This window comes from Pseudomonas sp. KBN12P06040, from assembly GCF_037574965.1.
Taxonomy (GTDB): Bacteria; Pseudomonadota; Gammaproteobacteria; order Pseudomonadales; family Pseudomonadaceae; genus Pseudomonas; species Pseudomonas aeruginosa.
The window spans coordinates 3,928,113-3,983,362 of the sequence record NZ_JBBELS010000001.1; the positions used below are offsets into that span (position 1 = coordinate 3,928,113).

The following is a 55,250-nucleotide window of genomic DNA, read 5'->3' on the forward strand; positions in this document are numbered from 1 at the left end:
GCCAGGATCTACTGGCGCTCAGATAGCCGGTTGCTCTCGCGCACGTCGCTACTTGTAGTCGCCAATGCAAGCAGGCGTTCCGCAAAGCCCCATGGCTGATCCCGGGCGACAGGGGTCAAGGCCTTGCTGCACCAGGGTTGCGCTCACTGAGGTAGTGGTCGCTGAAAACTCCCAGCGGCTAGAGCACGTCGGCTATCCGACCAATGTCGTACACCGCCGGGCGTCCCGGGGGTAGCCGGCGCCAGCACTATGGATACAGTGGAAGCAGCTCTGGAAAGCCTGTAGTAGACCGATTGGTCAACTACAAAAAATTACTTTGTATACAAAAAATCGATTGAATCGAGCACACAACGGGGATATAAAACACCCCACCGCATCGCCCTGAAGCCTGGGGTGGATGTTCGGCCAGAAATACCCGGCCGCCGGAACCTGCCTTTTCCGGTGTCCGCCTGCGACTGACAACAATAAAAACGCCTGAGGTGTTGCATGTCCGTGGTAACTGATCGCCGCATCCCCGACTCGCCCGTAGACCAGCGCCTGCCGCTGACGCAGCTGCTGCTGGTGGGCTTCCAGCATGTGCTGCTGATGTACGGTGGCGCCGTCGCCGTGCCTCTGATCGTCGGCCAGGCGGCCGGCCTCGCGCGCGAGGAAATCGCCTTCCTGATCAACGCCGACCTGCTGGTCGCCGGCATCGCCACCCTGGTCCAGTCGCTGGGCATCGGCCCGATGGGCATCCGCATGCCGGTGATGATGGGCGCCAGCTTCGCCGCCGTCGGCAGCATGGTGGCGATGGCCGGGATGCCCGGCGTGGGCATCACCGGGATCTTCGGCGCGACCATCGCCGCCGGCTTCTTCGGCATGCTCATCGCCCCCTTCATGTCGCGCATCGTGCGTTTCTTCCCGCCGCTGGTGACCGGCACGGTGATCACCTCGATCGGCATGTGCCTGTTCCCGGTGGCGATCAACTGGGCCGGCGGCGGCAAGGGCGCGGAAGACTTCGGCTCCCTGCACTTCCTGTTCCTCTCCAGCCTGGTGCTCTGCACCATCCTCCTGATCAACCGCTTCATGCGCGGTTTCTGGGTCAACATCTCGGTGCTGATGGGCATGGGCCTGGGCTACGCGATCGCCGGCGGCATGGGCATGGTCGACCTCGGCGGTCTGGCCGAGCGCCCCTGGTTCGACATCGTCACCCCGCTGCACTTCGGCGCGCCGACCTTCGACCTGGCGCCGATCCTGTCGATGTGCCTGGTGGTAGTGATCATCTTCGTCGAGTCCACCGGCATGTTCCTCGCCCTGGGCAAGATCACCGGCCGCGAGATCACCCCGACCGAACTGCGCCGCGGCCTGCTCTGCGACGCCGGCGCCTCGTTCTTCGCCGGTTTCCTGAACACCTTCACCCATTCCTCGTTCGCCCAGAACATCGGCCTGGTGCAGATGACCGGGGTGCGCAGCCGCTACGTCACGGTGGCCGCCGCCGGTTTCCTGATCCTCCTCAGCATGCTGCCCAAGGCCGCCTTCCTGGTCGCCTCGATCCCGCCGGCGGTACTCGGCGGCGCCGGCATCGCCATGTTCGGCATGGTCGCCGCCAGCGGCATCCAGATCCTCCACGAGGCCAACATCACCGACCGCCGCAACCAGTTGCTGGTGGCGGTAAGCATCGGCATGGGCATGGTGCCGGTGGTGCGCCCGGACTTCTTCGCCCGCCTGCCGGTCTGGATGGAGCCGATCACCCATAGCGGCATCGCCATGACCGCGATCTGGGCGGTGGTGCTGAACCTGCTGTTCAACATCCTCAGCCGCAACGACCGCAGCCACTTGTGCGGCAGCCACGCGCCGGCGCCCAAGCACTCCTGACTCCCTGGCGGACCGGCGACACTCCCGGTCCGCCCTTCCCTCGGGCCGGACTTCGTCCGGCTTCTTTTTTTTCCGCTCGCGGTCCGCACCACTCAGTCCCGCCGAAGGAAAGGCCCCGCCTTGCGCTCCAGCAGATGCAGCAATTCCGCCTGCATGTAGGCGTAGTCGTCCGGGATATCCAGGCAGACCAGGCGCTTGCCTTTCATCGCCGCGGCGTGCCGGCGCAGCAGAGCCTGCCGGTGGCGGCGCTCCATGACGACGACCAGCGTCGCCCACTCCAGTTGCTCCCGCTCCAGAGGCGTTTCGGCGTCCGCCGCCAGCCCGGCGGAATCGGTCTCGACGCCCGGCCAGTCGGCGAACAGCCGTTCGGCGCTGGGACTACGCAGGCGGTTGCGGCTGCAGATGAACAGGACCCGGTGCATGGGAGGCTTTCCTTTGCTGGCGCGGCAGGCAGCATGACGTCTTCGCCGCGTTTCGGCGTTGCGCCGCGTCGCTTTTCCCGGGACGGGGCAGCGAGCGGTGCGTGCCGGAACACGGTCGCCCGGGTGGCATGGGGGAGGAAGCGGCGGATGGCGCCGTTGGTGCCATCGCCCCAGGAGGATACCGTCAGCCGCCGGTCATGCTCATGAAACGCAGCACCTGGACCTGCTCCTGGGCGTCGAAGTGATGCCGCTCCGGCTTCAGGTTCAGCGCCGCCACCAGTGCCGCGCTCAGGCGCTCGCGGTCGCCGGGATGGCTGCGCAGCAGTTCGCGCAGGTCGAGCGCCCCCTCGTGGCCGAGGCAGAGCACCAGCTTGCCCTCGGCGGTGACGCGCACGCGGTTGCAGTCGCCGCAGAAATTATTGCTGTGAGGTGAGATGAAGCCGATCCGGCTGGGCTCGTCGCCGATCTGGTAATACCGCGACGGCCCGCCGCTGCGCGCCAGGCTCGGGGTCAGCGGCCAGCGGCGCTCGATGATCGCCCGGACTTCGTCGCTGGTGCAGAGAGTCAGTTCGCGACGGTGGCTGGTGATGCTGCCCAGCGGCATTTCCTCGATGAAACTGATGTCCAACTGGTTGGCCAGGGCGTACTCGACCAGGTCGAGGATCTCGTCGTCGTTGCGGCCCTTCTGTACCACGCAGTTCAGCTTGATCCGCTCGAAACCGGCTTCGCGCGCCGCCTGGATGCCGTCCAGCACCTGCTCCAGGCGATCGCTACGGGTGAAGGCGGCGAAGCGTTCGCGCTGCAGCGAGTCGAGGCTGACGTTGAGGCGGCGGACGCCGGCGGCCTTCAGCTCGGCGGCGCGCTCGCGCAGTTGCGAACCGTTGGTGGTGATCGCCAGGTCTTCCAGTTCCGCACGCTGCCCCAGGCGTGCCAGCAGGCCGGTGATGCCCTTGCGCACCAGCGGCTCGCCGCCGGTGATACGAATGCGCCGCACGCCGAGGCCGATGAAGGCGTCGGCCACCGCGTACAGTTCTTCCAGGCTGAGGACCTGGTCGCGGGGAAGGAACTGCATGTCTTCGCTCATGCAGTAGGTGCAGCGGAAGTCGCAGCGATCCGTCACCGACAGGCGCAGGTAGGTGATGCGACGGCCGAAGGGATCGACCAGGCGGGAATCGGACATAGTGACTCGTTCTGTTCCGGGGGGCTCGCCCGGCGCTCGGTGGGTGAGTGCGAGCGGGCGACTCGATACCCCTAACGAATACTCCAAATACCGGGAAATGTATAGGGCAAATGAACCGGCGGGTCAGGATTTCCCGGGCCTCCGCCTCGCTCGCACCTTGCTTGAGGGGCGCTCCGGGCGGGTGCTACCATCCTCGGCTTCCTGCCGCCGTTGCAGCAATGAAGAACAAGGACTGATGACCAGCATCCGCGAGCGCAACAAGCGCCTGATCCTCCGCGCCGCCAGCGAGGAATTCGCCGACAAGGGCTTCGCGGCGACCAAGACCAGCGACATCGCCGCCCGCGCCGGCCTGCCCAAGCCCAACGTCTACTACTACTTCCAGTCCAAGGAAAACCTCTATCGCTGCGTGCTGGAAAGCATCGTCGAGCCGCTGCTGCAAGCGTCGGCGCCGTTCCGCGTGGAAGACGACCCGCTGCTCGCCCTGCCCGCCTACATCCGCTCGAAGATCCGCATCTCCCGCGAGCTGCCGCATGCCTCCAAGGTCTTCGCCAGCGAGATCATGCACGGCGCGCCGCACCTGCCGAAGGAATACCTCGACGAACTGAACGCCCAGGCCCAGCGCAACGTCACCTGCCTGCAGACCTGGATCGACCGTGGCCAGCTCGCCCCGGTGGACCCGCATCACCTGCTCTTCGCCATCTGGGCGGCGACCCAGACCTATGCCGACTTCGATTGGCAGATTTCCATCGTCACCGGCAAGGAACAGCTCAGCGACGCCGACTACGACGCTGCGGTGGAAACCATCACCCGCCTAGTCCTGAAAGGCTGCACGCCCGACGGGCAATCCGGCAAGAGCGCCGGCCGGCTTCGGCCGCTGCCGCTCTGACCCGCCGCGGCACGCTCAATCGCGTGCCGCCCCCGCCCCAGCGCCGGCTTCGCACCGAGCGGCGTGACGCGGTATTCGACCCGCGGCGGCAGCTCCGCATACACCTCGCCTGGACGCTATCGGCGGAGTTGCTCGAGCACGGTATCCGGGTCAACGCCCTGAGCCCGGGGCCGCCCCGGACGCCAGCGCTGGACAAGGCCGCTACCGATCTCGAGGCCGCCCAGGCGCTGAGGGAGAAGATTGGCCGGGACGCCTGGGGGAGCCGCTGGAGATCGCCAGTGCCGCGCTATTCCTGGCCTCGAACGAGCCCCGCTGCAGGTATGGCACGGAGAACCTGGTGGATGGCGGCGTACGCCACCTGAAGAAGGGAGCGAAGGCCCGGTCCTGGTGAGCGGGCCGCAAGCTCAACCGGCGTCGGGCACCAGCCCGACCGCCAGCACGCCCTGGATCGCGCATTGCTCGTCGATATCCGAGGTATCGCCGCTGATACCGACCGCGCCGACCACCTCTGCCTTGTCGTTGCGAATCAACACCCCGCCCGGCGCCGGAACCAGATTGCCATGGGCCAGGGTGTTCACCGCGGAAATGAACGAAGGCCGCTGCTGTGCATCCGCCGCCAGCAGCCGCGACGACTTGCCCAGGGCCACGGCGCCCCAGGCCTTGCCGATGGCGATCTGCGGTCGCAGCATGCTGGCGCCGTCCTCGCGCTGCAGCGCCACCAGGTGGCCGCCAGCATCGAGCACCGCGATGGTCAGGGGCGCGGTGGACAGCTCGCGCCCCACCGCCAGCGCCTGGCGGGTAATGCCCAGCGCGGTTTCCAGACTGATGGTGGTCATGGTCGTTCCTCTCGAGTTGTTAAGGCTAGAAATCGGGAAACCACCCGCGATGCGGGCGCGTTCGAAAATTTGTACCCAATCTAGTAGCCGACCGGCCCTACGAAAGCAACATTCCAGAACAATATGAACATAATTTTGTATACATTTTTTCAAACGCTGGTTTTATAAGCCTGCTAACAAAAATGGTAATTCATTGTTTTTATTAAGGAAAAATTAATTTCAGCGGCTTTTTCCAGCGTATACAACCCATCTTGACCTTGCGCTCCCCCTCTGCCTAGAATCGTTCCAACTTTTGTACACAATTAGTATAAGAACGAGGAACAAAACGATGGCCAGAATGAGAGCAATCGAAGCTGCCGTACTGGTGATGCGCCGCGAAGGCGTGGATACCGCGTTCGGCGTCCCCGGTGCCGCGATCAACCCCATGTACGCCGCGCTGAAGAAGATCGGCGGCATCGACCATGTCCTGGCCCGTCACGTCGAAGGCGCCTCGCACATGGCCGAGGGCTACACCCGTACCAAGGCCGGCAACATCGGCGTCTGCATCGGCACCTCCGGCCCTGCCGGCACCGACATGATCACCGGCCTCTACTCCGCCTCCGCCGACTCCATCCCGATTCTCTGCATCACCGGCCAGGCACCGCGCGCCCGCCTGCACAAGGAAGACTTCCAGGCGGTCGACATCTCCAGCATCGCCGCGCCGGTGGCCAAGTGGGCGACCACCGTGCTGGAACCGGCCCAGGTCCCCTATGTATTCCAGAAGGCCTTCCAGCTGATGCGCAGCGACCGGCCCGGCCCGGTACTGATCGACCTGCCGTTCGACGTACAGATGGCCGAGATCGAGTTCGACATCGACGCCTACGAGCCCCTCCCGGTGAGCAAGCCGAAGGCCACCCGGGTCCAGGCCGAGAAGGTCCTGGCCATGCTCGACGAAGCCGAGCGCCCGCTGCTGGTGGCCGGCGGCGGCATCTTCAACGCCGACGCCGCCGAGCGCTTCCGCGAATTCGCCGAGCTGACCGGCATCCCGGTGATCCCGACCCTGATGGGCTGGGGCGTAATCCCCGACGACCACCCGCAGATGGCCGGCATGGTCGGCCTGCAGACCTCGCACCGCTACGGCAACGCCACCCTGCTGGAATCCGACCTGGTGCTCGGCATCGGCAACCGCTGGGCCAACCGCCACACCGGCAGCGTCGAGGTCTATACCGAAGGTCGCCGCTTCATCCATGTCGACATCGAACCGACCCAGATCGGCCGGGTGTTCATGCCCGACCTGGGCATCGTCTCCGACGCCGGCGCCGCCCTCGACGCATTCCTCGAAGTGGCCCGCGAGTGGAAGGCCGCCGGCAAGCTGAAGTCGCGCGCCGCCTGGCTGGAAAGCTGCCAGCAGCGCAAACGCACGCTGCAGCGCAAGACCCACTTCGACAACGTGCCGGTGAAACCGCAGCGCGTCTACGAAGAGATGAACGAGTTCTTCGGCAAGGATGCCTGCTACGTCAGCACCATCGGCCTGTCGCAGATCGCCGGCGCACAGTTCCTCCACATCTACCAACCGCGCCACTGGATCAACTGCGGCCAGGCCGGCCCGCTGGGCTGGACCATTCCCGCCGCGCTGGGGGTGGTCAAGGCCGACCCGAGCCGCCAGGTGGTGGCGCTCTCCGGCGACTACGACTTCCAGTTCATGATCGAGGAACTGGCGGTCGGCGCACAGTTCAAGCTGCCCTATATCCACGTACTGGTGAACAACTCCTACCTGGGCCTGATCCGCCAGGCGCAGCGCGGCTTCGACATGGACTATTGCGTGCAGCTGGCCTTCGACAACATCAACGCCCCCGAGCTGGAAGGCTACGGCGTCGACCACGTCGCGGTGGTCGAGGGCCTGGGCTGCAAGGCGATCCGGGTGTTCGACCCGAACGAGATCGGCGCCGCCCTGGCCAAGGCCCGCGAACTGATGCAGCAGCACCAGGTGCCGGTGGTGGTCGAGGTGATCCTGGAGCGCGTCACCAACATCTCCATGGGTACCGAGATCAACGCCATCAACGAGTTCGAGGAACTGGCCGAGAAAGGCGCCGACGCGCCGACCGCCATCTCGCTGCTCGACTGATCGCCGGCCTTTCCCGGAGGCGCGGACGGTGCGTGCGACACCCCGCCCCCGGCGAAAGGCCTCCCGAACGTTTGACCGAACGATAGGAGCAAGACATGCCCCGTTTCTGTGCCAACCTGTCCATGCTGTTCACCGAGGTGGATTTCCTCGAACGCTTCGACGCCGCCGCCAAGGCCGGCTTCGCCGGCGTCGAGTACCTCTTCCCCTATGACGTCGAGGCCGAGGCGATCAAGGCCCGCCTGGAAGCCAACGGCCTGGAGCAGGTGCTGTTCAACCTGCCGGCCGGCGACTGGGCCAAGGGCGAGCGCGGCATCGCCTGCCACCCGGATCGGGTCCAGGAGTTCCGCGAGGGGGTCGACAAGGCCATCGCCTACGCCAGGGTGCTGGGCAACCGCCAGGTGAACTGCCTCGCCGGGATCCGGCCGCAGGGGCACGACTGCGCCAGCGTCGAGAAGACCTTCGTCGACAACCTGCGCTACGCCGCCGACAAGCTGGAAGCCGCAGGCATCCGCCTGGTCATGGAGATGATCAACACCCTCGACATCCCCGGCTTCTACCTGCAGAACACCCGCCAGGCCCTGGAGATCCGCGACAAGGTCGGCAGCGCCAACCTGTTCCTGCAATACGACATCTATCACATGCAGATCATGGAAGGCGACCTGGCCCGCACCCTGGAAAACCAGTTGGCGGCGATCAACCACGTGCAACTCGCCGACAACCCCGGCCGCCACGAACCGGGCACCGGCGAGATCAACTACCGCTTCCTCTTCGAGCACCTGGACCGCATCGGCTACCAGGGCTGGATCGGCTGCGAGTACAAGCCGGCCACCACCACCGAAGCCGGCCTCGGCTGGATGAAGACGCACAACGTCGTCTGATCCGCACCCACGAACAAGACGCTCCCGCCTCCCTGCGCGGAGCCACTCGACAGACAGAACCAGGAGACACTCTCATGGCCAAGATCGGATTCATCGGCACCGGAATCATGGGCAAGCCCATGGCGCAGAACCTGCAGAAGGCCGGCCACAGCCTGTTCCTTTCCACCCACCACGACGCCGCTCCGGCCGACCTGCTGGAGGCCGGCGCCATTGCCCTGGCCAACCCGAAGGAAGTGGCCCAGGAAGCCGAGTTCATCATCGTCATGGTGCCGGACACCCCGCAGGTCGAGGATGTGCTGTTCCGCAAGGACGGTATCGCCGAGGGCGTCGGCCCGAACAAGGTGGTGATCGACATGAGTTCGATCTCCCCCACCGCCACCAAGGGCTTCGCCGAGAAGATCAAGGCTACCGGCGCGCAGTACCTGGACGCCCCGGTCTCCGGCGGCGAGGTCGGCGCCAAGGCGGCGACCCTGAGCATCATGGTCGGCGGCTGCCCGAACACCTTCGAACGCGCCTTGCCGCTGTTCCAGGCGATGGGCAAGAACATCACCCGCGTCGGCGGCAACGGCGACGGCCAGACCGCCAAGGTGGCCAACCAGATCATCGTCGCGCTGAACATCCAGGCGGTCGCCGAGGCCCTGCTGTTCGCCGCCCGCAACGGCGCCGATCCGGCCAAAGTGCGCGAGGCGCTGATGGGTGGCTTCGCCTCCTCGCGGATCCTCGAGGTGCACGGCGAACGCATGGTCAAGGGCACCTTCGACCCGGGCTTCCGCATCAGCCTGCACCAGAAGGACCTCAACCTGGCCCTGGCCGGCGCCCGCGAGCTGAACCTGAACCTGCCCAACACCGCCAACGCCCAGCAGGTGTTCAGCACCTGCGCGGCCATCGGCGGCAGTAACTGGGACCACTCGGCGCTGATCAAGGGCCTGGAGCACATGGCCAACTTCTCGATCCGCGACGAGTGATCCGCAGTCCGCGCGGGCCGTCACCCCGCGCGGAGCGACGAACCCCTTTTCGAAGGGCTCGGGGAGAGGAACGGTCGGCGAACTCCGGTGTTCGCCGCCGCCCTCTTCCTTCCCCGCCCACAAGGCGGGGTAAAGGAAGCGAACGCCCGGCCGGGAGATTCACGGCCTCTGCGTCCGGGCGCCTCGCTTCCATTCCCCAGTTCCCGCCGGCGCGGGTGCTGCGGAATGGAAGCGTCGACGACGCTGCGACCGCCGGTCCGACCGGCGGCACGACAACAAGAAATTCGGAGCCTGTCATGAGTACCGATCCACGCGCCTTTCTCACCGAGCTGTTCAATACCGCGGTGGCAGCCGGCCATCCCTACCAGGTGCTGGCCGACCACCTGCCGGAAGATCGCAGCGGGCGCGCCATCGTCATCGGTGCCGGCAAGGCCGCCGGAGCCATGGCCGAAGTGGTGGAGAAGCACTGGCAGGGCGAGATCCAGGGCCTGGTAGTGGCGCCTTACCGCTACGGCGCGCAATGCAGTCGCATCGAGGTGGTGGAAGCCTCCCATCCGGTGCCCGACGACGCCGGCGAGCGCGTCGCCCGTCGCGTGCTGGAACTGATCAGCGGCCTGAACGAGAGCGACCGGGTGATCTTCCTTCTCTCCGGCGGCGGCTCCGCACTGCTTTCGCTGCCTGCCGAAGGCATTGGCCTGGCGGACAAGCAGGCGGTGAACAAGGCGCTGCTCAAGTCCGGCGCCGCCATCGGCGAGATGAACTGCGTGCGCAAGCACCTCTCGGCGATCAAGGGCGGTCGCCTGGCCAAGGCCTGCTGGCCGGCCAGCGTCTATACCTACGCGATTTCCGACGTTCCCGGCGACGAGGCCACGGTGATCGCCTCCGGCCCCAGCGTCGGCGACCCGACCACCTCCGCCGACGCCCTGGCGATCCTCAGGCGCTACGCCATCGACGTACCGCAGAACGTCCTCGACTGGCTCGCCGACCCGCGTTCGGAAACCGTCAAGCCCGACGACCCGCGCCTGGCGCGCAGCCACTTCCAGTTGATCGCCACGCCACAGAACGCCCTCGACGCAGCAGCGGTGAAGTGCCGCGCGGCCGGCTTCTCGACGCTGATCCTCGGCGACCTGGAGGGCGAGGCGCGGGAAGTCGCCAAGGTCCACGCCGGCATCGCCCGGCAGATCCGCAAGCACGGCCAGCCGCTGGCGGCGCCCTGCGTGATCCTCTCCGGCGGCGAGACCACCGTCACCGTGCGCGGCAACGGTCGCGGCGGACGCAACGCCGAGTTCCTCCTCAGCCTCACCGCCGAGCTAAAGGGCGAACCGAACATCTGGGCCCTGGCCGGCGACACCGACGGCATCGACGGCTCGGAAGACAACGCCGGCGCGCTGATGACGCCCTGCTCCCATGCCCGCGGCGAAAAGGCCGGGCTGAAGATCCGCGACGAGCTCGACGACAACAACGGCTACGGCTATTTCCAGACCCTCGGCGACCTGCTGGTGACCGGACCGACCCGCACCAACGTGAACGACTTCCGCGCCATTCTCATCCTCGAGTCCTGACATGACAGCCGACAAGAAAGCCAAGATCCTCGCCACCCTCGGCCCGGCCACCCGCAGCCGCGACGATATCCGTGCCCTGGTGGAGGCCGGCGCCAACCTGTTCCGCCTGAACTTCAGCCACGGCGACTACGCCGATCACGCGCAGCGCTTCGCCTGGGTGCGCGAGGTGGAAGCGGAACTGAACTACCCGATCGGCGTGCTCATGGACCTGCAGGGTCCGAAGCTGCGGGTCGGCCGCTTCGCCGCCGGTGCCGTGCAATTGCAGCGCGGGCAGACCTTCACCCTCGACCTCAGCGACGTCCCCGGTGACGAGCGGCGGGTCAACCTGCCGCATCCGGAGATCATCCATGCCCTGGAGCCGGGTATGAGCCTGCTGCTGGACGACGGCAAGATCCGCCTGGAAGTGGTCAACTGCCACAGCGACGCCATCGAGACCCGCGTGGCGGTGGGTGGCGAGCTGTCCGATCGCAAGGGCGTCAACGTGCCGGAAGCGGTGCTGCAACTCAGCCCGCTGACCGACAAGGACCGCCGCGACCTGGCCTTCGGCCTGGAACTGGGGGTCGACTGGGTGGCGCTGTCCTTCGTGCAACGCCCGGAGGACATCGACGAGGCCCGTGGGCTGATCGGCGACAAGGCCTTCCTCATGGCCAAGATCGAGAAGCCCAGCGCGGTGAGCGCCATCGAGGCGATCGCCGAGCGCGCCGACGCGATCATGGTGGCGCGCGGCGACCTCGGCGTAGAGGTGCCGGCGGAGAGCGTGCCGGGCATCCAGAAACGCATCGTCCAGGTCTGCCGCCAGCTCGGCAAGCCGGTGGTGGTGGCCACCCAGATGCTCGAGTCGATGCGCTTCTCCCCCGCCCCGACCCGCGCCGAGGTGACCGACGTAGCCACCGCGGTGGGCGCCGGCGCCGACGCGGTGATGCTCTCGGCGGAAACCGCTTCCGGACAATACCCTCGCGAGGCGGTAGAGATGATGGCGAAGATCGTCCGCCAGGTGGAGGCCGAGCCGGACTACCACGTCCAGCTCGAGGTCAACCGTCCGCAGCCCGACGCTACCGTCTCCGATGCGATCAGCTGCGCGATCCGCCGGGTCAGCCGGATCCTCCCGGTGGCGGTGCTGGTGAACTACACCGAGTCGGGCAACTCGACCCTGCGCGCCGCCCGCGAGCGGCCCAAGGCGCCGATCCTCAGCCTGACCCCGAACCTGCGCACCGCGCGGCGACTGACCGTGGCCTGGGGCGTGTATTCGGTGGTCAACGAGCAACTGGCGCACGTCGACGAGATCTGCTCGACCGCCCTCGACATCGCCCTGGCCCAGCGCATGGCGCGCCGCGGCGACACCGTGGTGGTCACCGCCGGCGTACCGTTCGGTCGCCCCGGCTCGACCAACATGCTGCGCATCGAGACCGTGGCGCCGCCGCTGGGAGGCCTCTGAAGCAACGAGTTCGGTCCGGCCCGCGCCGTCCCCCCGGGCATGCGGGTCGGGCCACCCTTGTCTCTCTCGGATGGATGGGGCCGGAAATACGGGGCCGCGTCTCCATCCATCCGGGAAAGACCTTCTTGTCGGACCATGGCCTCCCTCGCGCACTCCCATGCAGGCCATGGACATTCAAGGCCTCCGGTTCAACTCCTGCCGGAGGTCTTTTTTTCTTCTTGGAACGCCCTGCATGCATGACCCTCGCCTGGCCTTCTCGTCCGGGGTGCGTCGCCTCCGCTACCGGCCCTACAATGACCACCCCCGCCCCTCGCGCAGGCCTGGCATCTCCGTGCCTGCCGAGCGGCCCTTGCCGCACTGACCGCCATGCCCCTGCAATCTCTCCTCAATGCATCCCGAATCCTCCTGCGCGGCATCAGCCAGGTGTTCCTCCAGGGCGACCCACGCCTGGGCCTGGCCTGCCTGCTGGCGATCGCCGTCGGCGCGCCGCCGCTGCTCGCCGGCGCCCTCCTTGGCGGCGCCCTCGGCCCGTTGCTGGCGCGCCTGTTGCGTTGCGCCGACAGCGACATCGAGGCCGGGCTGTACGGTTACAACGCCGTGCTGATCGGCATGCTGCTGGCATTCCGCTTCGCCTGGTCGCCGGGACTGGTGTCGCTGGTAGCGCTCGGCTGCCTGGCCAGCGTGGCGTTGCAGCGCCTGTTCCTGCATGGGCTGCGCCGACGCCGCTGGCTACCGCCCTATACCCTGGGCTTCGTCCTCAACGGCTGGTGGCTGGTGCCCCTCGGCGCCTGGCTAGGCCTGGCCCCGGCGGCCCATGGCGGCTGCTTCAGCTGCGCCTGGAGCGGCACGGCGGAGCTGGCGGCGCTAACGCTGGGGATCGGCGAGATCATCTTCCTCGGTGAACCGCTGGCAGGGCTGCTGGTCTGGCTCGGCCTGCTGCTGGTCTCGCGTCCCTCGGCCGCCTGGGCCCTCGCCGGCGCCGCGGCCAGCCTGCCGCTGGCCTGGCTGCTGGGCTACGACTGGGCGAGCGCGCTCGCCGGGCTCTACGGCCTGAACGCCGCTCTTGCCGGGCTGGCCCTGGCCTTGCGCTACCGCAGCGTCTGGCCGCCACTGCTCGGCATGGGCCTGGCGGTGGCGCTGCAACCGCTGTTCGGCCTGCTCGGCCTGCCGGCGCTGACCGCACCGTTCATCCTCGCCTGCCTGCTCTGCATTGGCGGCGAGCGCCTTTACCTGCGCCTGGCCGGCAGCCTCGGCGCGCGCCTCGGCCGGCGGCGCTCCTGAGCGGGGAACGCTGGCGCCGGCGGGCTAGTCTGGTAAGGTGCCGCATCCATCATCAGGAGCCACGATGAGCGCACCCGACAGCTGGCGCGAACGCCTCTACATCGTCATCTTCCAGACCGACACCCGCGACGGCCGGCGCTTCGACAGCGCGCTGCTGCTGGTGATCCTGGCCAGCCTGCTGGTAGTGATGATCGACAGCATCGACGAGATCCACCAGGACTACGGCGACCTGCTGGCCTACATCGAATGGGGCTTCACCGGCATCTTCCTGGTGGAATACCTGCTGCGCCTGTACTGCTCGCCCAAGCCGCTGCGCTATGCCTTCAGCTTCTACGGCCTGGTCGACCTGCTGGCGATCCTCCCCGGCTTCCTCGCCCTGCTCTACCCCGACGCCCAGTACCTGCTGATCGTCCGGGTGATACGCATGCTGCGGATCTTCCGCGTGCTCAAGCTGCGCCAGTACCTGAGCCAGGCCAATTTCCTGCTCACCGCCCTGCGCGGCAGCAAGCAGAAGATCATCGTGTTCTTCCTCACCGTGATGACCCTGGTCACCGTGTTCGGCGCGCTGATGTACGTGGTCGAAGGCCCGGAGCACGGTTTCACCAGCATCCCCCGCGGCATCTACTGGGCGATCGTCACCCTGACCACGGTCGGCTTCGGCGACATCACCCCGAAGACCCCGCTCGGCCAGGCCATCGCCAGCCTGGTGATGCTCACCGGCTACTCGATCATCGCGGTGCCCACCGGGATCTTCACCGCCGAACTCGCCACCGCGATGCGCCAGGACCCGGCCAACCTGTTGCAGCGGGATTGCCCGGTGTGCCGCAAGGCGACCCACGAAGTGCAGGCGGCATTCTGCTGCCGCTGCGGCAACCCGTTGTTCCCTCGCGAGGAAGGCAGCCATGGGAAGTCTTGACCGGCAGCGCTGGGACGCCCTCTGGCAGCGACTCGGCGGCAACCCGCCGGCGGATGCCTTCGACGCGCTGCTGGCGGCCTATGGCGGGGCCGACCGGCACTACCACAGCGATCGCCACATCCTCGCCTGCCTGGAGCACTTCGACCGCTGGCGCCAACTGGCGCGGCGGCCGGACCTGGTGGAGCTGGCGTTGTGGACCCACGACCTGGTCTACGACACCCAGCGCCAGGACAACGAGGCCGCCAGCGCCGCCAGCACCGAGCGCTGGCTCGACCAGGCCGGGCTGGCGGCGCTGCGGCCGGCCCTGCGCGAACTGATCATGGCCACCTGTCACCAGGCGCCGCCGGGAGACGCCGACGCAGCCCTGGTGGTGGATCTCGACCTCGCCATCCTCGCCGCGCCGGCGCCGGTCTACGCACGCTACGAGGCGGACGTCCGCGCCGAATACGCCTGGGTGCCGGAACCGCTGTTCCGCGCCGGGCGCGGCAAGTTGCTGCGCCAGTTGCTGGAGCAACCGGCGCTGTACCACTGCGAACCGCTGCGGCAGCGCTGGGAGGCCGCCGCCCGCGCCAACCTGCGCGGTGCCCTGGAGCGCCTGGAACAGCCGGCCTGAGCCGCACGGGAAAATTTCTTCGCGCCGCTTAACCCGTCTTTCACCGCGCTTGCGTCTCAGGCAGCAGGAAGGGACCGCACGCACGGGTTCCTCGCCCCTCCATCCGCCCAAGGAAGAGATATCGTGAATCGACTCGCCGCCTCTCCGCTCCTGTTCGCCGGCCTGTTCGCCAGCGCTCCGTTGCTGGCCGCGCCACAAGCGGTCGACAGCCGCATCAGCGCGGTCACCGTCTACGCCGACCGTGCCGTGGTCACCCGCACCGCCCGCCTGCAATTGCCCAAGGGCCAGCATGAGATCGCCCTGGAGCAACTGCCCTTCCAGCTCGACGACGCCAGCCTGCGCGCGTCCCTCGGCGCCAGCGCCGCCGCCACCCTGCTCGACGTCAGCAGCGCCGCGCAACGGGTCGAGCGTCCGGACGACAATCGTGTGCAGCAGCTCGACCAGCAACTGCGCGAGATAGACCGGCAACTGCGGGAAATCCATGACCGCGGCAGCGTGCTCGAAGCGCAGAAGAAGTTCCTCGCCGACATCCAGAGCGGCAGCACCCAGCCCGGCAAGGATCGCCCCATGCCCGGCATCGACGAGCTGAAGAGCCTGCTGCAACTGACCGAAGGCAACCTCGAACGCCTGCTCGCCGAGCAGCGCCAGCTGGACGACCGCGCCGCCGAACTGGAACAGCGCAAGCAGCAGTTGCAGGAGCAGCGCGGCACCCTCAACGGCGACGGCAAGCGCTTCAAGCGCGCGGTCCTGCGGGTCGCCCTGGAGCAACCGGCACAGGTCGAGGTGAAGCTCGACTACACCCTGCGCGACGCCTCCTGGCAGCCGACCTACGACGCGCGCCTGCGCGACGGCGCGAAGACCATCGAACTGACCTACCAGGGCCTGGTCCGGCAGAGCAGCGGCGAAGACTGGACCGACATCGACCTGACCCTCTCCACCGCCCGTCCGGCCCTGGGCGGCAACGTACCGCGGCTGAATCCCTGGATCGTCGACATCGACGCGCCCAACGCCTACTACGGTGCCGAGATGGCCATGCAGGACGCTCCGGCGCCCATGCCGCAAGCCGCGCCCATCGCCAGGACCTCGGCGAAGATGGCCATGCCGGCCTCGGCGCCGAAGCTGGCCGAGGCGCGGCTCGCCACCGCGGAGGTCAGCAGCGGAGCCGCCAGCGCCTCTTTCCACATCCCCGTGCCGGCGACCCTGAACAGCGACGGCAGCGCGCAGAAGGTCACCATCGCCCGCCTGGAAATGCCGGCCAAGCTGCGCTACCTGGCGGCCCCGGCCCTGCGCGAAACCGCCTACCTGGAGGCGGAAACCCGCAACGACAGCGACTACCCGCTGCTCCCCGGCACCCTGAATACCTTTCTCGGCAACAGCTTCGTCGCCAGCGGCCATCTGCGCGGGGTGATGCCCGGAGAAAGCTTCGAACTGGCACTGGGCGCCGACGAGGGCATCGGCATCGAACGCAAGCTGGTCAAGCGCTACACCGACAGCAGCGGCCTGATCGGCAACCGCACGCGGGTCAACTACGAATTCCGCATCGACGTGCGCAACAACCACAAGAACGCCGAACGCGTGCAGTTCGAGGACCAGTTGCCGGTCTCGCGCAACGAGCAGATCCAGGTCACCTTGCTGGAACCCAAGGCGCAGGAAATCAAGCGCGAGGACGACGGCAAGCTGAAGTGGGACTGGACCCTGCAACCCGGCGAGAAACGCAGCGCCACCCTGAAGTTCAGCGTGGAGTATCCCAAGGACCTGGCGGTCAGCGGCCTCGACTAGCGCTGGCCAAAGCGCCGGCCGCGGCATAGGCTCGAGCGGGTAATAAGCAAAGCAGTTTTTGATATTTACCCTGCATATAACCCGACGTTATAGTCGAGCCACTACAACATGCCCAAAGGAACTGCCCTGTGAAACGACTGTTCAGCGCCTCCCTGCTGGCCGCCGGCCTGGCGCTCGGCGGCGCCGCTCACGCCGCCCAGCCCCTGCTCAACGTCTCCTACGACGTGATGCGCGACTTCTACAAGGAATACAACCCGGCCTTCCAGAAATACTGGAAAGCGGAGAAAGGCGAGAACATCACCATCCAGATGTCCCATGGCGGTTCCAGCAAGCAGGCGCGCTCGGTGATCGACGGTCTGCCCGCCGACGTCATCACCATGAACCAGGCCACCGACATCGACGCCCTCGCCGACAACGGCGGCCTGGTGCCGAAGGACTGGGCGACCCGCCTGCCGAACAACAGCGCGCCGTTCACCTCGGCCACCGTGTTCATCGTTCGCAAGGGCAACCCCAAGGCCCTGAAGGACTGGCCGGACCTGCTCAAGGACGGCGTCCAGGTAGTGGTGCCGAACCCCAAGACCTCCGGCAACGGCCGCTATACCTATCTCTCCGCCTGGGGCTACGTGCTGAAGAACGGCGGTGACGAGAACAAGGCCAAGGAGTTCGTCGGCAAACTGTTCAAGCAGGTACCGGTGCTCGACACCGGCGGCCGCGCCGCCACCACTACCTTCATGCAGAACCAGATCGGCGACGTACTGGTGACCTTCGAGAACGAAGCCGAGATGATCGCCCGCGAATTCGGCCGAGGCGGCTTCGAGGTGGTCTACCCGAGCGTGTCCGCCGAGGCCGAGCCTCCGGTGGCGGTGGTCGACAAGGTGGTCGAGAAGAAAGGCAGCCGCGCCCAGGCCGAGGCCTACCTGAAGTACCTGTGGTCGGACGAGGGCCAGACCATCGCCGCCAACAACTACCTGCGCCCGCGCAACCCGGAGATCCTAGCCAAGTTCGCCGACCGCTTCCCGAAAGTCGACTTCTTCTCGGTGGAGAAGACCTTCGGCGACTGGCGCAGCGTGCAGAAGACCCACTTCATCGACGGCGGCGTATTCGACCAGATCTACAGCCCCAACTGATCCCTCGCCGCTCGACGAAAAAGCCGGAAGCGCTCGCGCTTCCGGCTTTTTCATTCGGCTTGCAGTTCAGCCACTGCCGCCTCAGCGAAACTCGTGCTCCACCTCGGACCAGAGGCTCACCCGCTGTCCGCCGGCCTCGAAGAACTCCATCTCGCGGCGGATGCCGGCGCTGTCTCGCCAGCCCGGCAGGTCGAGGACGATCAGCTCTTCCAGGTGATCCATGTAGAAGGCGTCCACCGGCGCCCACAACCTGCCGATCGCCGCGCGGTCGAGATCGGCCAGGCACAGGTTGATCGGATGGGACATGGAGACCTGGCTGAATACCACGTGGCCGGCGCGGACGATGGTCGCCGCGACCTCGTTGCAGGCACGGAAGCGCTGCTCGACCACCTCGGCGTCGGCATGGCTGTAGGGACAGGCTAGGAATATCTTGCGCATGGTTACCTCGTTGCGGAAAGCGACGCCGCGATGGCTCGCGGCGCTCGTCGGGGGATGTTTCAGGCTGCGTGCAGGGCGCTTTTTTCCGCCTCGTCATGCTCCTGCTCCTGCCGGGCATAGCGCTCGGCGGCAGGCACCGAGATGCGGATGGCGATGAATACCGCCAGCAGGCCGCCGAACAATTTGCCGAGCAGGATCGGCAGGATCAGCGTCGGCTGGAAGTTGGCGGTGAATGCCAGGTGATCGCCGATGGTGGCCTGGGCGCAGACGCCCAGGGCCACGCAAAGCACCTTGTCGCGAGCATTCATGTATTTGAACAGGTGGTAGGTGGCGATGATGTTCGCCAGCACCATGACAAAGGCGGTGGCGCCCGGCTGGGACAGCCCCAGGTAACGGCCGAGGACCGCCATCGGGCGCTTGCAGTAGCGCTGGAACAGGTAGCAGATGGGGAAGGTCCCGGCCAGCATGATGCCGATGTAGCCAGCGATCTCGATGGCGCGGAACAACTCTTTCTCGTCGGCGAACATCGGGTCGAAGCCCCAGCCGCCGAAGACCTTGGTGAAGACTCCGGTGAAGTGCTGGACGATGGAAAGCGCCAGGGCCATCTTGATGAACGCGTCCATCACCTTGCCGAATACCAGGAACCCGGTGACCATCGCCGTCGCCCGGTACTTCAGGCCGGCGGCCAGCAGGAAGCAGAAGACGAACAGCGGCGCCAGCAGCCGAAGCATGCCGAGGAAGTCCAGCGACAGGTAGTGCAGGGCCGGCGAACCGGTCGATACCAGTTCGCGCACCGGGATGTGGTTGAGGGTAATCAGCAGCAACGCCGCCAGCACCGCGAACGGAATGCTGATCAACCCGGCCATCGCCCCCAGCGCCAGGTACTTGTGGTCCTTGCGCTCGAGCATGGTCAGGCCGACCGGGATCAGGTAGACGATGGTCGCGCCGGAGGTGTAGCCCACCAGCATGGCGGTAATCCACATGTCGCGGTTGGCGGTCAGGGCATCGGCCAACTGGTAGCCGCCCATGTCCACCGCGATGATCGACAGCGCGGCGATGGATACGTCGGAACCGAGGGTCTGGAAGAACGGGCCGAGGGCATGGGAAATCGCCTTCGACAGATAGGGAATGGCTACCATGATGCCGGCCTGGGCGAGGAACACCGGACCGATGGCGTGGATGCCGTTGACGAACTCGCGGCCCAGACCGCTTTCCGGGCGCAGGATGGAAGCCAGCGCGCCAAGTACCGCACCCAGCATGATCAGGTAAATCACATAGTTTCCGAACTCGGCCATCTGCGTCGTTCTCCCCTCGGCAGGCTCCCGTAGCGGGATGCGTTCTTCTGGTTGTCTGGTCGGGAGGCCGGCCACGCCGGTCGCTCCGCCGAAGCGAACACTCGCATTTCGCGTGCCACAATTTGGTTTTCGTGTTGATTTGAAGGTTCGTTTTACCTAAATTGGTCACCCATACGGTCAAGTAGGCGGCCAATCCAAGAGCGTACCTGCCTTACGGACCTGTGGGATTTTCCGCCGGGCCTGCGCAAAGCCTCGCCCCGCCCCCTTCCGCCCAGCGCCGCCAGGCGCTACCGGGCGATTCACGGTAACAATCGCCGCACCAGGATGCGGCCCATGGGAGAACACGATGCGCCCCGAGGAACGCCGCCGCCACATTCTCGAATTGCTGCGCCAGCGCGAGCGGATCTCGGTGGACGAACTGGCGCGGACCCTTTCCACCTCCCAGGAAACCATTCGCCGCGACCTCGCCGCGCTGGCCGAACAAGGCCTGGTCAGCAAATTCCACGGAGGGGCCGCCCTGCCGCCCAGCGGCGAGCACGAGAACGCCTTCCAGACCCGAATGAACGAGCACGCCCAGGAAAAACGCGCAGTCGCCCGCTACGCCGCCGGCCTGTTCGGGCCCGGTGACAGCATCTTCATCGACACCGGCACCACCACCCTGCTGTTCGCCCGCGAACTGGCGCGCCAGAGCCATCTGACGGTGATCACCAACTCGCTGTTGATCGCCGGCAGCGTCGGCGCCTCCGGCAACCGTGCATTCATGATCGGCGGCGAGTACCGCCCGGAATCCGAACAGAACGTCGGCGCCCTGGCCATTGAGCAGATCGCCCGGTTCAACGCCGAGCATGCGGTGATCACCGTCGGCGCGCTGAACGGCGATGGCGCCATGGATTTTTCCATCGAGGAAGCCGAGATCGCCCGTGCCATGATCGCTCAGGCCCGCCAACTGACGGTTATCGCCGACTCCTCGAAGCTCGGCCGGCGCGCCCTGTTCCAGGTCTTCCCGCTGAGCCGGATCAACCGCCTGGTGGTCGACCGCAAGCCTACCGGGGAACTCTGGGAAGCCCTGCAACAGGCGCGGGTGGAAGTCCACGAAGCCCCCCTGCGCACCCCGCAGGCCTGACTCCCCTCGCGGGCAGCCCCGGAGACAGGCCGGGGCTGTGCCGGTGGCTGCCCGTCGATTAATCGATTGACTGTTTCTCTTTCAGTTGCCACATTAAAACAACAAATTTCACATAAAATTCTGTGTGAAAAATCAGTGTTACGGTCAAAAAGCAAACTGATACCAAAAGAAACAGGCAGAAACGATGACTGAGCCGCTTGCGACAAAGACCGCGATCTTCGACGTTGCAGTGATCGGCGCTGGCGTGGTGGGTTGCGCCATGGCCCGCCGCTTCGCCCTGGAAGGTGCGCGGGTGGTCCTGCTGGAAAAAAGCACCGACATCCTCTCCGGTGCCAGCAAGGGCAACAGCGCGATCCTCCATACCGGTTTCGACGCGCCGCCCGGCAGCATCGAACTGGCCTGCATGCAGGAGGGCTATCGCGAATACCGCGACATCCATGCGCGCCTCAACCTGCCGCTGCTGGAAACCGGCGCCCTGGTGGCGGCATGGAGCGACGAGGATCTGGCGCGCCTGCCGGCCATCGTCGAGCAGGCCCACGGCAACGGTGTCGATGACGTCCGCCAGATCGGTCGCGACGAGGTCCTGGCGCTGGAGCCGCAGTTGGCCGGCAATGTGCTCGGTGCGGTGCGGGTCCCCGGTGAGCATCTGATCGACCCCTGGTCCGCGCCGCTCGCCTATCTGCAACAGGCGCAGGCCCATGGCGCCGAGGCCTGTTTCAACGTCGAGGTGCTGGACGGCGCCTTCGACGGCGGCGAATGGCTGTTGCATACCCGCCGCGGCGATCTGCGCGCGCGCCAGGTAATCAACTGCGCCGGACTCTTCGGTGACCAACTGGAACAGCGCCTGCTCGGCGCGGCGAGCTTCGCCATCCATCCGCGCAAGGGCCAGTTCGTGGTCTTCGACAAGGCCGCCGCGGCGCTGCTGCGGCACATCCTGCTGCCGGTACCCAACGAGCGGACCAAAGGCGTGGTATTCACCCGTACTGTCTTCGGCAACCTGCTTGCCGGCCCCACCGCCGAGGAACAGGACGACCGCGAACAGGCACGGGTCGACAGCGACACCCTGCAGCGACTGATCGACGCCGCCGTCGAGCGGATCCCCGGCCTGCGCGGCATGCCGGTCACCGCCACCTACGCCGGGTTGCGGCCGGCCAGCGAAAAGAAGGAATACCGCATCCGCCAGGTCGACGGACGCAACTGGATCAGTGTCGGCGGCATCCGTTCCACCGGTCTCACCGCGGCGCTGGGCATCGCACGCCACGTCTATCGTCTCTACCAGGGTGGGCGCTTCCACGAAGCGGTTCGCGAGCCGCTCTGGCCGCAGGTACCGAACCTCGCCGAACACCTGCCGCGCGACTGGCAGCGTCCCAGCTACGACGAGATCGTCTGCCACTGCGAGATGGTCACCCGCCGGGAAATCCTCGCCGCCCTGGAAGGCCCGCTGCCAGCCGGCGACTTCGGCGGCCTGAAGCGTCGCACCCGCGCCTGCATGGGACGCTGCCAGGGTTTCTACTGCAACGCGCGGGTCGCCGAGCTGAGCGCCGGCCGCCTCGCCCAGCCCCTCGCCACCGGGAGTTGCCATGAGCATCACTGAACAGGTCGACGTCGCCATCGTCGGCAGCGGTCCCGCCGGATTGGCGGCCGCCATCGAACTACGCCGCCAGGGCGTCGCCCGGGTCTGCGTGCTGGAGCGCGACGGCGAGGCCGGCGGTATACCCCGGCATTGCGCGCATCCGCCGTTCGGCCTGCGCGAGCACGGCCGCCTGTTGACTGGCCCGGCCTACGCGCTGCGTAACGTCGAACAGGCTGAACGGGCCGGGGTGGATATCCGCCTGCGCCATAGCGTGGTCGCTCTCGCCGCCGCCGGTCTGCTGCAACTGGCCACCCCCGAAGGCCCGCGCAGTCTGCGCGCGACACGCGTGCTGCTGGCCACCGGCGCACGCGAGACGCCGCGCTCGGCGCGCCTGCTGGGCGGCGACCGGCCACTGGGCGTGATCAATACCGGCGCGCTGCAAGCCTATCTCTATCTGCAAGGCCTGAAGCCGTTCGAACGGCCGCTGATCGTCGGCACCGAGCTGGTCAGCCTGTCCGCCGTGATGAGCTGCCGGCGTGCCGGCATCCGCCCGGTGGCCATGCTCGAACGCAACGCACGGGCCACCGCGCGTTGGCCGCTATCGTTGTTTCCCAGGCTGTGCGGAGTGCCGATGCACTTCTCCAGCGAGCTGCTGGAGATCGAAGGCCGCGGCCGGGTCGAGGCGGCGCGGGTACGCCTGGGCGACGGGCGGGTCGAACGGATCGCCTGCGACGGCATCCTCCTCAGCGGACGCTTCGTTCCCGAGTCGAGCCTGGTCCGCCTCAGCCACCTGGAACTGGACCCGGCCAGCGGCGGCCCGCGCATCGATCAGTTCGGCCGCTGCTCCGACCCCGCCTATTTCGCCGCCGGCAACCTGCTCCGGCCGATCGAGACCGCCGGCTGGTCGTTCCGCGAGGGACGAAGGATCGCCGGCCTGCTGGCCGCCGACCTGCGGGCCGAACTGCCGGTCGCCGCGCCCGGTATCGCCATCGATTGCAGCGGTCCGCTCAAGCTGTGCGTGCCGCAGCGGCTGCTGGACGATCCGACACCCGGCCTGGCGCATCTGCAGCTACGCGTAAGCGAGGCCGCCAGCGGACGCCTGCGGATACTGGCCGATGGTCGCCCGGTGTGGGAACGCGCCCTGTCCTGCCTGCCGGAGCGCCGCCTGCTGGTGCCGCTGGCCGCCCTGCGCCTACCGCCGGACACCCGGCGCCTGGAAGTCGCCTTCCTCACCTCCGGCCACTGAACCCGCGAAGAGAACCGACCATGCGAATCGCCGCCCTCGACCAGGGAACCACCAGTACCCGCGTGCTGGTCGCCAGCCAGGACGGCAGCGCCGATATTCAGTTGGCGCTGCGTCACCAGCAACACCATCCGCAGTCCGGCTGGGTCGAGCACGATCCGCTGGAACTGCTGGCCAACCTGCAACGCTGCCTGGAGGCCAGCGGCCGGGTCGACGCCATCGGCCTCGCCAACCAGGGCGAAAGCTGCATGGCCTGGGACGCCCGCAGCGGCGAGCCGTTGTCGCCGCTGATCGTCTGGCAGGACAACCGCACCACCCCGCACATCGAGCGTCTACGCGCCAGCGGCGCCGAGGCGCTGGTCCTGGAACGCAGCGGCCTGCCGCTCGATGCCTATTTCTCGGCCAGCAAGCTGGGCTGGATCGTCGAGCACCTTCCTGCCGCTCGCCGGGCTCTCGAGGCCGGCCGCCTGCGCCTGGGAACCAGCGACGCCTGGTTTCTCGACCGCTTGTGCGGAACCTTCGCCACCGACGTCACCACCGCCTCGCGCACCGCATTGATGAACCTCGCCGAGGGCCGCTGGGACCCCGAACTGTGCGCCCTGTTCGGCGTGCCGATCGAGTGCCTGCCGGAAATCCGCGACACCGTCGGCCATTTCGGGGTGATCGGCAACACCCCGCTGACGGCCTCGGTGGTCGACCAGCAGGCCTCGCTCTACGGTCACGGCTGCCGCCAGCCGGGTGATGCGAAGATCACCTTCGGCACCGGCGCCTTCGCCCTGACCCTTAGCGGCGAGCGGATCATCCGCTCGCCGGAGACAGGCCTGCTCGCCACCATCGCCTGGCAGATCGATGGCAAGCCGGTGTACGCCATGGACGGCGGGGTCTACGATGCCAGCGCCGCAGTCGAGTGGGCCGGGCGTCTTGGCCTGTTCAGCGACTTCTCGGAACTGGCCGGCTTCGACCGGCCGCCGGCCATCGACCGCGGGCTGGCCTTCGTCCCGGCCCTGTCGGGACTCGCATGCCCGCACTGGGACCGCAGCGCCGGCGCGATGTGGCTGGGAATGGACGCCGGCACCCGCCGCGAGGACCTCTGCCAGGCCCTGCTCGAAGGCGTGGTGCTGCGCAGCGCCGAGGTGATCCAGGCGATGGACGGCTACCTGAAGGTCACCGACCGCCTGTCCATCGACGGCGGCCTGGCGCGCAGCCCCTACTTCGCCCAGTTCCTCGCCGACAGCCTGCAACGGCGCATCGTCACCCAGCGCTTCGACGAACTCACCGCCTTCGGTTGCGCCGCCCTTGCCGCGCGTGGCCTCGGCTACGAGCTGGCGGAGCCGCGCAACACCCGCACGGAGTTCCAGCCGCGGGTCGACGCCGGCACCGCCCGGCGCTGGCAGGTGCGTTTCAGCGAAGCGGTGGCGCGCACCCGCGGCTGGCGCTGAGCCGCTTTCAGCGTCCCGGCCAGCCGGTCTCGCGCAGCGCCGCCAGGAGCGTCTCCCCCTTCAGCGCGGGCACCAGCCGGCCGTCCTCGGTGCGCATGTCCTCGCCGGCCAGCAGCACGTTGACGATGGCTTCTTCCACCGCCTCCGCCGCCGCGGCGAACAACGGCGAGATGTGGTCGTTGTTGAGCATCCGCAGCGGCGTGCTCTGCGGCAGGTCCTTGCGCGCATAGTCGGCTGGCGGCAGGTCCTGGTTGCCGGTGGCGAAGGCGAGGAACACGTCGCCGCTGGAGTCCTCGGTGCCACCGCCGGTGCGAGCGATGCCGATCGAGGCGCGCTGCGCCAGGCGCTGGCACTGGTGCGGCAGCAGCGGCGCGTCGGTGGCCAGGATCACCACGATGGAGCCCATGCCCGGGGTGCCTTCCTCGCTGAACGGCGAGGGGATGTCGCCCAGCCGGCGGCCGACCGGATAGCCATCGACCCGCAGCTCGCGACGCTGGCCGTGGTTGGCCTGGACCAGCGCGCCCACCGTCCAGCCGCCCTGCTCCGCCGGCAGCCGCCGCGATGCGCTACCGATGCCACCCTTGAACTCGTGGCAGATCATCCCGGTGCCGCCGCCCACCGAACCTTCGCGGACCGGTCCGGACTCGGCGCAGGCCAGCGCCTCGCCGACCTGGCGGGCGCCGACATGCTGGCCCCAGATATCGTTGAGCAGGCCGTCGAAGGTCTCCATCACCACCGGCATGCACCAGTACAGCCCGCTGTCGCCGAGTTCGGCGCGCTCCTCGGCGATCAGCGCGTCGCGCACCGCGCCGACGCTGTGGGTATTGGTGATGGCGATCGGGGTGGTCAGCAGGCCGGCTTCGCGGATCCACTCCAGGCCCGTGGCGTCGCCGTTGCCGTTGAGCACGTGGCAGCCGGCGAAGCAGGGTTGCAGGCGCGCCGCACCGGCGCGCGGCTGGACCAGGGTGACGCCGGTGCGAACCTGCCTGCCGTCGATCCGCTGGTTCAGGGTGCTGTGGCCGACGCGCACGCCGGGAACGTCGGTGATCGCGTTGAACGGGCCGGGAGTGCCCAGGCCGAGGGTGATGCCAAGTTGTCGAGCGCGCATGCGGACTCCTGTTTCAAAGCTTCTGGAACGCCGGACTGAGCTTGCCGTAGGTGCAGTAGAGAATCACCGACACCGCCAGCAGTCCGACAATGATCATCACGTCCCTGGCCGAGGCCGCCAGGAACAGGTTGAGCAGCAGGTATCCCGCCCCGCTCACCGCCAGCAGCGCCGGCAGCGGCCACAGCGGCATCCGGTAGGGATGCTCGCGGTCGCGCCGCAGCACCCGGCTGAACAGCGCGCAGAGGGCGACGATCAGGTAGACCATGACGATCAGCAACACGGTGAACGAGGTCAGTTCGGCCAGGTTGGAGCTGAAGCTCAGCGCCGCCGAGGGAATGGCGAGGAACAGCGTGGCCAGCCAGGGCGATTCCCAGCGCGGATGGATACGGGTGAAGGCACGGTTCAACGCCGGCATCCAGAGCGCGTCGCGACCGCTGCTGAAGATCACCCGGGCGCTCTGGATGACGATGGCGACGATGGCGTTGAACACCGAGAGGAAGATTCCCGCGCTGACCAGGCGCGACAGCGTCTCGTTGCCATGGCTGTTCAACAGATAGCCGATCGGGTCGGGGCTGGCGAGCATCGCCGGGAGCGACGGCGCGCCGATCAGCAGCGCGGCGAGCGGGACGATCTCGATCAGCACCACCAGCGCCAGCGACCAGAGCACCGCGCGATGCACGCTGTGACCGCCGTCCTTCATGTCCTCGGCGAGCAGCACCGCGCCGCCGAAACCGTTGTAGGAGAACAGCGCGGTACCGACCGCTCCGATCACCAATGCCCAGGGTGCGATCGCCAGCAGCCCGCCGTCGCCGACTACCTGCGGCTGCAGCAGGACGCTCGCCGGTTGCTGTGCATGGCCGAAACCGAGGCCGACGATCACCAGCAGCGCCGCCACTTCCAGCAGCAGGCAGGTACCCGTGACCCAGGCGTTGACGCGGATGTTGAGGATGCCCAGCAGGTAGCTGAAGGCAACGATCGCCAGGGCCACGGTCTGCGCATCGAAGTGGGTGCCGAGGGCAGCGTTCAGGTAAGTCGCCGCGCCGGTGGCGAGCACCGGCGGGATGAACAGCAGCATCGCCAGCACCGTGAGGAAGGTGGCGTAGCCGGCCAAGCCGCCGAACACCCGCTTGGCGTAGACATACTCGCCGCCGGCGGTGCTGTGCGCCCTGCCCAGCTCGGCATAGCACCAGGCGAACATCAGCGCCAGCACCCCGGCCAGGGCGAAGGCCCAGAAGGCGCCGGTGCCGGCCTGCTGGATGGCGAAGGGGGCGATGACGAAGACGGAACTGGCGGGAGTGACCGCGGAAACGGTGATGGCGACCACGTCGAACACGCCCAGGGTGGGTTTCAGCGCACTTTCGGGCGCGGGGGAAGAGCTCATGTCGTTGTCCTCTGATTGTTATTGAAGTTGAGGCAGTAACGGAGACTCGCGGCGGCCCCTTGCCGGGGCGCTGGTTATGCGCCGACTCTAGGAGCGCGGAACCGGCGGGCCAATCACCCTTTGGGGTTACGCCCCTTGACGCGGAGGATGGAAAAGCCGCAAACCGGAGCCTGCGAAAACCCACCGTGGAGCGAATACGGATGCACACCCTGTTCCGGGACATCGGCATGCACGCCAGCCTGGGCCGCGCCATCGAACAGATCGGCGGCAACCGCTTCTGGAAGCAATTGATCCTGCTGCTGCGCCAGCACCTGCCGTTCGACAACGCCCTGGCGATCTTCTACCCCGCCAACGGCGTGCCGGTGGCCCTGGAGGAATACGACGCCGAACCGCACGCCGGGCCGGCCTCGATGCTCGCCTACCTGAACGGGCTGTACCTGCTCGACCCCTTCTACCAGGCTTGCCGGGAAGGCCTGGCCAGCGGCCTGTACCGCCTCGAGGAGATCGCCCCGGACCATTTCCGGCAGAGCGAGTACTACCTCAGCTACTTCCACGACAACGTGCTGGAGGACGAGGTGCAGTTCATCCTCCAGGTACCCGACCGGGGCGCGTTGTCGCTATCGCTGGGGATGCAGCGGATATTCGCCGACGAGGAATGCGGGATGCTCGGGCTGCTCTCGAGCTGGGTCCTGGCGCTGATGCAGCAGCACTGGCAGCAGCGCAGCCAGCGCCTGTTGCCGGCCGCACCGCAGGAAGAGATGGCCACGCAGATACGCGACGCCCTCAGCCACTTCGGCGCCAGCGTGCTATCGGAACGCGAGCTGGAGATCGCTCGCCTGATCCTTCGCGGCTACTCGTCGAAGGCCATGGCCGAGCGCCTGGCGATCTCGCCGGAGACGATCAAGGTCCATCGGCGCCACCTGTACGCCAAGCTGGACATTTCCTCGCAACCGGAACTGTTCTCGCTGTTCATCCAGTCGCTCGGGCACGACCCGGAGAACCCCTAAGGGTCATGGATTGGCGTAGCGCCGGCTGAGACCGGGCGGGATGCCGCGGGCGTCGGTCTCGGTCCAGGGACCCTGCGGGCTGGTGGACCAGAACCAGCCGCCGTCCCAGCGGTAGTAGGTACGCTGGCGGTAGTAGAGATCGCGCTCGCCGCGGATCACATAGACCCCCAGGCTGCCGTCCCAGACGCCCTTGCCGCCTGGCGGCGGGGCGAACTGCGGACGCGAGCGGCTGGGCTGCGCCGGAGTCTGCGGTTGCGGGGTGATGCGCGGCGGGGTGGCGCCGGGCGCGCTGGACGGACCGGGCTGCGGCTGGCTTTGCGGCGGCAGCGAGGCCGGCGGTTCGCTGGTCTGCGGCGGATGCACCACGCACCCGCCGAGACCGCCCAGGAGAATCGCCAGACCCAGATACTTCGCCTTCACCGCCGCACCTCCCGCCAACCCGTTGTCGTTATGGCCGGGCCGCCTGGGGCTGGTCCGGGCCGTCGATGGTCAGCGCTTGCGCCGACGACTGGGCGGTAGACAACGGTTTGCCGCGTCCGATCCATTCGCCGGAGATGGCGTTGCCGGCGCGGGATACCCGAGCGACCAGCTCGACCTGCGGGAATCCGCTGAGCTTGAGCTGCGGCATCATGGCGTCGGCATCGCTCAGGCTGACCTCGGCCGGCAGGTCGGCGACGGTCAGGCGCTTCACTGCCAACGGCATCGGCGGGCCGCCGACGGCGCGGGCGAAGACGAACACGCTGTCGTCGGCCTTGACCTGGCCCTTCACCGCGTCGCTGATATCCACCTTCACCGTCAGGGTCACCCCGGCGGCAGCGGGCGCGGCCGGCGCCGGCGGGGTCTGCCCGGCCTCGGTCATGCGCTCGCGGGCGCGCTGGATGCCGCCCTGGATCGCCGAGCGTGCCGGGTCCTCGTTCGGCAACACCGACACCAGGCGCTCCCAGAAGCCGATGGCGTCGGCGTAGCGCTGCTCTTCGAAGGCGGCGATGCCGAGCAAGCCAAGGGTGGTCACTTCGGCCGGGTCGCCCTTCAGCGCCTCGTCGGCCAGGGCCTTGATCTGCGCGGTCATTTTCTTGCCACCGGAGAAATACAGTGCCTGCGCCCACTGGCCGAGCACTTCCGGCTGCCGCCCGCTGAGTTCGGCGGCGCGTTCGAAGGCCCGCGCCGCATCGGCGCCGCGTTCCTGGGTCATGTAGGTGCGACCGAGGAAGTACCAGCCCTGGGCGGAATCCGGCTGGGCCTGTACCGCGCGCTCCAGGCGCGCGGTCATCTCTTCCATGGAGTGCGGCGCCTGGGCGAATTCGCGGGCCAGCTCGACCTTGTCGCTGGCGCCCCAATGCAGGTACAGGCCGAGCGCGACCAACGGCACCAGCAGCGCCGCGACCAGCGGGACCGCCCGGCCCAGGCGCGAGCTACGCTCTTCGCCGCTGCCCTCGGTGTCGGCGAGCAGTTCGCGGGCAGCCTCGGCGCGGCCATTCTCCAGTTGCTCGGCGGTCAGCGTGCCGGCGGCCTGCTGGCCGGCCAGCTCGGCGATCCGCTCCTGATAAAGCGCGACGTTCAGGGCGGTACGGTCTTCCTCGGCCTGGGCGCGACGGCCACGCAGCAGCGGAGTCAGCAGGAATGCCAGGGCCGCCAGCAGCAGCAGGCCGGCAGCGAGCCAGAAATCGATCATTTGTCGTTCTTCAACAGGTTGGCGAGGCGCGCTTGCTCCTCGGCGGACAGGGTGGCTTGCACCTTGGCAGCGGTGCGCCGGCGGCGCAGGACGATCACGCCGATCACCAGCACGCCGAACAGCAGCAAGGCGCCCGGACCGAACCAGAGCAGCCAGGTACGCTCGTTGACCGGCGGCTTGTAGCGAACGAAGTCACCGTAGCGGGCAACCATGTAGTCGACGATCTCGCCGTCGCTCTTGCCCTGCTGCAACTGGCCGTAGATCTGCTTGCGCAGGTCGGCGGCGATCGGTGCGTTGGAGTCGGCGATGTCCTGGTTCTGGCACTTCGGGCAGCGCAGTTCCTGGGTCAGGTTGCGGAAGCGCTCGCGCTCGGCGTCGCTGGCGAACTCGTAGGTGTCGATGGCGGCCCGGGCCACGCCGCAGAGGGCGAGACCGAGCAGCGCGGTGGCGAGGAAACGCTTCATCGGGCCTCCGGCTCGTCCAGCAGTTGCTGGTACAGCGGCGCCAGTTGCTCGCGCCAGACTTTCTGGTCGACCACCCCGACGATCTTGTGGCGGATGATGCCCTGCTTGTCGATCAGGTAGGTTTCCGGCGCACCGTACACGCCCAGGTCCAGGCCCAGGGTGCCGTCGGCGTCGCTGATGCTCAGCAGGTAGGGATTGTGCAGCTCGTTCAGCCACTTGATGGCGGCGGCGTTGTCGTCCTTGTAGTTGATCCCGTAGATCACCACGCCCTGCTCGGCCAGCCGGGTCAGTTCCGGGTGCTCGACCCGGCACGACGGGCACCAGGTGCCCCAGACGTTGACCAGCGCCGGCTTGCCCTTGAGGTCGGCCTCGGTTAGGCGCCGGGCCGGGTCCTGCACGCTGGGCAGGTCGAAGGCCGGGAACGGCTTGCCGATCAGCGCCGAGGGCAGCTCGCTGGGGTCCAACCAGAGGCCGCGGAAGAGGAACACCGCGACGATCAGGAAGATCCCCAGCGGCAGCAGCAGAATCGCTCGTTTCAAGACTCAGGCTCCCTGACCGGCGAGGCCCAGGGCCTCGCGCACACGTGTTTTCACCTTCACCCGGTAGCGCCGGTCGAGCGCCGCCAGGGCGCCGCCGAGGCCCATCAGCAGGCCACCGAACCAGATCCAGCGGACGAACGGCTTGACGTGCACGCGCACCGCCCAGGCACCGTTCTCCAGCGGCTCGCCGAGCGCCACGTAGAGGTCGCGAGTAAAGCCGGCATCGATCCCGGCCTCGGTCATCATCGAACTCTGCACGGTGTACAGGCGCTTCTCCGGATGCAGGGTGGCGATCTCCTTGCCGTCGCGGCTGACGTGGATGCTGCCCTTGTCCGAGGTGTAGTTCGGCCCTTCGTGGTGCTTCGCGCCGTCGAAGAGGAAGTGGTAGCCGCCCAGTTCGACGGTGTCGCCGGGCGACATGCGCAGGTCACGCTGGGCGCTGTACTGGCTGCTGAGGACGATGCCGATGGCGCACACGGCGATGCCCAGGTGCGCCAGTTGCATGCCCCAGTAGCTGCGGGTCAGGCTGCGGGCGCCGGCCAGCACGCCCTTGTGCCGGGTCTTGTCGAGGAAGTCGCGGAAACCGGCCAGGACCACCCAGGCGGACAGCAGGAACACCGCCAGCACCGCCCAGTTGAAATCGCCGAAGTACATCGAACCGGCCGCCGCCAGGACCGCGCTGGCCACCAGCACCGGGGTCAGCATGCCGAGCAGCCAGCGGCTCGGGGTGTCCTTCCAGCGCACCAGCACGCCGACCGCCAGGGCCGCCATCAGCGCCGCCATCAGCGGCAGGAACATGGCGTTGAAGTACGGCGGGCCGACCGACAGCTTGGCGCCGCTGAGGGCATCGAGCAGCAGCGGGTAGAGAGTCCCGAGGAGGATCATCGAGGCCGCCACCACCAGCACCAGGTTGTTCAGCAGCAGCAGGGTCTCGCGCGACCACAGGGCGAAGCCGACCTGGCTCTTGACCACCGGCGCGCGCAGGGCGAACAGGGTCAGCGAGCCGCCGACCACCAGCAGCAGGAAGGCGAGGATGAACACCCCGCGCTCCGGGTCGGAGGCGAAGGCGTGCACCGAGGTGAGCACGCCGGAGCGGACCAGGAAGGTGCCCAGCAGGCTCAGGGAGAAAGCGGCGATCGCCAGCAGCACGGTCCAGCTCTTGAACACGCCGCGCTTCTCGGTCACCGCCAGCGAGTGGATCAGTGCAGTGCCGACCAGCCAGGGCATGAAGGAGGCGTTTTCCACCGGATCCCAGAACCACCAGCCCCCCCAGCCCAACTCGTAGTAGGCCCACCAGGAGCCGAGCACGATGCCGATACCGAGGAAGGCCCAGGCCACCAGGGTCCAGGGCCGCGACCAGCGCGCCCAGGCGGCGTCCAGGCGGCCGCCGAGCAGTGCGGCGATGGCGAAGGCGAAGGCCACCGAGAATCCGACGTAACCCATGTAGAGCATCGGCGGGTGGACGATCAGGCCGACGTCCTGCAACAGCGGGTTGAGGTCGTTGCCGTCCATCGGGGTCTGCGGCAGCAGGCGGCTGAACGGGTTGGAGGTGATGATCAGGAACAGCAGGAAGCCGGTGCTGATCATGCCCATCACCGCCAACACGCGGGCCAGCATGACCTCCGGCAGTTGCCGGGAGAAGATCGACACAGCGAAGGTCCAGCCACCGAGGATCAGCGCCCAGAGCAGCAGCGAACCTTCGTGGGCGCCCCAGACGGCGCTGAACTTGTAGTACCAGGGCAGCGCGCTGTTGGAGTTGCCGGCCACGTAGGCCACCGAGAAGTCGTCGCGCAGGAAGGCCCAGGTCAGGCAGCCGAAGGCGAAGGCGAGGAAGGCGAACTGCCCCCAGGCCGCCGGGCGCGCCAGGCTCATCCACTGGCGGTCGCCGCGCCAGGCGCCGACCAGCGGCAGGCTCGACTGCACCAGGGCCAGGCAAAGGGCGAGGATCAGGGCCAGGTGGCCGAGTTCGGGGATCATCTACTTGCCCTCCTGGTTGTACGAGGTCTCGCCGGCGGCCTTGCCGTTCTCGTAGTGCTTCAGTTGGCCGCTGTCCTTGAGCGCCTTGGTGACTTCCGGCGGCATGTAGTTCTCGTCGTGCTTGGCCAGCACTTCATCGGCCACCAGCACGCCGTCGCCGCCCAGCTTGCCGAGGGCGACGATGCCCTGCCCCTCGCGGAACAGGTCGGGAAGGATGCCATGGTAGGCGATGGTCACTTCCTTGGCGCCGTCGGTGACCACGAAGCGCACGTTCAGCGAATCCTCGCTGCGTTGCAGAGAACCCTTTTCCACCAGGCCGCCGGCGCGGATGCGGGTGTCGGTCGGCGCTTCGCCGTTGGCGATCTGGGTCGGGGTGTAGAACAGGTTGATGTTCTGTTGCAGGGCCGACAGCGCCAGGCCCACCGCGGCGCCGACGCCCACCACGATGGCGAGGACGATGATCAGACGTTTCTTGCGGACCGGATTCACTGCTGGGCCTCCCGGCGCAGACGACGCGCCTCTTCTTGCAGGTAGCGGCGCCGGGCCAGCAGCGGCTCGGCGACATTGATCGCCAGCACCAGCAGGCTGATGCCGTAGGCCGACCAGACGTAGGGACCGTGATGGCCCATGGCGAGGAAGTCGCCGAACGATTCGAAGCTCATCGTGCCTTCTCCACCAGGGCCTTCACCTCGGCTTTCGCCCAGGCGGTGCGGGACTCGCGCTTGAGCACTTCCAGGCGCATGCGCACCAGCAGCATGGCCGCGAAGAAGCAATAGAAGCCTAGGACCATGATCAGCAACGGCAACCACATCTCCACCGGCATCGCCGGCTTCTCGGTGATGGTGAAGGTGGCCGGCTGGTGCAGGGTGTTCCACCACTCCACCGAGTACTTGATGATCGGGATGTTCACCACGCCGACGATGGCCAGTACGGCACAGGCCTTGGCCGCGCTGTCGCGGTTACTGATCGCCTGGCCGAGGGCGATGATGCCGAAATAGAGGAAAAGCAGGATCAGCATCGCCGTCAGGCGCGCGTCCCAGACCCACCAGGCGCCCCAGGTCGGCTTGCCCCAGACGGCCCCGGTAAGCAGCGCGACGAAGGTCATCCAGGCGCCGATGGGGGCGGCGCACTGCACCGCCACGTCGGCGATCTTCATCTTCCAGATCAGCCCGACGGCACCGGCCACGGCCAGCATGACGTAGCAGGACTGGGCGAGGAAGGCCGCCGGCACATGGATATAGATGATGCGGAAGCTATTGCCCTGCTGGTAGTCCGGCGGCGCGAAGGCCAGCCCCCAGACGCAGCCGGTGACGATCAGCAGCGCCGCCGCCACGGCGAACCAGGGCAGCCAGCGGCCGCTGATCTCGTAGAACCACTTGGGCGACCCAAGCTTGTGAAACCATGTCCAATTCATCATCAGGCTCTGTTTACAGGGCTCTTTGGAAATACCGGGCAGGCCTTCCGCTGCCAGCCCGGGTCAAGCGTGGGCGGCGCAGCCGCCCGGTACCGCACGCCCGCCGATGCCTTCGGCGGGCGGACTCACTCGCCTACGCTGATCTTCAGGCCGGCAGCGATGGCGAATGGCGTGAGTGTCAATGCTAGCGCCGTCAGGCTCGCCAGCCACAATAAATGTCCGCTGCTGGGCAGTCCCTGCAGCGAAGCCTGCAGCGCCCCGCTACCGAGAATCAGCACCGGGATGTACAGCGGCAGGATCAGCAGCGCCAGCAACAGGCCGCCGCGCTTGAGGCCCACGGTCAAGGCCGCGCCGACGGCGCCGAGCAGGCTCAGCACCGGCGTACCGAGCAACAGGGAAAGCAGCAGCACCGGTATGCAACGGGCCGGCAGGCCCAGCATCAGCGCGAACAGCGGCGACATCAGGACCAGGGCCAGCCCGGAAAACAGCCAGTGTGCCAGCACCTTGGCCAGCACCAGAAGAGCCAGGGGGTGCGGCGAAAGGACCCACTGCTCCAGAGAACCGTCCTCGAAATCGCTGCGGAACAGCCCTTCCAGCGAGAGCAGCACGGCCAATAGCGCCGCCACCCAGACCAGGCCGGGCGACAAGGTTTGTAGCAATTGGCTTTCCGGCCCGACCGCCAGGGGGAACAGGGCGATGACGATGGCGAAGAACACCAGCGGGTTGGCCAGCTCCGCCGGTCGGCGGAACAGCAGGCGCGCCTCGCGCGCCAGGAGCAGGCTGAAGACGTTGCTCATGCCGGATCGCCCAGCGCCGGCTCGACCGTCGTGCCGCTGGCCGCCTTGAGCGCACCGAGGTCCAGCTCGCGGTAGCCGGCGGGCACCTGCTGCAGGCTGTGGTGGGTGGTCAGCACCACCATCCCGCCGCGCTGGCAATGCCCGGCCAGGTGCGCTTCCAGTTGCGCCACCCCCTGTTTGTCGAGGGCGGTGAAGGGTTCATCGAGGATCCACAAGGGCGGTGCGTCCAGGTACAGGCGGGCCAGCGCCACGCGGCGTTGCTGGCCGGCGGAAAGGGTGTGGCAGGGAACGTCCTCGAAGCCACGCAGGCCGACGTCGGCCAGGGCCTGCCAGATCGCCTCGCGGCTGGCCGGCTGGTGCAGCGCGCAGAGCCAGGTGAGGTTCTCCTCGGCGCTGAGCAGGCCCTTGATTCCCGCGGCGTGGCCGATCCACAGCAGGCTGCGGGCCAGTTCGCCGCGCTGTTCGGCGAGCGGCCGGCCGTTCAGGCGGACTTCCCCGGCGGTCGGCTGCATCAGTCCGGACAGCAGGCGCAGCAGGCTGGTCTTGCCGCTGCCGTTGGGACCCACCACCTGCAACATCTCGCCGGCGGCCAGGCGCAGGTCGAGGCGCTCGAACAGCATGCGCCAGTCGCGCTCGCAGGCGAGCCCGACGGTTTCCAGCAAGGGGCTGGCTGTGGGGACTTCAGCAGGATCGGACATCGAACAACATCGCCAAGCGTCTCTCCTCGTCGCGGCGCCGGAGGCCTTCACGGAACAGACCCTAAAGTCGGGATAAACACGGCCGCTATACTGGTGACGACGCGGCCAGCCTGTTTGACAGGCGCGGCATTATACACGCCCTTCCCCAGCCTCCGCAGGGTCGTTTAAGACAGGTTGTTACCCATGCCAGCCGAGATAGGCGCTTCCCCATCACTACCCCCGGTTTCCGCCCCGCGCCCGCTGCCGCCGGCGCAATCGCAGGGCAACGCCCAGGCCGACGCCGAGATGACCCTGAAGCTGGTGCAGACTCTGGCCGGCCTGCTGGGCGAAGGCGAGTCGGGCAAGGCCGAGGTGCTGGCGGTCAAGGAGGGCCTGGCGAACAATTTCCAGGTCCTGCTCAAGCTGACCCTGGCGAACAGCGGGCAGAGCCTGGTGGAAGTGCAGAGCAACCGGCCGCTGGTGCCGGGCAACCTGCTCAACGTCAGCGCCACCAGCAGCGCCAGCGTGGTTGCCACCCTGCTCGACAGCATGGCCGGCGCTGGCCCGCTGAGCAGCCTCGACCTGGAGCAACTGCCGCCCGGCACCCTGCTCCAGGGCAAGGTCCTGTCCAGCACCGCGCTGCCGGCGGACAAGGCCCAGCAGGTGGTCTACCGGGTCCTGCTGAACCTGCTCAACACGCCGCTCGCCGGCAGCAAGCTGAGCCTCGACTCGCCCCAGGCGCTGCCGGTCGGCAGCCTGCTCACGGCGCTGGTGAAAAACAGCCAGCAGATCGACTTCCTGCCGCTCAGCGGACGCCTCGACCAGCTTGCGCTGGGCCAGCAACTGGCCGGGCAGAGCGCCCGCCAGGCTTCCCTGGAAGGCCTGTTCGCCGCCCTGCAGGGGCTGAACGGCCGCAACGACCTGCCGGACAGCCTGCGCCAGGCCGTGGAGCGCCTCTTCGCCGGCCTGCCAGAGGCGCAGAAGATGGGCGATTCCAAGCTGCTCGGCCAGGCCCTGCAGCAGAGCGGCCTGTTCCTCGAGGCGCGCCTGATGCAGGGCGCCACCGATCATCTCGGCCAGGACCTGAAGGCCAACCTGTTGCGCCTGTTCGCCCAGCTGTCGCCGCTGCCGCCGACCGGCGCCCAGGCGCCGGGCATGTTCGCCGGCAACATGGCGAACCTGGCCCAGGCGCTGCCGGCCTTTGTCCGCAACGCCCTGGGCAACCTGGGACAGAGCGCCAACAAGACCCAGGCACTGAACTTTCCCCTGCCGAGCAAGGTTCTCCAACTGTTCGACGAGGACATGGAACTGGAGTCGCTGCTGCGCCTTGCCGCCGCGGCGATCTCCCGCCTGCAGACCCATCAGCTGTCGAGCCTGGCGCAGACCAGTACCCTGCCGGATGGCACCCAACTGGCGACCTGGCAGATGGAGGTGCCCATGCGCCATCAGCACTCGGTGGTACCGTTGCAGGTGAAGTTCCAGGAAGAACAGCGCAAGACCGGCGAAGAGGCCCGCGAAAGCCTCTGGCGCGTCGAACTGGCCTTCGACCTGGAGCCGCTGGGACCGCTGCACGCCCAGGCGACCCTGCTGCGCGGCAGCCTGTCCAGCCAGCTTTGGGCCGAGCGCGACGCGACCGCGCGGCTGGTCGAGCATGAACTCGGCCACCTGCGCCAACGCCTGCGCGACGCCGGCCTGACCGTTGGCGAGATCACCTGCCAGCGCGGCCGCCCGCCCCAGGGCCCGCGAGCGACCATCGAACAACGCTGGGTAGACGAAACCGCATGAACAGAAAGCAGTCACCCGCCCCGCGCCAGGCCATCGCCCTGAGCTACGACGGCCAGGCCGCGCCGACCCTTTCCGCCAAGGGCGACGCCGAACTGGCCGAGGCGATCCTGGCCATCGCCCGCGACTACGAGGTACCGATCTACGAGAACGCCGAGCTGGTCCGCCTGCTCGCCCGCCTGGAACTCGGCGACGCCATTCCGGAAGCGCTGTATCGCACCATCGCCGAGATCATCGCCTTCGCCTGGCACCTGAAAGGCAAGTGTCCCGAGGGATTCGCGCCGGACGCCGCGGATGGCGACGAGATGCTGCTGCTCGGCGGTCCCGGAGACTGAGCGAACCCGCCACACGTCGAAACCGAAGCGCCGGAACCGGAATCCGCGAGAGCGGTCCCAGCACAGTCCACCTGCCACTTCCCAGGCCGCCCATGCCCTCGCCAAGCCCCCTCCTCCTCGCCGCCCTGCTGCTTATCGCCAGCCATGTCCAGGCCGCCCCGGCCATCCTCGGCGACGAGGAAAAGGATGCAATCATCGATCGGCACCGGCTGACTCCGGAGTTCCGCATCAATCGGCAAGCCAAGGTACGCCATCACGAAGGAACCATCGACCGCGTGGTCCTGCTTCAGGATAGGGACCGCTTCACCTACCGAAGCTACCTTCGCGACGACCAGAAGGAGCCTGCCACCTTCTGGATCCTGGAGTTCGACGCACGCAGCGGGAAACGGCTGAGCGAACGCCAGACCGATGAAGACGACTATTGGCGTAGACGCGACGCCGACTCGCAACGGGCCGACAGCGGCGAAAGGAACCGATAGATAGCACAGCCGAAACCTTCGACGCGTCGTCCCGGTACAGCGGCTCAGGCAAAACCGCCGTTGACCCGCAGCACCTGAGAATTGACCCAGGCCCCGTCCGGCCCGGCGAGGAAGGACACCGCCGCGGCGATCTCGTCCGGCTCGCCGAGGCGCTCCAGCGGCGCCAGCCTGGCGATCTGGTCGATCTGTTCGGCGCTCTTGCCGTTGAAGAACAGCTCGGTGGCCACCGGGCCGGGCGCCACCGCGTTGACCCTGATGTCCTGGCCGCGCAACTCGTTGGCCAGCACGTGCACCAGCCCCTCGACCCCGGACTTGGACGCGATGTACGGACCGTAGCTGGGCAGCGCCCGGGCGATCACGCTGGTGGACAGGGCGATGATCCGTCCGCCGCGCTCGACATGCCGGGCAGCCAGGCCAAGCACGATGAAGGCGCCGCGCAGGTTGGTGCGGATCACCCGGTCGAAGCCCTCCAGGTCGCCATCGGCGATCTTCAGGTAGGGCATCGTGCCGGCGCTGTTGACCACCACGTCGATGCGGCCGAAGGCGCCCCTGGTGGCTTCGAACAGCTTGTCCATGTCCTCCGCGCTGGCCACGTCGCCCTGCACGGCGATGGCCGCGCCGCCGGCGGCGACGATTTCGGCCACGACCTCGTCGGCCATGGCCTGGTTGCTGGCATAGTTGACCGCGACCGCGAAACCGTCGGCGGCCAGCCGCCGGGCAATGGCGCGACCGATGCCGCGGGAGGCGCCGGTGACGATGGCGGCTTGGGTGATGTCAGGCATGCTGGGACTCTCCTGGAATGAGCGTGGCGACAGCCACGCATCGACAAGAAAAGTCTAGAAGCCGGCTATTGGCGGATAAACAGCAGACAACCGTCATGACTATCCAGGATTTCCGGACAATACCGATACGCGGTCACGGCTTGCGAGCGATCCAGGCGTACTGCTGACGCTTCTCCTCGCCCAGGCGCTGGCGTCGGCGATGACTGGCGAACGCACCGCCGGAACAGTAGGTGCAGACGGCGCTGGCTTCGATCTGCGCCGGCCCGACGCCGGCGGCCTGGAACAACTGGCGACAGAAGGCCACCAGGTCCAGCCAGGCGCCCTGCTCCGCCTGCCTTGGCTCGGGCGGAGCGAACCGGGGCGGCCGCTCGGGGAGCGGACGACGCTGGCTCCAGGGAGGCGCCGCGCCTTCCCAGAGGCGGACGTGGCCGACCTGCAACGCCTCGATGAACCCGGCACTCACCTCGTAGCAGCAGGCTTTGATCCCGGGACCGATGGCGACCCGGATGTCCGCGCTGACGACGCCGCGCGCATTGAAGCGCGCCACCGCCGCGCCGACGATACCGGCGACGAGCCCCTGCCAGCCGCCATGCAGGGCGGCCACCACCCGACCGTCGCGGCTGCTCATGAGAATCGGCAGGCAGTCCGCGGTGACCACCGCGACCGCCAACGGCCCTTCGCTGAAAACGCCGTCGGCGGCATGCCGTCCCGATTCCGACAACGAGCGCGCGTCGACGATCTCGGCGCCATGCACCTGCCGGCAATGGAATATCCGCTCGGAGAGTGCCTGGCCGGCTTGCTGGAAGCCATGCTCGATGCCTTCGATCGCCTTGAGGATGTCGGCCTGGACGGTCATGCGCTGTCTCGCCATGGAAGGTTGGAAAACGACCTTACCTCATCTTCCCGGAAGCCGCCTCAGGCGATGCCGCGCAGGAGGTCGGGGCAGCCGCGATCACGCTTGATCAACGCGGCCAGGGCGACCTGGCCCAAAGGCCGGTCGGACACCGCGCCGATGCTCAGGCCATGGCCTCTGCTCCACTCGAACAACAGGCGCTTCTCGCGGCAATCGAGTTCGCCCACCAGCAGGAAGCGCCGGATGCTGCCGCTGCGTCCCAGCATCGCCAGCGTGCCCTTGCAGCCCTGGTCCAGGCGGAATCCGTCGTAGAGGAAATAGTCGTACGGGTAACCCTGGTCCAGGGAGCGCCGCAGCTCCCGTCGGTCCAGGCACAGGCTCAGGTGGAAGTAGCCGCAGCGGTTGAACAGCGCTCCGTACCTGAGCAGACGGCCGGGGTTGGCGCACAGCACCATGGCGCGCAGGGGTATTGCAGGCATCCTTGTGGCCTCCTGGAAACGTGCGGGTTGACCAGGACCGATTCTAGAAAGCGGCAGCCGCGCAATTAATAGGACTTTTCCTCTAAATGCCTACCTGTGATCCGAAGCTTCCTCCTGGCCCAGGTTACGCAGGACACGCTCGGCCTGACGCCTCAACGGCTCGCGCAACTCCAGCGGCTGCCTGACCTCGAAGTCGAACGGCAGGCCGCACAGGCGCCGGGCGAACCAGTCCAGGTCGTCGGTGCTGGCGCGCAACAGCGTACCGCCATCGACCTCGGCGAGCAGACCGAGGGGCTCGCCGAGCACCGCGACCACCTGCTCCCTCGCCGCCCGCATCAGGATTTCCACCGGGTAGGCGCGCGGCATCCGGGCGAAGCTCTCCCGCAGGTGGCGGAGGGTATCGAAATCCGCCGGTCGCTCGAAGCGCTCCGCCAGCATGCGCGGCGCGTCCAGGCGATCGAGACGGAACGAGCGCAACGCCTGGCGCAGGTGGCAGAAACCGCTGACGTACCAGCAGCCGTTGCGATAGGCCAGGCCGTAGGGATCGAGTTGGCGGAGGGTTTCGGCGCCCTGCGGGTCGCGATAGCGGAACTCGACCCGCGCACGGACCTGGGCGGCTTCGGCGAGGGTCGCCAGCGCCGCCACACTGGTTCCCGCCCGGGCGCGGGCCAGGTCCAGGCTGGCGGTCTCGCGGAGCGCCACGAGGCGCCGCCGCAGCGCATCGGGCATCACCCTGCTCAGCTTGGCCTGCGCGCTTTCCAGGGCCAGCTCGCTTTCGCCCAGGCCGAGACTGCGCACCGCCAGCAGGCCGAGGGACACAGCCAGGGTTTCCTCCGCGCTGAACATCAGCGGCGGGAGCTTGAAACCGGCCACCAGGCGGTAACCGCCATGGCGTCCGCGCTCCGCCGAGATGGGAATGCCCAGCTCCTCGAGGGCGACGATATAGCGACGCAGCGTCCGTCCATCCACCTCCAGGCGCCTGGCCAGCTCGCTACCGCTGAGCTGGCCGTGGCTCTGCAGCAGTTCGAGCAGGGCGAGCACGCGCACCGTGGGCTTGGACATTTTTCGATCCACCGGAAAAATCAGGACCGAATATAGCCTATATCACCCCTACCCTGCGTTCAGCCCGGTTGCGATGCGCAACGCGCGTTACCTGAACGGAGATGGAAAATGGAACCTGTACTGTTTTATGGCGTACCCCACGGCTGTTCCTTCGGCTCGATCGTGGCCCTCGAGTGGCTCGGCCGCCCCTATCGCCTGTGTCGGATCGAGATGCCGCTGGAGACCGGCGAGCGCACCTACGTGCGCCTGAACCCGGCTCGCCAGACGCCCACCCTGCTCCTGGAGGACGGCCGCGCGCTCAGCGAAAGCCTGGCCATTCTCCAGCACCTGGCGGCGCGCGACCTGTGCAGGAAGCTCGGCTATCCGCAGGGCAGCGCCGAGTTCGACGAACTGAACTTCGCCCTCGCCCTCCTGCATACCGAATGCCATTCGGCCTGGGGAGCCCTGTTCTATCTGGAGGACGCCGACGCAACCACGACGGCAAGGGCGCTGACGCGCGCGGCGCGAGCCTATGGCCGGATCGACAAGCTGCTCGGCGACCGCAAGTGGCTGGCCGGCGAAGGGCCGAGCGTGGCCGACGCCTACCTCGCGGGTACCGCTCGTTGGGGACGGGAGCTGGGCTACTTCGACCTGCAACACGACTTTCCGCGCCTACATCGACACCTGGAGAAGCTGGAGCAGGACCCGGCGGTGCGCTTCGCCCATGCCATCGAGGATCGCCTGCCGGCGCAGAGCTGCGGGGAGTTCAGGGGAGAGGTGACACTGGCAGAAGTGGCGAGCCGCCTGCTCGCCTGAAAAGCGCCAGCGCCGGGTCGGTGGCCGTCACTTGCCCTTGGCTTCGTGCAGGCGCGCCACCAGCTCGGCCTCGGCCTGCGACAGCCCGCAGGCCTGGGTCAGGTCTTCGGCGCTGGCGCCGAGCCCGACCAGGCGTGCGGCCTGGCTGAACGACAGCGTGGTCGGATCGCGCTGCTCCAGGCGCGCGACCCGGTCGGGAAGCGGCGCGAGTTGCTTGCCGAGGTCCTGCAAGGCCTCGCCCATGCGCACGTTGACCTGCTGGTAGGACTCGATGCGCTTGCTCAGTTCCTTGAGCCGGCGCTCGCGCGCCGCGCCCTCCTCCGCCTGCTGCGCCAGCGCAGCTTGCAGGCGGCGCAATTCACGGCGCAGCCACAGGCACGCCGCCGCCAGGCCGAGGCAGGCGGCGAGCGCCAGTGCCAGCGCGACGACCTCCATCTCAGCAGGCCCTCGTGTCGGTCGAACGCATCAGATGCTGCCCAGCTCCGACCATTCTTCCTCGGTCATCATCTTGTCCAGCTCGACCAGGATCAGCAGCTCGCCGTTCTTGTTGCAGACGCCCTGGATGAACTTGGCCGATTCTTCGTTACCGACGTTCGGCGCGGTCTCGATTTCCGACTGCTTCAGGTAGACCACCTCGGCGACGCTGTCGACCAGGATGCCGACCACCTGCTTGTCCGCCTCGATGATGACGATCCGCGTGTTGTCGCTGACCGGCGCAGGGTCCAGGCCGAAGCGCTGCCGGGTGTCGATCACCGTGACCACGTTGCCGCGCAGGTTGATGATGCCCAGCACGTAGCTCGGCGCGCCCGGCACCGGGGCGATCTCGGTGTAGCGCAGCACCTCCTGGACCTGCATCACGTTGATGCCGTAGCTCTCGTTGTCCAGGCGGAAGGTGACCCACTGCAGGATCGGATCTTCGGCGCTTTGCGCGGTGGCTTTGCTCATTCCCCTAACCTCTCGAAAACCGCCGCAAGCGGCGGAAGCTGTCTATCAATGGTCGCCGTGCAGGCGCTTGACGGCGCCGCTGGCGATCAGTTCGGCGAGCGCCGCCACATCCAGCAGCGCACACATGTGTTCGATGACCGTGCCGGCCAGCCAGGGCCGCTGGCTACGCTGGCTGCGCCATTTCACCTCGGCCGGGTCGAGGCGGATCGAGCGGCTCACCTGGTGCACCGCCAGCCCCCACTCGTAGCCCTGGACCGAGATCACGTACTTGAGGCCGTCGCGATAGTCGTCGCGGTAGCGTTCGGGCATCACCCAGCGTGCGGTGTCCAGCACCTTCAGGTTGCCCGCCTGCGACGGCAGGATGCCGAGGAACCAGTCGGGCTGGCCGAACAACGGGGTCAGTTCCTGGTTCTCCAGCGGATAGATCGAGCCGAGGCACACCAGCGGCACCGCCAGGGTCAGCCCGGCGACGTCGAACAGCAGGCACTCGAAGGGCTCCGCCGCCCAGGCCGGACGACCGTCGTCGAGCAGCGGCAGGTCGAGCAGCGCCGGCTCGCTGGCGCTCGCCGGGGCGCTCAGCACGCGCAGTTCGATGACCTCGTGGGGCCGTGGCTCGACCGGCAGCTCGCGCAACGTCGTCGGTTCGTCGAGCAGGGCCGCCGGCGCCGGCGGAACCAGGCGCGCATCGCGGACCTGCTCCTCGAGCACCGCGGCCTCGAACTCGTCGAACCCGTGGTCGACCGGCAGCGTTTCCAGCGCCGGGGCCGGTGTCGCCACTTCGGCGACCGCCAGCGCGACAGGCTTCAACGGCGCGGGCGCAGGCGCTGGCGGCGTCTCGACGGGAGGTTCCAGGTCCTCGAAAGTGGCCTCCTGGAGCAACGCATCCAGGTAGGACTGCAAGGCCAGTTGCGAACGGGTGGCGGTGGCGGCGCTCATGTGGGTATTCCGCGACAGGGGTCTACAACGGTTATCGGCCGCACTCCGGTGCGGCTTGAATGCGCCTGTCGGCGCGGCGACCGGCGCGCCATCAGGCCACCCGGGTGGCCGGCTGCTGCGCCAGCAGATGCTTGAGCAAGGCGCGGTAGGCGATCACCCCGCGACTCTTGCCGTCGTGTTGCGACGGCGTGACCCCGGCCCGGCTGGCATCGCGCAGGCGGGTATCGATGGGAATGAACGCCTGCCACAGGTTGTCCGGGTAGTTCTCGTTGAGAATCCGCAGCGTGCTCAGCGAAGCCTGGGTCCGCCGATCGAACAGCGTAGGTACGATGGTATAGGGCAACGCCTGTTTGCGCGACCGGTTGATCATCGCCAGGGTGTTGACCATCCGCTCCAGCCCTTTCACCGCGAGGAACTCGGTCTGCACCGGAATCACCAGGTGCTGGCTGGCGGCCAGGGCATTGACCATCAGCACGCCGAGCAGCGGCGGGCTGTCGATGATCGCATGGTCGAAATCCTGCCAGAGCTGCGCCAGGCTTTTCGAGACCACCAGGCCGAGACCGCTCTTGCCCGGCGACTGGCGCTCCAGGGTGGCCAGCGCGGTACTCGACGGCAGCAGGGAGATGCGTTCGTTGCTGGTGCTGCGCAGCAGCGAGGCCGGCAGCCCCTCGGGGACGTTGCCCTGGTGCAGGAACAGGTCGAAGGCGCTGTGCTCGAGGGTGTCCGGGTCATAGCCGAAATAGCTGGTCATCGAGCCGTGGGGGTCCAGGTCGACCACGACCACGCGCTTGCCGGCATCCGCCAGCAGGCCGGCCAGGGCGATGGACGAGGTGGTCTTGCCGACCCCTCCTTTCTGATTGGCGACTGCCCAGACTTTCATTGCTCTACTCTTCCTGGCATGGGTCCACCCGGTTGGGGCCGCACTACTGGCCAGTTCGGCCCCGGCGCCCGTACGCAAACCATGTTTCGCGCGCTCATGGCGAAGGCGACGGGGAATTGACGGTTGCCGGCGCGGGCGCCGGCGTACCGCCAGTATCTGCAGCTTGCGTGCCAGCTGCCGAGCCTGCGTGGCGGAGCGCCGAATCCGGTTGCGCCTTGCCGCTGCCGACCCCGCTGACGCTGCGCCGTACCTCCAGGTTGCGCGAGATCACCAGCACCACCCGGCGGTTCTTCGCCCGCCCTTCGGCGCTGGCATTGTCTGCCACCGGTTGAAATTCACCATAGCCCACCGCAGCCATCCGCGACGGCTCGACCCCATCGTTGCCGAGCAGGCGGACGATGCTCGCCGCCCGCGCCGCCGACAGTTCCCAGTTGGTGGGATAGCGCGGGCTATGGATCGGCACGTCGTCGGTGAAGCCCTCGACATGGATCGGGTTCTTGTAGGGCGCCAGGATCTTGGCGACCTTCTCGACGATATCGAAGGCGGCATCGTTGGGCAGCGCATCGCCGCTGGGAAACAGCAGGCTGGAATTGAGAGTGATCTCGATCCACAGCTCGTTGCCGCGCACGCTCAACTGGTCGGAGGCGATCAAGTCGCCGAAGGCATCGCGCACGCTGTCGGCGATCCGCTCCAGCGAGTCGGCGCTGGCCGCGTTGTCGCTGGGCTGCTCCTCGACGCTGGTGCGCTCCGGCTCGGTGGTGCGCGGCCGCTCGTCGCCGATGGGAATCGGCTTCAACGAGCGGTCGGGCTGGTTGAACACGCCGGTGAGGGTCTCCGAGAGGATCTTGTACTTGCCCTCGTTGATCGAGGAAATCGAATACATCACCACGAAGAAGGCGAACAACAGGGTGATGAAATCGGCATAGGAAACCAGCCAGCGTTCGTGGTTCTCGTGTTCCTCCTGGTGGCGACGGCGACGCTGCATGCTCGGCTCCGGTCAGTCCATGAAGCCTTGCAGCTTCAACTCGATGGAACGCGGGTTCTCGCCCTCGGCGATGGACAGCAGGCCCTCCAGGAGCATCTCGCGGTAGCGCGACTGGCGCAGCACCAGGGTTTTCAGCTTGTTGCCGATCGGCAGCAGGAGCAGGTTGGCGAAGCCGACGCCATAGATGGTGGCGACGAAGGCCACGGCGATGCCGCTGCCGAGCTGCGCCGGGTTGGCCAGGTTGCCCATCACATGGATCAGGCCCATTACCGCGCCGATGATGCCGATGGTCGGCGCATAGCCGCCCATGCTCTCGAACACCTTGGCGGCCTGCAAGTCGCGGCTTTCCTGGGTGAACAGGTCGACCTCGAGGATGCTGCGGATGACTTCCGGCTCGGCGCCGTCCACCAGCAGTTGCAGGCCCTTGCGCGCATAGGGATCGGGCTCCGCGTCGGCGATGCTCTCCAGGCCGAGCAGGCCTTCCTTGCGCGCGGTCATGCTCCAGGAGACGATCCGGTCGATTCCCCCGGAAAGATCCTCGCGCGGCGGGAAGAACACCCAGCCGAGCATGCCCAGGCCGCGCTTGAGCACGTTCACCGGGGTCTGCAACAGCGCCGCGGCCAGGGTGCCGCCGATCACGATCAGCGCCGCCGGACCGTTGAGCAGGGCTCCGGCGTGGCCGCCCTCGAGAAAGTTGCCGCCGACGATGGCGACGAACGCCAGGATGATCCCGACCAGGCTGAGCACATCCATCAGCGCGTCCCCTCGGCTCGGCGAAGGCGCGCGCAGGTCGTCACGTGGGTGGCCATCGAAGGCAGTCTCCTCATTCCTGCACGCACGCTTACTGGCACGCCTCGACCAGGTGCCGGCCGATGTCGTCGAGCCCGTACACCGCGTCCGCCAGGTTGGCCTTGACCACGGCCATCGGCATCCCGTAGATCACGCAACTGGCCTCGTCCTGCGCCCACACCTGGCTGCCGCCCTGCTTGAGCAGGCGCGCGCCCTCGCGTCCGTCGGCGCCCATGCCGGTGAGGACCACCGCCAGAACCTTGTCGTTGTAGGCCTTGGCCGCCGAGCCGAAGGTCACGTCGACGCAGGGCTTGTAGTTCAGGCGTTCGTCGCCGGGGAGGATGCGCACCGTGCCGCGGCCGTCGACCATCATCTGCTTGCCGCCCGGCGCCAGCAGCGCCAGGCCGGGACGCAGGATGTCGCCGTCCTCTGCCTCCTTGACGCTGATCCGGCACAGCTTGTCGAGGCGCTCGGCGAAAGCCTTGGTGAAGGCCGCCGGCATGTGCTGGATCAGCACCAGCGGCGCCGGGAAGTTGGCCGGCAACTGGGTCAGCACCCGCTGCAAGGCAACCGGACCACCGGTGGAGGTACCGATCGCGACCAGCCGGTAGGCCTTGCGCTTCGGCGCCGCCGAGGTCGACGCCGGGGCCGGCGACGCGCCGGCACTGGCACGCGCGCTCGCGCCGAGGCTGGAGGACGACGCCGGCGCATGGCTGGACGAGGTGGCCGAAGGCAGCGGCGGCAGGCTGATCGAGCGACGATTGCTACGGGCGATGGTCAGGACCTTCTCGCAAAGCAACTGGCGGACCTTGTCCGGGTTGCGCGAGATGTCCTCGAAATTCTTCGGCAGGTAGTCGACCGCTCCGGCGTCCAGCGCATCCAGGGTCACCCGCGCGCCCTCGTGGGTCAGCGAGGAGAACATCAGGACCGGGGTCGGGCAACGCTGCATGATGTTGCGTACCGCGGTGATGCCGTCCATCAGCGGCATCTCGTAATCCATGGTGATCACATCGGGTCTCAGGGCCAGCGCCTGCTCGATGGCCTCGCGGCCATTGGTGGCGGTGCCGACCACCTGGATCTGTCCATCGGCGGAGAGAATCTCCGAGACACGGCGGCGGAAGAACCCCGAATCGTCCACCACCAGGACTTTGACTGCCATAGCTACTCCTCAGAGGGCGACGCTCCTGCGCCGCCGGAAACCCATACGCGGCGTCAGATGCGCCGTGCGTAACGCTTGAGCATGCTCGGCACATCGAGGATCAGGGCGATGCGCCCGTCCCCGGTGATGGTGGCGCCCGCCATGCCGGGGGTGCCCTGCAACATCTTGCCGAGTGGCTTGATCACCACTTCTTCTTGTCCCACCAACTGGTCGACGACGAAACCGATGCGCTGGGTGCCGACCGACAGGATCACCACGTGCCCCTCGCCCTGCTCCTCGTGGGCCGCGCTCGGCACCAGCCAGCGCTTGAGGTAGAACAGCGGCAAGGCCTTGTCGCGGACGATCACCACTTCCTGGCCATCCACGACATTGGTGCGCGACAGGTCAAGATGGAAGATTTCGTTGACGTTGACCAGCGGGAAGGCGAACGCCTGGCTGCCCAGCATCACCATAAGGGTAGGCATGATCGCCAGGGTCAGCGGCACCTTGATGACGATCTTCGAGCCGGACCCCTTCTGCGAGAACACGTTGACCGTGCCGTTGAGCTGGGAAATCTTGGTCTTCACCACGTCCATGCCGACGCCGCGGCCGGACACGTCGGAAATCTCGGTCTTGGTCGAGAAACCCGGGGCGAAGATCAGGTTGTAGCACTCCAGGTCGGTCAGGCGGTCCGCCGCATCGCGCTCCAGCAGGCCCTTCTCCACCGCCTTGTTGCGCAGCACCTCGGCGTCCATGCCCTTGCCGTCGTCGGTGATCATCAGAAGGATGTGGTCGCCCTCCTGCTCCGCCGACAGCACCACCTGGCCGACCCGCGGCTTGCCGGCGGCCTCGCGCTCCTCCGGACTCTCGATGCCGTGGTCGACGGCGTTGCGCACCAGGTGCACCAGCGGATCGGCGAGGGCCTCGACCAGGTTCTTGTCGAGGTCGGTCTCTTCGCCCACCAGCTCCAGGTTGATCTCTTTCTTCATGTTCCGCGCCAGGTCGCGGACCAGACGCGGGAAGCGGCCGAAGACCTTCTTGATCGGCTGCATGCGGGTCTTCATCACCGACATCTGCAGGTCGCCGGTGACCACGTCGAGGTTGGCCACGGCCTTGGCCATGGCCTCGTCGCCGCTGTTCAGGCCCAGGCGCACCAGGCGGTTACGCACCAGCACCAGCTCGCCGACCATGTTCATGATCTCGTCGAGACGCGCCGTATCCACCCGCACGGTGGTCTCCGCCTCGCTCGCCGCCGGCCTGTCGGGCGCCGCCGGACGCGCGGCGGCGGCCTTGGCCGGAGCGACCGGTTTCGCCGCGGGACTCTTCGCCGCGATGTTCTTGGCTACCGCCGCAGCGGCCGCCACGGCTTCGGAGGCGCCGTTGAACTTGCCCTTGCCGTGCAGTTCGTCGAGCAGCGACTCGAACTCGTCGTCGCTGATCTCATCGCCGCCCGCGGCGGCCGGCGCCTTGCCCTGCTCCGCCGGCGCAGCCGCTGGAGCCGCGGCAGCCGGTGCGGCGGGTGTGCCGGCGGCTTCCGGGACATCGCCGAACTTGCCCTTGCCGTGCAGTTCGTCGAGCAGCGCCTCGAACTCGTCGTCGCTGATATCGTCACCAGCGGCAGCCGCGGCCGGCTCGACCGCCTCGGCGGGGACTTGCGCAGGCTCGGCCGAGACCGCCGGCGGGACGAACTTGCCCTTGCCGTGCAACTGGTCGAGCAACGCCTCGAACTCGGCGTCGCTGATCTCGTCGCCAGCGGGAGCCGCGGACGCTTCTGCAACGGCGGAGGCCGGCGCTTCGTCGCCCTGGAGAGCATCCAGCAACTGCTCGAACTCGTCGTCGGTGATATCGCTGGAGGCACTCTGCGCGGGCGCTTCCGGCGGCGCCGCAGGCTCGGCTGGCGGAACGGCCGCTGGCGGCGCTTGCACAGGTTCCGCGGGCGCGGCGCCCTCGGGCTCGGCCAGGCGGGCAAGGGCCGCCAGCAGTTCGGGCGTCGCCGGGGTCGGTTCGGACTGCTCGCGCACCTGGTCGAACATCGCGTTGACCGTATCCAGCGCCTGCAGCACCACATCCATCAGTTCGGAGCTGACGCGCCGCTCGCCCTTGCGCAGGATATCGAAGACGTTTTCCGCAATGTGGCAGCATTCCACCAGCGCGTTCAGCTGGAGGAAGCCGGCACCGCCCTTGACCGTATGGAACCCACGGAAAATGGCATTGAGCAGGTCCATGTCGTCCGGCCGGCTCTCCAGCTCGACCAGTTGCTCGGACAATTGCTCGAGAATCTCGCCGGCCTCAACCAGGAAGTCCTGGAGGATTTCTTCATCGGCGTCGAAGCTCATTCGGCTGCTCCCAGAGACGTGTTACTCGAAAGGATCGGCAGGACCGCTGTCCTGCCGGAAATACCGGCCCGGCTTTCCGGACCGACTTCAGCCCGCCCGCCGGGATCACCGGCATGACGAAGGCTGTGCCGGCAGCCCGCGGATGCCAGCGTTCAATGCTTACTTAACGGCAGCGATGCCGCAGTCTTGAGCCGGGCGGGTCAGAAACCCAGGCTGGACAGCAGATCGTCCACGTCATCCTGCCCGGACACCACATCCTCTCGTTTTTCCGCGGCGACCTGCGGCCCCTCGCCCTTGGCCGAACGCTCCAGCGCGGCCTGGTGGCGCATGCTCACGTGGTCGTGCTCGATTCCGGCGTAACGGTCCACCTGGCCGGCCATCCAGACCAGCTTCACGAGGTTGCTCTCGACCTCGGTGACCAGCTTGGTGACACGCTTGATCACCTGGCCGGTCAGGTCCTGGTAATCCTGCGCCAGCAGGATGTCATTGAGCTGCGAGGACAACTGGCCGGCGTTCTCGCCGCTGCGCACGAGGAACTGTTCGATGCGCTTGGCCAGCTCGCGGAAGCCGTCGGCGTCGATTTCCCGGCGCATGAAGCGTTGCCACTCCTGGTGCAGCTCCCGCGAATCGTCGCCCAGTTGGTTGACCAGCGGGGCGCTCTGCTCCACCAGGTCCATGGTCCGGTTGGCGGCCTTCTCGGTCATTTCCACCACGTAGGAAAGACGATCGGTGGCATCGGCGATCTGCGACATTTCCTGCGCGTGGGGGGAATGCGGGTCGATCTGGAAATCGACGATGGCGTTGTGCAGTTCGCGGGTCAGCTTGCCCACTTCCTGGTAGAGGCCACGGTCCCTGGCCTGGCTGAGCTCCTGGATCAATTGCACCGCCTGCTGGAAGTGCCCCCGTTCGAGACAGTCCACCAGTTCGCGCGCGTGTTTTTTCAGGGTCGATTCGAATTCGTCGCCCGTGGAATCGTTACCAAGCACCATGACACCCTCTTGGCCGGCTTCAGCCGTTGACCCGCTCGAAAATCTTCTCGATCTTTTCCTTCAGGACCTGAGCGGTGAAGGGTTTGACCACATAGCCGTTGACCCCGGCCTGGGCCGCTTCGATGATCTGGTCGCGCTTGGCCTCGGCGGTGACCATCAGCACCGGCAGGTGCTTGAGGCGCTCGTCGGCGCGAACCGCGCGCAGCAGATCGATGCCGGTCATGCCCGGCATGTTCCAGTCGGTGACGAGAAAGTCGAAATTGCCGCTGTGCAGCATCGGCAGCGCCGTGGTGCCGTCGTCGGCCTCGGCGGTATTGGTGAAGCCCAAGTCCCGCAAGAGGTTCTTGATGATGCGTCTCATCGTGGAAAAGTCGTCCACGATGAGAATTTTCATGTTCTTGTCCAAGTAAACCTCCGTACAGACCAGAGCGCGCCCCAGGGGACGCGCCACACATTCTTTTGCGTTAACGGTTACAAGCTGCGGTCGAGGCCGGTTCAGGCCGACCGCCAATCGGCCAGGCGCGCACGCAAACGCGCGGCGCACTGGCTGTGCAACTGGCTGACCCGCGATTCGCTGACGCCCAGTACCTCGCCGATCTCCTTGAGGTTGAGTTCCTCGTCGTAATACAACGCCAGCACCAGGCGCTCGCGCTCCGGCAACTTGGCGATGGCATCCGCCAGGGCCGCCTGGAAACGTTCGTCGAGCAGGCCGTGGATCGGTTCGTTGTGACTGAGGCTGGTGTCTTCCGGCAATCCATGTTCGCCGTCCTGCAACAGGTCGTCGAAGCTGTACAGGCGGCTGCCCTGCGTGTCGCTGAGGATGCCGTAGTAATCTTCGAGGCTCAATTGGAGTTCGGCAGCAACTTCGTGATCTTTAGCGTCGCGTCCGGTTCTCGCCTCGATCGCGCGGATCGCGTCGGTCACCATGCGCGTGTTGCGGTGCACCGAACGCGGCGCCCAGTCGCCCTTGCGGACCTCGTCGAGCATGGCCCCGCGGATGCGGATGCCGGCATAGGTCTCGAAGCTGGCGCCCTTGCCGGCGTCGTATTTCTTCGCGGCCTCGAGCAGGCCGATCATGCCGGCCTGCATCAGGTCCTCCACCTGCACGCTGGCCGGCAGGCGGCCGAGCAGGTGATAGGCGATGCGCTTGACCAGTGGTGCGTAACGCTGGATCAGTTGCTCCTGGGAGTTCTGCGCTTGCGCCTTGCTATACATACGCACTCCAGAGGCCGCTGTCATACGGCCGAACCTGTCGCGGGGTGTTGGACCAGTCGTTCGACGAAGAACTCCAGGTGCCCGCGCGGGTTGGCCGGCAGCGGCCAGCTGTCGACCTTCTGCGCGACCGCCTTGAAGGCCAGGGACGCCTTCGAGCGGGGGAATGCCTCGTATACGGCTCGCTGTTTCTGCACGGCCTTGCGTACCGACTCGTCGTAAGGGATGACACCTACATACTGTAGTGCGACGTCGAGGAAACGGTCAGTGACCTTGGTCAGTTTGGCGAACAGGTTGCGTCCTTCCTGCGGGCTGTGGGCCATGTTGGCCAGGACCCGGAAGCGGGTCATGCCGTGGTCGCGGTTGAGCAGCTTGATCAGGGCGTAGGCATCGGTGATCGAGGTCGGTTCGTCGCAGACGACCAACAGCACCTCCTGCGCGGCGCGGACGAAACTGACCACCGAATCGCCGATTCCGGCGGCGGTGTCGACGACCAGGACATCGAGGTTGTCGCTGATATCGCTGAACGCCTGGATCAGCCCCGCATGCTGCATGGGCGAGAGGTGCACCATGCTCTGCGTGCCGGAGGCCGCGGGAACGATGCGCACGCCACCGGGACCGAGGAGGAGGACATCGCGCAGTTCGCAGCGTCCCTCGATCACGTCGGCCAGGGTGCGCTTGGGCGTGAGTCCCAGCAGGACGTCGACGTTGGCCAGGCCGAGGTCGGCATCCAGCAGCATGACGCGACGGCCGAGATCGGCCAGAGCCAGTGCCAGGTTCACCGACACATTGGTCTTGCCGACGCCGCCCTTGCCGCCAGTTACTGCGATCACCTGTACGGGATGCATGCTACCCATCTGCTTCATACCTTGTGTTGTCGTCTTCCCGGAACGCCCCTTCCAGCGCTCTCCGGTATTGGCGGGAACGATGCGCCATCGCTCCCGGCCCGGCGGAAGCCACCTTCGCTTCCGTCACCCGCGCCACGCGCGGTTCTTCCCACGTCCTCAGCCGGCACGCCGCGCCGGTTGCTGGTAGAGCCCTGCGAACAGCTCGGCCATGGCGTCCTCGCTGGGCTCTTCCGGTGCCTGCAGGCTCACCGCCCGGCTGACCAGTTGGTGACTGCGCGCCACCTGCAGGTCGTCCGGAATCCGCGGCCCATCCGCCAGATAGGCTACCGGGAGACGCTGGGCGATAGCCAGCGCCATCGATTCACCGAGGCTGCCCGCCTCGTCCAGCTTAGTCAGGATGCAACCCGCCAGCCCGCAGTGCCGATAGGTCTGGTAGGCCGACTTGAGCACCTGGCTCTGGCTGGTGGTGGCCATCACCAGGTAATTCTTCACGTTCAGGCTCGGCGACGCCAGTGCCTCGAGCTGCATGCGCAATGCCGGGTCGCTGGCCGGCAGGCCGGCGGTATCGATCAGCACCATGCGTTTGCGCGCCAGCGGCGCCAGGGCCTGGATCAGCGACTGGCCGGGATCGACCAGGGTCACCGGTACGTTGAGGATCCGACCGAGGGTCTTGATCTGCTCCTGGGCGCCGATCCGGTAGCTGTCCATGCTCACCAGCGCCAGGCTCTGGGCGCCGTACTTGAGGACGTAGCGCGCGGCCATCTTCGCCAGGGTGGTGGTCTTGCCGGCGCCTGCCGGGCCGACCAGGGCCAGTACGCCGCCCGCGTCGAGCGGGTCCTGCTCGGGGGTCTGCACGGCACGCGACAGGTGCGCCAACAGCATGCGCCAGGCCTGGCGCGTATCGCCCACCGCGGCGACCCGCTCCAGCAACGGCTTGCTCAGCTCCGCCGGCAAGCCCATGCGCTGCAGGCGCCGCCAGAGATTGGCCTGCTGCGGACGCTGGTGCTGCAACTGGCCCCAGGCGATGGAACCCAGTTGTACCTCGATCAGCTCGCGCAGGCCGTTCAGTTCGAAACGCATTGCCTCGAGGGTCTGGCCGCCCGCCTGGGGCTTGGCCTGCGCCGCCGTCATGGACTCGGCCAGGGACGGACGCGCCGGCTTCTCCTCGGCGAACAATTGACGGTCCTTGCGCTGGTTTTCCGCCGGACGCGCCGTCAATTCGGCGCGCGCCTCGGCGATCCGCGCCTGGGTCTTGCGCAGCTCCACTTCCAGCGCCGGGTTGGGCTTGCTCGGCGCCGGCGGGGCCTGGTAATCCAGCGCCGCGGTCAGCTCGATGCCGCCGGCGACCCGGCGGTTGCCGAGAATCGCGGCGTCCGGACCCAGTTCGTCGCGGACCAGTTTCATGGCCTGACGCATATCGGCGGCGAAGAAGCGTTTGACTTGCATTGCCCGAACCCCTCAGTTCAGTAGTCTTGCCGGCAACCTCAGGTTGCCCGGTGTGCCGGCCCTGGAGCCGGCGCAGCCCTCGTTCAGTTCTGCCCCACCGTCGCGACGATGGTGACTTGCTTGTTGTCCGGGATTTCCTGGTAGGCCAGCACATGCATGCTGGGCACCGCCATCCGCGCGAAGCGCGACATCAT

The 55,250-nt window shown here is 67.4% G+C and carries 56 protein-coding genes (1 of these 56 only partly in view); 21 read left to right on the forward strand and 35 right to left on the reverse strand.

Annotation, left to right across the window (positions count from 1 at the left end; translation table 11 throughout):
• Positions 1-486: 486 nt before the first annotated feature.
• The gene (locus VQ067_RS18430) at positions 487-1,854 is read left to right on the forward strand and encodes a nucleobase:cation symporter-2 family protein (RefSeq protein WP_033990102.1); all 1,368 of its coding nucleotides are present in this window, start codon (positions 487-489) and stop codon (positions 1,852-1,854) included.
• A gap of 92 nt (positions 1,855-1,946) precedes the next feature.
• Here VQ067_RS18430 and VQ067_RS18435 read toward each other — a convergent pair whose 3' ends face one another.
• Together VQ067_RS18435 and moaA are read right to left on the reverse strand one after the other, a co-directional pair.
• Entirely contained in the window at positions 1,947-2,276 is a 330-nt protein-coding gene (locus tag VQ067_RS18435) for a low molecular weight protein tyrosine phosphatase family protein (protein ID WP_003087185.1), read from the reverse strand.
• 184 nt (positions 2,277-2,460) lie between these two features.
• Positions 2,461-3,456 (reverse strand): GTP 3',8-cyclase MoaA, encoded by a 996-nt coding sequence (gene moaA, locus VQ067_RS18440; protein WP_003083204.1) that lies wholly within the window; start codon positions 3,454-3,456, stop codon positions 2,461-2,463.
• Positions 3,457-3,691: 235 nt separating this feature from the next.
• On the opposite strand from moaA, the gene VQ067_RS18445 reads away from it, so the two are divergent.
• Positions 3,692-4,342, forward strand: a complete 651-nt coding sequence (locus VQ067_RS18445; protein WP_003087183.1) for a TetR/AcrR family transcriptional regulator — start codon at positions 3,692-3,694, stop codon at positions 4,340-4,342.
• A 404-nt stretch (positions 4,343-4,746) separates the two neighbouring features.
• On the opposite strand, the gene VQ067_RS18450 is transcribed toward VQ067_RS18445, so the two are convergent.
• The gene (locus VQ067_RS18450; RefSeq protein ID WP_003083199.1) at positions 4,747-5,178 is read right to left on the reverse strand and encodes a GlcG/HbpS family heme-binding protein; all 432 of its coding nucleotides are present in this window, start codon (positions 5,176-5,178) and stop codon (positions 4,747-4,749) included.
• Positions 5,179-5,506: 328 nt separating this feature from the next.
• On the opposite strand from VQ067_RS18450, the gene gcl reads away from it, so the two are divergent.
• The 10 genes from gcl to VQ067_RS18500 all read left to right on the forward strand — a co-directional run bounded on the left by gcl (position 5,507) and on the right by VQ067_RS18500 (position 17,838).
• Positions 5,507-7,282, forward strand: coding sequence for a glyoxylate carboligase (gcl, locus tag VQ067_RS18455; protein ID WP_033990103.1), 1,776 nt, complete (start codon positions 5,507-5,509; stop codon positions 7,280-7,282).
• Between the two features lie 95 nt (positions 7,283-7,377).
• Positions 7,378-8,160 carry a hydroxypyruvate isomerase gene (hyi, locus tag VQ067_RS18460; RefSeq protein WP_003087181.1) on the forward strand — a complete coding sequence of 261 codons (783 nt, stop codon included), beginning with the start codon at positions 7,378-7,380 and terminating at the stop codon, positions 8,158-8,160.
• Positions 8,161-8,234: 74 nt separating this feature from the next.
• Positions 8,235-9,125 (forward strand): 2-hydroxy-3-oxopropionate reductase, encoded by an 891-nt coding sequence (locus VQ067_RS18465; protein ID WP_003087180.1) that lies wholly within the window; start codon positions 8,235-8,237, stop codon positions 9,123-9,125.
• A 296-nt stretch (positions 9,126-9,421) separates the two neighbouring features.
• The gene (locus VQ067_RS18470) at positions 9,422-10,687 is read left to right on the forward strand and encodes a glycerate kinase type-2 family protein (protein WP_009314767.1); all 1,266 of its coding nucleotides are present in this window, start codon (positions 9,422-9,424) and stop codon (positions 10,685-10,687) included.
• A gap of 1 nt (position 10,688) precedes the next feature.
• Positions 10,689-12,122: a pyruvate kinase gene (gene pyk / locus VQ067_RS18475; protein ID WP_003117786.1), complete on the forward strand. Its 1,434-nt coding sequence runs from the start codon at positions 10,689-10,691 to the stop codon at positions 12,120-12,122.
• Between the two features lie 366 nt (positions 12,123-12,488).
• Positions 12,489-13,403 carry an urea transporter gene (locus tag VQ067_RS18480; protein ID WP_019485649.1) on the forward strand — a complete coding sequence of 305 codons (915 nt, stop codon included), beginning with the start codon at positions 12,489-12,491 and terminating at the stop codon, positions 13,401-13,403.
• Positions 13,404-13,467: 64 nt separating this feature from the next.
• The gene (locus VQ067_RS18485) at positions 13,468-14,319 is read left to right on the forward strand and encodes an ion transporter (RefSeq protein WP_003083179.1); all 852 of its coding nucleotides are present in this window, start codon (positions 13,468-13,470) and stop codon (positions 14,317-14,319) included.
• Positions 14,306-14,932, forward strand: coding sequence for an HD domain-containing protein (locus VQ067_RS18490; RefSeq protein WP_003083175.1), 627 nt, complete (start codon positions 14,306-14,308; stop codon positions 14,930-14,932). Before VQ067_RS18485 ends, VQ067_RS18490 begins: the two co-directional genes overlap by 14 nt.
• Before the next feature lie 123 nt (positions 14,933-15,055).
• Positions 15,056-16,711 (forward strand): mucoidy inhibitor MuiA, encoded by a 1,656-nt coding sequence (gene muiA, locus VQ067_RS18495; protein WP_009314771.1) that lies wholly within the window; start codon positions 15,056-15,058, stop codon positions 16,709-16,711.
• 128 nt (positions 16,712-16,839) lie between these two features.
• Positions 16,840-17,838, forward strand: coding sequence for a sulfate ABC transporter substrate-binding protein (locus VQ067_RS18500; protein ID WP_003087175.1), 999 nt, complete (start codon positions 16,840-16,842; stop codon positions 17,836-17,838).
• A gap of 81 nt (positions 17,839-17,919) precedes the next feature.
• Here VQ067_RS18500 and VQ067_RS18505 read toward each other — a convergent pair whose 3' ends face one another.
• On the reverse strand, positions 17,920-18,276 hold the full coding sequence (locus VQ067_RS18505; protein ID WP_003087170.1) for a DUF1937 family protein: 357 nt from the start codon (positions 18,274-18,276) through the stop codon (positions 17,920-17,922).
• A gap of 59 nt (positions 18,277-18,335) precedes the next feature.
• Positions 18,336-19,571, reverse strand: a complete 1,236-nt coding sequence (eutH, locus tag VQ067_RS18510) for an ethanolamine utilization protein EutH (RefSeq protein ID WP_003087169.1) — start codon at positions 19,569-19,571, stop codon at positions 18,336-18,338.
• Positions 19,572-19,917: 346 nt separating this feature from the next.
• On the opposite strand from eutH, the gene VQ067_RS18515 reads away from it, so the two are divergent.
• The 4 genes from VQ067_RS18515 (at position 19,918) to VQ067_RS18530 (ending at position 24,949) form a co-directional block, all read left to right on the forward strand.
• Positions 19,918-20,694 carry a DeoR/GlpR family DNA-binding transcription regulator gene (locus VQ067_RS18515; protein WP_003083169.1) on the forward strand — a complete coding sequence of 259 codons (777 nt, stop codon included), beginning with the start codon at positions 19,918-19,920 and terminating at the stop codon, positions 20,692-20,694.
• Between the two features lie 184 nt (positions 20,695-20,878).
• Positions 20,879-22,288 (forward strand): NAD(P)/FAD-dependent oxidoreductase, encoded by a 1,410-nt coding sequence (locus VQ067_RS18520; RefSeq protein WP_033990104.1) that lies wholly within the window; start codon positions 20,879-20,881, stop codon positions 22,286-22,288.
• On the forward strand, positions 22,275-23,513 hold the full coding sequence (locus tag VQ067_RS18525) for an NAD(P)/FAD-dependent oxidoreductase (protein ID WP_003140249.1): 1,239 nt from the start codon (positions 22,275-22,277) through the stop codon (positions 23,511-23,513). The genes VQ067_RS18520 and VQ067_RS18525 overlap by 14 nt, the downstream gene beginning before the upstream one ends.
• 20 nt (positions 23,514-23,533) lie before the next feature.
• Positions 23,534-24,949, forward strand: coding sequence for a glycerol kinase (locus VQ067_RS18530; RefSeq protein ID WP_003087165.1), 1,416 nt, complete (start codon positions 23,534-23,536; stop codon positions 24,947-24,949).
• A 7-nt stretch (positions 24,950-24,956) separates the two neighbouring features.
• Here VQ067_RS18530 and VQ067_RS18535 read toward each other — a convergent pair whose 3' ends face one another.
• Both VQ067_RS18535 and VQ067_RS18540 read right to left on the reverse strand, forming a co-directional pair.
• Entirely contained in the window at positions 24,957-26,057 is a 1,101-nt protein-coding gene (locus VQ067_RS18535) for a DmpA family aminopeptidase (RefSeq protein WP_003087164.1), read from the reverse strand.
• A 13-nt stretch (positions 26,058-26,070) separates the two neighbouring features.
• Complete coding sequence (locus VQ067_RS18540) at positions 26,071-27,438, reverse strand: APC family permease (protein WP_003110692.1); 1,368 nt, start codon at positions 27,436-27,438, stop codon at positions 26,071-26,073.
• Positions 27,439-27,638: 200 nt separating this feature from the next.
• Here VQ067_RS18540 and VQ067_RS18545 point away from each other — a divergent pair, with 200 nt between their 5' ends.
• A complete protein-coding gene (locus VQ067_RS18545; RefSeq protein WP_003087160.1) occupies positions 27,639-28,445 on the forward strand; it encodes a helix-turn-helix transcriptional regulator in 807 nt (268 codons plus the stop codon).
• Positions 28,446-28,448: 3 nt separating this feature from the next.
• On the opposite strand, the gene VQ067_RS18550 is transcribed toward VQ067_RS18545, so the two are convergent.
• From VQ067_RS18550 to ccmA, 10 genes are all read right to left on the reverse strand, one after another.
• Complete coding sequence (locus VQ067_RS18550; protein WP_003087156.1) at positions 28,449-28,865, reverse strand: hypothetical protein; 417 nt, start codon at positions 28,863-28,865, stop codon at positions 28,449-28,451.
• Positions 28,866-28,893: 28 nt separating this feature from the next.
• Positions 28,894-30,117 (reverse strand): c-type cytochrome biogenesis protein CcmI, encoded by a 1,224-nt coding sequence (ccmI, locus tag VQ067_RS18555; RefSeq protein WP_023095869.1) that lies wholly within the window; start codon positions 30,115-30,117, stop codon positions 28,894-28,896.
• Complete coding sequence (gene ccmH, locus VQ067_RS18560; RefSeq protein WP_023095870.1) at positions 30,114-30,581, reverse strand: cytochrome c maturation protein CcmH; 468 nt, start codon at positions 30,579-30,581, stop codon at positions 30,114-30,116. Before ccmH ends, ccmI begins: the two co-directional genes overlap by 4 nt.
• Positions 30,578-31,120, reverse strand: coding sequence for a thiol:disulfide interchange protein DsbE (gene dsbE / locus VQ067_RS18565; RefSeq protein ID WP_003083138.1), 543 nt, complete (start codon positions 31,118-31,120; stop codon positions 30,578-30,580). Before dsbE ends, ccmH begins: the two co-directional genes overlap by 4 nt.
• 3 nt (positions 31,121-31,123) lie before the next feature.
• Positions 31,124-33,097: a heme lyase CcmF/NrfE family subunit gene (locus VQ067_RS18570; protein ID WP_003107324.1), complete on the reverse strand. Its 1,974-nt coding sequence runs from the start codon at positions 33,095-33,097 to the stop codon at positions 31,124-31,126.
• On the reverse strand, positions 33,098-33,586 hold the full coding sequence (gene ccmE, locus VQ067_RS18575; protein WP_003083137.1) for a cytochrome c maturation protein CcmE: 489 nt from the start codon (positions 33,584-33,586) through the stop codon (positions 33,098-33,100).
• Positions 33,583-33,759, reverse strand: a complete 177-nt coding sequence (gene ccmD, locus VQ067_RS18580; RefSeq protein WP_003083136.1) for a heme exporter protein CcmD — start codon at positions 33,757-33,759, stop codon at positions 33,583-33,585. The genes ccmE and ccmD overlap by 4 nt, the downstream gene beginning before the upstream one ends.
• Entirely contained in the window at positions 33,756-34,514 is a 759-nt protein-coding gene (locus VQ067_RS18585) for a heme ABC transporter permease (RefSeq protein ID WP_003083135.1), read from the reverse strand. Before VQ067_RS18585 ends, ccmD begins: the two co-directional genes overlap by 4 nt.
• A gap of 122 nt (positions 34,515-34,636) precedes the next feature.
• Entirely contained in the window at positions 34,637-35,308 is a 672-nt protein-coding gene (gene ccmB / locus VQ067_RS18590) for a heme exporter protein CcmB (protein ID WP_003083130.1), read from the reverse strand.
• The gene (ccmA, locus tag VQ067_RS18595; RefSeq protein WP_003133178.1) at positions 35,305-36,006 is read right to left on the reverse strand and encodes a cytochrome c biogenesis heme-transporting ATPase CcmA; all 702 of its coding nucleotides are present in this window, start codon (positions 36,004-36,006) and stop codon (positions 35,305-35,307) included. The genes ccmB and ccmA overlap by 4 nt, the downstream gene beginning before the upstream one ends.
• Positions 36,007-36,291: 285 nt before the next feature.
• Between ccmA and fliK the strand changes: the two genes are divergently transcribed.
• The 3 genes from fliK (at position 36,292) to VQ067_RS18610 (ending at position 38,581) form a co-directional block, all read left to right on the forward strand.
• Positions 36,292-37,770 (forward strand): flagellar hook-length control protein FliK, encoded by a 1,479-nt coding sequence (fliK, locus tag VQ067_RS18600; RefSeq protein ID WP_021264539.1) that lies wholly within the window; start codon positions 36,292-36,294, stop codon positions 37,768-37,770.
• Entirely contained in the window at positions 37,767-38,102 is a 336-nt protein-coding gene (locus VQ067_RS18605) for an EscU/YscU/HrcU family type III secretion system export apparatus switch protein (RefSeq protein ID WP_003133180.1), read from the forward strand. The genes fliK and VQ067_RS18605 overlap by 4 nt, the downstream gene beginning before the upstream one ends.
• 92 nt (positions 38,103-38,194) lie before the next feature.
• The gene (locus tag VQ067_RS18610) at positions 38,195-38,581 is read left to right on the forward strand and encodes a hypothetical protein (protein WP_009314782.1); all 387 of its coding nucleotides are present in this window, start codon (positions 38,195-38,197) and stop codon (positions 38,579-38,581) included.
• A 44-nt stretch (positions 38,582-38,625) separates the two neighbouring features.
• Here the strand turns inward: VQ067_RS18610 and VQ067_RS18615 are convergent, their stop codons facing one another.
• The 4 genes from VQ067_RS18615 to VQ067_RS18630 all read right to left on the reverse strand — a co-directional run bounded on the left by VQ067_RS18615 (position 38,626) and on the right by VQ067_RS18630 (position 41,757).
• On the reverse strand, positions 38,626-39,363 hold the full coding sequence (locus VQ067_RS18615) for an SDR family oxidoreductase (protein WP_003114285.1): 738 nt from the start codon (positions 39,361-39,363) through the stop codon (positions 38,626-38,628).
• A 133-nt stretch (positions 39,364-39,496) separates the two neighbouring features.
• Complete coding sequence (locus tag VQ067_RS18620; protein ID WP_033990105.1) at positions 39,497-40,219, reverse strand: polyphenol oxidase family protein; 723 nt, start codon at positions 40,217-40,219, stop codon at positions 39,497-39,499.
• 59 nt (positions 40,220-40,278) lie between these two features.
• Positions 40,279-40,695 (reverse strand): hypothetical protein, encoded by a 417-nt coding sequence (locus VQ067_RS18625; RefSeq protein ID WP_003087127.1) that lies wholly within the window; start codon positions 40,693-40,695, stop codon positions 40,279-40,281.
• 90 nt (positions 40,696-40,785) lie between these two features.
• A complete protein-coding gene (locus VQ067_RS18630; RefSeq protein WP_019485668.1) occupies positions 40,786-41,757 on the reverse strand; it encodes a helix-turn-helix transcriptional regulator in 972 nt (323 codons plus the stop codon).
• Positions 41,758-41,865: 108 nt separating this feature from the next.
• On the opposite strand from VQ067_RS18630, the gene VQ067_RS18635 reads away from it, so the two are divergent.
• Entirely contained in the window at positions 41,866-42,552 is a 687-nt protein-coding gene (locus tag VQ067_RS18635) for a glutathione S-transferase family protein (protein WP_003083103.1), read from the forward strand.
• A 27-nt stretch (positions 42,553-42,579) separates the two neighbouring features.
• Here VQ067_RS18635 and VQ067_RS18640 read toward each other — a convergent pair whose 3' ends face one another.
• From VQ067_RS18640 to flhA, 14 genes are all read right to left on the reverse strand, one after another.
• Complete coding sequence (locus VQ067_RS18640) at positions 42,580-42,987, reverse strand: DUF2802 domain-containing protein (protein WP_003083101.1); 408 nt, start codon at positions 42,985-42,987, stop codon at positions 42,580-42,582.
• A gap of 30 nt (positions 42,988-43,017) precedes the next feature.
• On the reverse strand, positions 43,018-43,497 hold the full coding sequence (locus VQ067_RS18645; protein ID WP_003083098.1) for a chemotaxis protein CheW: 480 nt from the start codon (positions 43,495-43,497) through the stop codon (positions 43,018-43,020).
• Between the two features lie 45 nt (positions 43,498-43,542).
• Positions 43,543-44,433: a CheW domain-containing protein gene (locus VQ067_RS18650; protein WP_033990107.1), complete on the reverse strand. Its 891-nt coding sequence runs from the start codon at positions 44,431-44,433 to the stop codon at positions 43,543-43,545.
• Positions 44,434-44,524: 91 nt separating this feature from the next.
• Positions 44,525-45,313 (reverse strand): ParA family protein, encoded by a 789-nt coding sequence (locus tag VQ067_RS18655; protein WP_003083092.1) that lies wholly within the window; start codon positions 45,311-45,313, stop codon positions 44,525-44,527.
• Between the two features lie 94 nt (positions 45,314-45,407).
• Positions 45,408-46,298 carry a flagellar motor protein MotD gene (gene motD, locus VQ067_RS18660; protein WP_003083090.1) on the reverse strand — a complete coding sequence of 297 codons (891 nt, stop codon included), beginning with the start codon at positions 46,296-46,298 and terminating at the stop codon, positions 45,408-45,410.
• Positions 46,299-46,310: 12 nt separating this feature from the next.
• Complete coding sequence (locus VQ067_RS18665) at positions 46,311-47,051, reverse strand: flagellar motor protein (RefSeq protein WP_003083089.1); 741 nt, start codon at positions 47,049-47,051, stop codon at positions 46,311-46,313.
• 88 nt (positions 47,052-47,139) lie between these two features.
• Entirely contained in the window at positions 47,140-48,246 is a 1,107-nt protein-coding gene (locus VQ067_RS18670; protein ID WP_003087115.1) for a protein-glutamate methylesterase/protein-glutamine glutaminase, read from the reverse strand.
• A 53-nt stretch (positions 48,247-48,299) separates the two neighbouring features.
• Entirely contained in the window at positions 48,300-50,561 is a 2,262-nt protein-coding gene (locus VQ067_RS18675; protein ID WP_023095874.1) for a chemotaxis protein CheA, read from the reverse strand.
• 200 nt (positions 50,562-50,761) lie between these two features.
• Positions 50,762-51,550 carry a protein phosphatase CheZ gene (locus VQ067_RS18680; protein ID WP_003083075.1) on the reverse strand — a complete coding sequence of 263 codons (789 nt, stop codon included), beginning with the start codon at positions 51,548-51,550 and terminating at the stop codon, positions 50,762-50,764.
• A 19-nt stretch (positions 51,551-51,569) separates the two neighbouring features.
• Positions 51,570-51,944, reverse strand: a complete 375-nt coding sequence (locus VQ067_RS18685) for a chemotaxis response regulator CheY (RefSeq protein WP_003083073.1) — start codon at positions 51,942-51,944, stop codon at positions 51,570-51,572.
• A gap of 101 nt (positions 51,945-52,045) precedes the next feature.
• A complete protein-coding gene (gene fliA, locus VQ067_RS18690) occupies positions 52,046-52,789 on the reverse strand; it encodes an RNA polymerase sigma factor FliA (protein ID WP_003083070.1) in 744 nt (247 codons plus the stop codon).
• Positions 52,786-53,628 (reverse strand): flagellar synthesis regulator FleN, encoded by an 843-nt coding sequence (gene fleN, locus VQ067_RS18695; protein ID WP_003083064.1) that lies wholly within the window; start codon positions 53,626-53,628, stop codon positions 52,786-52,788. Before fleN ends, fliA begins: the two co-directional genes overlap by 4 nt.
• A gap of 138 nt (positions 53,629-53,766) precedes the next feature.
• Positions 53,767-55,056 (reverse strand): flagellar biosynthesis protein FlhF, encoded by a 1,290-nt coding sequence (gene flhF, locus VQ067_RS18700; protein ID WP_009314788.1) that lies wholly within the window; start codon positions 55,054-55,056, stop codon positions 53,767-53,769.
• Positions 55,057-55,139: 83 nt separating this feature from the next.
• A protein-coding gene (flhA, locus tag VQ067_RS18705) for a flagellar biosynthesis protein FlhA (protein ID WP_003083059.1) crosses the window boundary here: on the reverse strand, positions 55,140-55,250 show its final stretch. Its footprint extends 2,013 nt past the window's final position; 111 of the gene's 2,124 nt are visible here — the last part of the coding sequence; the start codon falls outside the window, past its right edge; it ends in the stop codon at positions 55,140-55,142.

Excerpts from the sequence above, each read along its gene's own strand:
- VQ067_RS18430 (WP_033990102.1), top strand. The coding sequence starts at position 487 with ATGTCCGTGGTAACTGATCGCCGCATCCCCGACTCGCCCGTAGACCAG.
- VQ067_RS18435 (WP_003087185.1), bottom strand. The coding sequence starts at position 2,276 with ATGCACCGGGTCCTGTTCATCTGCAGCCGCAACCGCCTGCGTAGTCCC.
- moaA (WP_003083204.1), bottom strand. The coding sequence starts at position 3,456 with ATGTCCGATTCCCGCCTGGTCGATCCCTTCGGCCGTCGCATCACCTAC.
- VQ067_RS18445 (WP_003087183.1), top strand. The coding sequence starts at position 3,692 with ATGACCAGCATCCGCGAGCGCAACAAGCGCCTGATCCTCCGCGCCGCC.
- VQ067_RS18450 (WP_003083199.1), bottom strand. The coding sequence starts at position 5,178 with ATGACCACCATCAGTCTGGAAACCGCGCTGGGCATTACCCGCCAGGCG.
- gcl (WP_033990103.1), top strand. The coding sequence starts at position 5,507 with ATGGCCAGAATGAGAGCAATCGAAGCTGCCGTACTGGTGATGCGCCGC.
- hyi (WP_003087181.1), top strand. The coding sequence starts at position 7,378 with ATGCCCCGTTTCTGTGCCAACCTGTCCATGCTGTTCACCGAGGTGGAT.
- VQ067_RS18465 (WP_003087180.1), top strand. The coding sequence starts at position 8,235 with ATGGCCAAGATCGGATTCATCGGCACCGGAATCATGGGCAAGCCCATG.
- VQ067_RS18470 (WP_009314767.1), top strand. The coding sequence starts at position 9,422 with ATGAGTACCGATCCACGCGCCTTTCTCACCGAGCTGTTCAATACCGCG.
- pyk (WP_003117786.1), top strand. The coding sequence starts at position 10,689 with ATGACAGCCGACAAGAAAGCCAAGATCCTCGCCACCCTCGGCCCGGCC.
- VQ067_RS18480 (WP_019485649.1), top strand. The coding sequence starts at position 12,489 with ATGCCCCTGCAATCTCTCCTCAATGCATCCCGAATCCTCCTGCGCGGC.
- VQ067_RS18485 (WP_003083179.1), top strand. The coding sequence starts at position 13,468 with ATGAGCGCACCCGACAGCTGGCGCGAACGCCTCTACATCGTCATCTTC.
- VQ067_RS18490 (WP_003083175.1), top strand. The coding sequence starts at position 14,306 with ATGGGAAGTCTTGACCGGCAGCGCTGGGACGCCCTCTGGCAGCGACTC.
- VQ067_RS18505 (WP_003087170.1), bottom strand. The coding sequence starts at position 18,276 with ATGCGCAAGATATTCCTAGCCTGTCCCTACAGCCATGCCGACGCCGAG.
- eutH (WP_003087169.1), bottom strand. The coding sequence starts at position 19,571 with ATGGCCGAGTTCGGAAACTATGTGATTTACCTGATCATGCTGGGTGCG.
- VQ067_RS18515 (WP_003083169.1), top strand. The coding sequence starts at position 19,918 with ATGCGCCCCGAGGAACGCCGCCGCCACATTCTCGAATTGCTGCGCCAG.
- VQ067_RS18520 (WP_033990104.1), top strand. The coding sequence starts at position 20,879 with ATGACTGAGCCGCTTGCGACAAAGACCGCGATCTTCGACGTTGCAGTG.
- VQ067_RS18525 (WP_003140249.1), top strand. The coding sequence starts at position 22,275 with ATGAGCATCACTGAACAGGTCGACGTCGCCATCGTCGGCAGCGGTCCC.
- VQ067_RS18530 (WP_003087165.1), top strand. The coding sequence starts at position 23,534 with ATGCGAATCGCCGCCCTCGACCAGGGAACCACCAGTACCCGCGTGCTG.
- VQ067_RS18535 (WP_003087164.1), bottom strand. The coding sequence starts at position 26,057 with ATGCGCGCTCGACAACTTGGCATCACCCTCGGCCTGGGCACTCCCGGC.
- VQ067_RS18540 (WP_003110692.1), bottom strand. The coding sequence starts at position 27,438 with ATGAGCTCTTCCCCCGCGCCCGAAAGTGCGCTGAAACCCACCCTGGGC.
- VQ067_RS18545 (WP_003087160.1), top strand. The coding sequence starts at position 27,639 with ATGCACACCCTGTTCCGGGACATCGGCATGCACGCCAGCCTGGGCCGC.
- ccmI (WP_023095869.1), bottom strand. The coding sequence starts at position 30,117 with ATGATCGATTTCTGGCTCGCTGCCGGCCTGCTGCTGCTGGCGGCCCTG.
- ccmH (WP_023095870.1), bottom strand. The coding sequence starts at position 30,581 with ATGAAGCGTTTCCTCGCCACCGCGCTGCTCGGTCTCGCCCTCTGCGGC.
- VQ067_RS18570 (WP_003107324.1), bottom strand. The coding sequence starts at position 33,097 with ATGATCCCCGAACTCGGCCACCTGGCCCTGATCCTCGCCCTTTGCCTG.
- ccmD (WP_003083136.1), bottom strand. The coding sequence starts at position 33,759 with ATGAGCTTCGAATCGTTCGGCGACTTCCTCGCCATGGGCCATCACGGT.
- VQ067_RS18585 (WP_003083135.1), bottom strand. The coding sequence starts at position 34,514 with ATGATGAATTGGACATGGTTTCACAAGCTTGGGTCGCCCAAGTGGTTC.
- ccmB (WP_003083130.1), bottom strand. The coding sequence starts at position 35,308 with ATGAGCAACGTCTTCAGCCTGCTCCTGGCGCGCGAGGCGCGCCTGCTG.
- ccmA (WP_003133178.1), bottom strand. The coding sequence starts at position 36,006 with ATGTCCGATCCTGCTGAAGTCCCCACAGCCAGCCCCTTGCTGGAAACC.
- fliK (WP_021264539.1), top strand. The coding sequence starts at position 36,292 with ATGACCCTGAAGCTGGTGCAGACTCTGGCCGGCCTGCTGGGCGAAGGC.
- VQ067_RS18605 (WP_003133180.1), top strand. The coding sequence starts at position 37,767 with ATGAACAGAAAGCAGTCACCCGCCCCGCGCCAGGCCATCGCCCTGAGC.
- VQ067_RS18610 (WP_009314782.1), top strand. The coding sequence starts at position 38,195 with ATGCCCTCGCCAAGCCCCCTCCTCCTCGCCGCCCTGCTGCTTATCGCC.
- VQ067_RS18615 (WP_003114285.1), bottom strand. The coding sequence starts at position 39,363 with ATGCCTGACATCACCCAAGCCGCCATCGTCACCGGCGCCTCCCGCGGC.
- VQ067_RS18620 (WP_033990105.1), bottom strand. The coding sequence starts at position 40,219 with ATGACCGTCCAGGCCGACATCCTCAAGGCGATCGAAGGCATCGAGCAT.
- VQ067_RS18625 (WP_003087127.1), bottom strand. The coding sequence starts at position 40,695 with ATGCCTGCAATACCCCTGCGCGCCATGGTGCTGTGCGCCAACCCCGGC.
- VQ067_RS18630 (WP_019485668.1), bottom strand. The coding sequence starts at position 41,757 with ATGTCCAAGCCCACGGTGCGCGTGCTCGCCCTGCTCGAACTGCTGCAG.
- VQ067_RS18635 (WP_003083103.1), top strand. The coding sequence starts at position 41,866 with ATGGAACCTGTACTGTTTTATGGCGTACCCCACGGCTGTTCCTTCGGC.
- VQ067_RS18640 (WP_003083101.1), bottom strand. The coding sequence starts at position 42,987 with ATGGAGGTCGTCGCGCTGGCACTGGCGCTCGCCGCCTGCCTCGGCCTG.
- VQ067_RS18645 (WP_003083098.1), bottom strand. The coding sequence starts at position 43,497 with ATGAGCAAAGCCACCGCGCAAAGCGCCGAAGATCCGATCCTGCAGTGG.
- VQ067_RS18650 (WP_033990107.1), bottom strand. The coding sequence starts at position 44,433 with ATGAGCGCCGCCACCGCCACCCGTTCGCAACTGGCCTTGCAGTCCTAC.
- VQ067_RS18655 (WP_003083092.1), bottom strand. The coding sequence starts at position 45,313 with ATGAAAGTCTGGGCAGTCGCCAATCAGAAAGGAGGGGTCGGCAAGACC.
- motD (WP_003083090.1), bottom strand. The coding sequence starts at position 46,298 with ATGCAGCGTCGCCGTCGCCACCAGGAGGAACACGAGAACCACGAACGC.
- VQ067_RS18665 (WP_003083089.1), bottom strand. The coding sequence starts at position 47,051 with ATGGATGTGCTCAGCCTGGTCGGGATCATCCTGGCGTTCGTCGCCATC.
- VQ067_RS18670 (WP_003087115.1), bottom strand. The coding sequence starts at position 48,246 with ATGGCAGTCAAAGTCCTGGTGGTGGACGATTCGGGGTTCTTCCGCCGC.
- VQ067_RS18675 (WP_023095874.1), bottom strand. The coding sequence starts at position 50,561 with ATGAGCTTCGACGCCGATGAAGAAATCCTCCAGGACTTCCTGGTTGAG.
- VQ067_RS18680 (WP_003083075.1), bottom strand. The coding sequence starts at position 51,550 with ATGGTGCTTGGTAACGATTCCACGGGCGACGAATTCGAATCGACCCTG.
- VQ067_RS18685 (WP_003083073.1), bottom strand. The coding sequence starts at position 51,944 with ATGAAAATTCTCATCGTGGACGACTTTTCCACGATGAGACGCATCATC.
- fliA (WP_003083070.1), bottom strand. The coding sequence starts at position 52,789 with ATGACAGCGGCCTCTGGAGTGCGTATGTATAGCAAGGCGCAAGCGCAG.
- fleN (WP_003083064.1), bottom strand. The coding sequence starts at position 53,628 with ATGAAGCAGATGGGTAGCATGCATCCCGTACAGGTGATCGCAGTAACT.
- flhF (WP_009314788.1), bottom strand. The coding sequence starts at position 55,056 with ATGCAAGTCAAACGCTTCTTCGCCGCCGATATGCGTCAGGCCATGAAA.